The following is a 55,332-nucleotide window of genomic DNA, read 5'->3' as shown; positions in this document are numbered from 1 at the left end:
GAGGCCAAAATGGCGGGCCCGGTGGCCTGGCCCCTCCGGGTGGGCGACTGCTGCGCCAATGCCGATGGAAGCTCCTGCATCATCCTCGCCAATGCCGAGAAAGCCAAAATCTTTTCCAAGAAACCGGTCTGGATCCTGGGCATCGGCACGGCTTCGGAGTCGGTCAACATGGCCGCCCGTCCCGATTTTACCCAAGGCCTGAGCGTGGGCCATGCTGCAGCGGCCCAGGCTTATAAAATGGCAGGCATCACTCCCAAGGACGTCAAGGTGGCCGAGGTTCACGACTGTTTCACCATTGCCGAGATCATGGCCTACGAAGGTTTAGGATTCGCACCCATCGGAGAAGGCAAACAGCTCATCCGTGAAAAGGCCACCTACAAAGAGGGGAGGATCCCCGTCAATGTGGACGGCGGTCTCCTTTCAAAAGGACATCCCATCGGGGCCACCGGCGGCTCTCAGATCCGAACCATCGTGCTGCAGCTTCGGGGGGAAGCGGGCCCCATGCAGGTTCCTGGCGAGCCCGACATCGGTGTGGTGCACAACATCGGGGGCGTCGGGCTCTACGGAAATGTCACCATCCTGGGGAGGTAAGTTATGGGGTTCGAAAAATTCGGGAGAAAGAGCTTCACCGCGACCACCAAGACCGCCAAATTTGTCGATTTTCTCGCAGAAGGAAAGATCAAAGGGACGATCTGCAAAGGGTGTGGGGCCAGGTACTTTCCACCGAGGGCCGACTGCGCCAAGTGCTTCTCCAATCAGATGGACTGGTTCGAGATGCCACCCAAAGGTAGGCTCGAGACCTTCACCACGGCCTACTATGCCCCCTTTGGCTTTGAAGCCGACCCTCCCTATACGATGGGCGTGGTCGATTACGGCGACGGTCTCAAACTCTTTGCCAGGGTGACCAAGGCATTGAAGCCCGAGGAGATCCGGGTAGGGATGGAGGTCTCGGTCAAACCGGTCACCTACGAGGACGGCCAGCTCTCGTTCGAAATCGTCAAGGTGTGATCGATCTTATGGGAGAAGTGGCGTGGCCTCGCAATACGACCCCTTCGAAGGCATCAGCGTATTCGATGATAAGGGAGAGGTCAAATCCTTGGTCGACCGGATCATCCAGGAGACCGATCCGGAGGTCGTCATCGATCGGATGAGGAAGGTCGACTTCTCCTACGTCTTCACCCTGTCCAAGAGGAACAGGAGCACGGAAGTCGAGCTCTCTCGTTCCGAAATCGAGGCCAGCTGGGCCTGGAGAAGAGGACAGGTCGACGAAGGCCTTCAGAAGAAGATCGAAAAGGCCATCGCCGCCCTATGAGGGTCAGAGGTCAGACTTCTTCGGAAGCCCATAGTAGAGATCCTCACCGAATCGTTTCAGTTCGATCTTTCCATCCCTTAGAAGGGGACCGAGGAAACGCTCCAGTTCTTCCCGATCCATTCCCATCCCCCTCGAAAGGTCCTCGATCGAAAGGGGTCTTCGCCGAAGGATCGCTAAAATCTCCTCCTCCACCTTCCGCTCCGGCATCGTCAGGGGATGGCGATCGAATTCGGAGATGACCACAGCCCTCCCGCCGAAGAAGTCACGGATCCTCTCCATCTCGGCCGGGCTCAAAGGCCTCGCCCACCGCTCCGCGGGAGGTCGAACGACCGTGTTGAGGTGGATCTGATCGGGCTCGATCCGTTCGACGGCCTCCTTCATCCTGGACAACTCTGCCGGGTGGTCGTTGACGCCATGGCAGAAGAGAAGTTCGAGCCAGAGCTGGTTGGGATAGACCTTTCGGAACCGGATTAATCCTTCGATCACCTGTTCGACAGAGATCCCCTCCGCCGGCCGGTTGATCCTCTCGAACACCTCGGGAGAGGCGGCATCGAGGGAGGGAAGGACCACATCGGCCTCGCGGAGATCCTCTCGAACCTCCTCGAGATAGAGGAGCGACCCGTTGGTGAGGACGGCCACCGGGATCGGCGTCAGGGCCTTGACCCCGGCGATGAGTTGGCCTATCTCTGCGTGGAGCGTGGGCTCTCCGGAGCCCGAGAGGGAGAGGTGATCGAGGGCGGTCGGGCCCTGCCTCAGAAAGCGGTCGATCTCCTCAAGGACCTCTTGGACCGGCACGTAGGCCTTGCGGGTCAGGCTCTTGAGGGTCGTCCTCCCGACCTGGCAATAGATGCAGTCATAGGTGCAGACCTTGTGGGGGACGAGGTCGATTCCGAGGGATCTGCCGAGGCGCCTTGAGGGCACGGGGCCGTATAGGTACTTGAAGGGTTTCATCCTTTCGACCCTCAGGCCCCGAACTTCTTCAGCCTCAACCCGTTGGCCAGCATGAGGGGCAGGATCGCCACGGCCGGGAGCCTGCCCAGCTGTCCTCTCTGACATTGGCGTTCGGTGAACCTGCGGATCCCGTCGGGCCGTTCGTATCCCGAATGGAGGAGGATCGGGTTGGGATGCCAGCTGTGAGATTTGAGAAGGGCGGGGGTAGAGTGATCTCCGGTGATGACCAAGACATCCGGTTTCAATCGGAGCAGCGAGGGAAGGAGCCGGTCGACCTCCTCGATCGCCTTCACCTTCCTTTTGAAATCCCCATCCTCGCCTGCCGAATCGGTCTTTTTGAAGTGGAGGTAAAAGAAGTCGTATTCCTCGTAATGGGTTCTGAGGGTCTCTATCTCCTCTTTAAAGGTCTCCCCGGTGGGAAGGACCTCCATCCCCACCAACCTGGCCAACCCTCGATACATCGGATAGGTGGCGATGGCCGCCGATTTTAGGCCAAACCGCTCGAACATCGAAGGAATTTTTGGAATCTTGGAAAACCCTCTCAGGAGGATCGTATTCGCCGGATGCGAACCCTTTAACACTTCGGTCGCCTTCTGAAGGTAAGCATTGACGATCTGGGCGGTCCTCTGAGCCTCGGCCGTGAGAGGTTCGGTGCCCTTGGCCTTCTCCCCTTCCTTCTGAGGATCGGCATCGGAGAGGTCGTCCCGCAACCCTTCCCCTCTAAAGACGATCACGAACCGGTGTTCTTTGCCCGGGTGGATCGAGACCCTCACCCCGTTGACCTCCCGGATCTCCCTCTGGAGAAATTCACAGAGCCTCTGGTTCGTCTCGGTCGAGATCCTTCCCGCGCGGCGATCCACGATCAGGCCGGCCTCGTCGAGGGTGGCGAAATTTCCCCTGGCCGTTAAATCCTCCTCGGTCAAATCCAATCCGATGCCAAGGGCCTCCATCACCCCCCGGCCGATCTCGTACCGGAAGGGATCGTAACCGAACAGGGCGAGGTGCGAAGGGCCGCTGCCCGGCGTGATCCCGTAAGAAAGGGGATCGATCAGCCCGCAGGCCGATTTCGAGGCGAGCCGGTCGAGATTCGGGGTCTTTGCCGCCTCCAGTTCGGTCCTGCCCCGGACGGGCAACCCACCGAGCCCGTCGAGGACGAGCATCACCAACTTCGATCCATTCCTCACGACGAGCGAACGAAGCATCTCCTCAGGGATCATGGTCGGTCCTCTCCCCTTGAAACGTAATCCCGCGGGACCCCGGCGGTCCGCTCAATGATACCGGTCCTGAAAGACGAATTCCGAGAGCTCCTTCCGCTTCGGCGGGGTGGCCTCGGAGGCGGGGTACCCAAGGGGCGTCATGGCCACCACCTCCCGGTCGGGCGGGACAGTTAGGATGGCCTCTGCCTTTCTGTGATCGAACAGCCCGACCACCACCGTCGCCAAACCCAAGGCATGGGCTGCCAGACAGAGGGATTGCATCGCCATTCCGGTATCGAACATCAGCCAATCCCCCTTGACGGTCATGGCCTCCCCTTTCTTGAACCCCGAGACCCCTTTCTTCCCGCAAAGGACGATGACCAGCGGCGCCTCCGTCATCGCGGACCGCGCGGGGTTCGTGGGGGTGAGGGTCGCCGCCAACTCCGCCTTCACCACGGGATCCCTCACCACGACGACCTCCCAGCACTGCGTATTGGCCCAGGAGGGAGACCACCTCACCGCCTCGAGGATCGTCCTCAGGGCCTCCTCCGGCACCGGATCGGGCCTGTATCTCCGGATGCTCCGTCTCCCCTTGATGGCTTCCATCAACTCCATCTCGTCCTCCTTTCCAATCCTTCGAGGGCCCTTCGATCACCACTCCTCTTTGACCGAGGCGACGGCCCAGGTGACGTGAAAGCCCTCTTTTTTGAGGCTCTGGATGATGGCCCTTGGATTCTTCGTATCCAAGCGGAGGGCGACCAGCCAGTCTCCCTTGCTCTGTCTGGGGACGAGGATCATGCTCAGGATGGTCACCCGATGCTGGTTCGCCACCGCGATGATCCGCTCCAGCTCGCCGAATCGCTCTCCGAGGCCGGTGATGGTGATTCTCGTCCCCTCCTCTCCGATCCCGAGGAGCTTGATGAGAAACCTGACGATATCGGATTCGGTGGCGATCCCCACCAACTTTCCGTCCTCCACGACCGGAAATGCCCCGATCTTCTTCTCCTGGCCCAGTCTCAGGGCATCCTCGACCGGGGTGTAGGGCGTCACGGTGACGGGGTGCTTCTTCATCAGGTCCTTCACTTTGATCTTCGAAAGGAGTTGATTCATCTCGTAGAGATTGGTAAAGCTCCCCTTCGGGGGAATGGCCTCCTGAAGGTCATATTTGGTGAGGATCCCCACCAGTTTTCCCTTCGAATCGACGACCGGAAGCCTTCGGATCCTCTTTTCGTTCATCAGCTGTTGAGCCTGAAGAACCAATGTGTCGGGATGGACTGTGATCGGATTGTGCGTCATCACCTCTCGGATTCGCATAGGCCCTCCTCCTCCGTCGTAAGATGTAGCCTTTTTTTCAGGGCCTGCCCTGCAAAAGGCCTTTAAAGACCAATCCGTAGTTGACCGGCGATCTCCAGAGGGAGCGGGTTTTGAGGATCGCCCCGTCCTTTCTCTTCCTGATGAGGCCTTGGATCACTCCTAAGTCTTCCACCTCCTCGATCAGGATCGCTCCGATAAGCCTCCCTTGCCCATCGAAACAGAACTTCCGGTAGATCCCCCTCCTCTCGTCTTTTCGGACCAGGCTCTCGGCCACCCGGGTGGAGCGGACCTCGCCGATCGAAGCCACGGGTACGGCGAAGATCCGCGTCACGTTCATCTTCAGGTTGCCTTCGTAATCGACCCCCTGGCCGGCCATATTCGTTCCCGCCACCGCTCCCTGCTCCACCGCAGAAGACCATAACCCATAAAGGACCTCTTCGCCAGAGAAGAAGTCCGGGGCCACCGCCACATCCCCCGCGGCATAGATGCCCTCGATGTTCGTCTCCATCTGCCGGTTCACCAGGATCCCGCCTTTGGTCTCGATGCCCGTCCCCCTGAGGAAGTCGATATTGGGACGGACCCCCTTACCTGCGAAGAGAAAGTCGGTCTCCAGCTCCTCGCCGGTATCGAGGACGGCACGAAGAGACCCTTTCCTCCGTTTTAATTGAATCACATCCCTTCCTTTCAAGACCTGAACTCCCATCCCCCTCAGCCGCTTCTCGATCATCTCGGCCCCTTCGGGATCGAGCTGTTGGGAGAGGAGATGGTCGGACTTGACGACAACCGTGTAGCGGCCCTCCCTTCGAAAGAGGGCCTGAAGGGATTGGAGCGAGACGAGCCCTCCTCCCAAGAAGAGCCCCTGTCGGATGGTCGGCTTAAGGGCTTTCAAACGCCTGGCATCCTCCAGGCTCCTCAAGACGTGGATCTCGTCGGGTTTGGCACCCCGGATCTTCGGTCGGATCGGGGAGCTCCCGGTGGCGATCAATAGTAGGTCGAAAGGCTCCTTCTTCCCGTTGTCGAGAAGGACATCCCGGTTTCGAACATCCAGGCCGACCACCCTCCTGCCGAAAAGGGTCTTCACCCCGAGCCTCCGGTAATAGGCCCTGTCTCTCAGAAAGAGACCACTTTCCTCCTTCAGACTGCCGAGGACGAAGTAGGGGGTGATCACCCTGGAATAGGCAGGATAGGGCTCTTCGTCGATCAGGACGACCCTGCAATCGGGATCCCTCTTCCTCAGGGCCTCGAGGCCCGAAAGGCCCGCCGCGCTGTTACCGATGATGACGATCCTTCGTCTCCGCTTTCTCGCCATCGCCTCCTCGCAAAAAAATCCCCCGACCCCCTTTCAAACGGAGGCCGGGGGAAGCTCACCTCATTCCAGCCCGAGTTCCTTCAGCTTCTCCGGAGTGGGAACCCCGTCCTTGTCCCATCCCCGGATCTCGTAATATTCTGGCAACATCTTTTCGAGCCGGACCACCTGACCCTTGGCAGGGCCCGAGGGCAGGGGTTCTTTGACGATCCTCTCCGGCAGGCGATCCTCTCTCCCCGTCATCCCCGCCTTCAGATTGAAGAGCCGCTCCAGATTCCAGACCCTCTCTCCGGCCTTCATCAGCTCCTCCTGGGTCATCTCGACCCCGGTGGCCGCCTTCAGATAGGCGGCGATCTCCGGGATGCCGATCGCAAAGGTGTTGAAGAGGCAGATCCCGGAGGAGTCGACCACGGCAGTCGTATCCTGAAAGGCCTTGGTCCAGCCCGCCTTCTCCTCCGTCTCGAAGGGATCCAGTTTCTGGGGAGCCCCTAAAATCTCAGGAGAGATCATGTAGCCTCTCACGTGACAGGCGCCCCGGTTGGAGGTGGCGTACTGGAGCCCCATGCCCTGGGCGCCCCGGCCATCATAGGCAGGAAACTCCTGTTTCTTCACGCTCATCGAAAATTCGGGGTGGCCGAACCTCTCGGCCAGGCGATAGGAGCCCTCGGCCAAGGCATCGCCGAATCCCTCCCGGTAACCGGTCTGCCTCACCATCTCGACCATGGCCTCCGCGTCTCCGAAATAGAGGGAGCGGCCAACCTCCTTGGAGGTCAAAATTCCTCTCTCGAACAGCTCCATCGCACAGGCGATCGTCACCCCCGCGGAGATCGGGTCGAGTCCCAGGATGTCGCAATAGTAGTTGGCCTTTCCGATCGCATCGAGGTTATCCACGCCACAACAGGCCCCCAAGGCCCAGTCCGACTCATACTCCGGGCCCTCGCCGGAATAGGCAAATTTGGGGTGGTTCGATCTCGTCACCCTGCCGCAGGCGATGGGGCAGGCGAAGCAGGCCTGATTCCGGATAAGCATCTGTTCGGCAAGGGTCTCTCCGCTGATCTTCTCGGCGCCTTCGAAGACCCCCTCCTGGAAGTTCCTCGTGGGAAAGAGGCCGTGCTGGTTGATCACGTTGACCAGGACCGCGGTCCCATAGGCGGGCAAACCCGTCGAGGTGACGGGATTGGCCTTCACCTTCTGGAATCCGTCGAGCGTTGCCCTCCTGAAACCCTCCTTGTCGGCGATGCAGACGCTTCCGCTTCCCTTGACGGCGATCGCCTTCAGGTTTTTCGAACCCATCACCGCCCCGACGCCCGAGCGGCCTGCGGCCCGATGTTTATCGTTGATGATGCAGGCGAAGCGGACGAGTTTCTCTCCGGCAGGGCCGATGCAGGCGACCTTCGCATCCATATCGGTCTCGGCCCGGATCTGGTCGGTCGTCTCATGCGTCGTCTTCCCCCAGAGGTGTTTCGCCTCGCGGATCTCCACCTTTCCGTCCTCGACGAAGAGATAGACCGGTTCTTTCGCCTTTCCTTCGACGATGATCAGATCGAATCCGGCGAATTTGAGCTCGGCGCCGAAGTGCCCCCCGGAATTGGAACAGGCGATCGCCCCGGTCAGAGGCGATTTCGTGATGGCCATATAGCGGCCGGCTGCCGAGGCGCTCGTCCCGGTCAGGGGGCCGGTGGCGAGGATCAGCTTGTTTTGAGGGCTGAGGGGATCGATCCTCGGATCGATCTCGTCATAGAGGATCTTCGAACCGAGGCCCCTTCCACCGATGAACTTCAGGGCGAGTTGCCTATCCAGCTCCTCCACCCTCCAATCTCCTTGGGTGAGGTTCACCCTCAACATCTTTCCAACCCATCCCTTCATGGCTGCACCTCCTTCGAGGAAGACTCGAGCTTCCGAGCGGTCATCGCCCGTTTGAGCCGGGTGGGCATGGATTCTTCCTCATACTTCAAGGCACCCGTCGGGCAGAACAGGACACATTCGGGCTGGCCATCGCACTCGTCACATTTGATCGCCTTTCCCTGTTGCGGGTCGTAGGTGATCGTTCCGAACGGGCAGGCCATCGTGCACATCCGGCATCCCACACACCGCTGGGGATCCACCTTCACCACCCTCTGCCCGAGATCCCTTGAGATGGCCCCGCTCGGACAGGCCTTGAGGCACCAGGCCTCATCGCACTGGGTGCAGAGGATCGGCGTATAGAAGGCGTCCTCCCCAAAGATGGAGACCCTCACCCTCGAGGCCACCGGATTGAACTCACCGGTCTTCTTGAACGAACACCCCAACTCGCACAGACGACAGGCCGTGCACTTCTCCGGATAGACCGAGATCTTCTTGATCATTCCCATCCCTCCTTTCCGAATCCCCTGCCGATGGACGGTCTCTGGGGGATCCCTTTTCAAACACCCTCATCATACCAGAAAGGTGCGCCAAACTCAACTGAAAAAGAGGCCATTGACACCTTGAGGACGGACGGGATAAGATGAGGGTCGAACATCTTTAATAAAGGTAGGAGAGCCGAGGATGAACGAACCGTTGATCCAGAGGGCCGCCCGGGACCTTCTCAAATCCCGAAAGACGATCGCCTTCACCGGAGCGGGCATCTCCGTCGAGAGCGGCATCCCCGATTTTCGGAGCGCCGGGGGGCTCTGGGAGAGATTCGACCCGGAAGAGTACGCCCACATCGAAGCCTTCTATGCCCATCCGGAAAAGGTCTGGCAGATGCTGAAGGAGATGTTCGCCCTCGTCATGCAGGCCAAACCCAACCCGGCCCATCTCGGATTGGCCGAGCTGGAACGGATGGGCCTTCTCTCCACCGTCATCACCCAGAACATCGACGGGCTCCACCAGGCCGCCGGCAACACCCAGGTGATCGAATTCCATGGAAGCCACCGGACCCTCACCTGCCTCAAGTGCGCCACCACCACGGACGGCACCCTTCTCAGGGTCGAAGACCTTCCCGCCCGATGCCCGCGCTGCGCCTCCCTCCTGAAGCCCGATGTCGTCTTCTTCGGCGAACCGATCCCGCCCAAGGCCCAGTCCGCCTCCTTCAGGGAGTCGAGGTCCTGCCAGCTCCTTCTCGTCATCGGGACTTCGGCCGTCGTCTACCCAGCGGCCTCCATCCCGATGATCGCAAAGGAGTCAGGGGCCACCGTGATCGAGGTCAACATGGAGCCCACGCCCCTGACCGGCCGGATTTCGGATTACCTGATCATGGGGCCGGCGGGAAAGATCATCCCTGCCATCGTCGAAGAGGTGAAACGGCTCTCCCAGGTCGAAAGGGCCTCGGGATGAGAAGACGGAGATGGCCGATGGCCATACCTTGTTGAAAACTCCGGGAGAAGGTGGTAAGATTTTAGTGAATGAGGTGATGGTCCCTCGTTGAAAGAATCGCAGGGTATCGAGCCGAGACTTCGAGGCGGTGAGGTCGAAAGGCTCATCTTTGATGACCTCCAGCTGGCCAACACCCTCTTCGGGGTCCAGGGCGAAAATCTCAGACACGTCGGTCGAGCCATCGGCGTAAAGATCAGCGCCAAAGGAAACGAGGTCTCCATCCAGGGCGATCCGATCGAGGTCGAACTTGCCAGACGCCTCCTCCATGACCTCTACGGCCTGTTAAAAAAAGGCTATCCCCTCTACCCGAACGATATCGACTACGCGATCCGGATCCTTTCGGATGACCAGACGGTCAGCCTCGAGGAGATCTTCCTCGATACCGTCTATATCTCCTCGAAAAAGAGGGTCATCACACCCAAGAGCCTCGCCCAGAAACGCTATATCGATGCCATCCGGAAATACGATCTCGTCATCGGCATCGGCCCCGCCGGCACGGGAAAGACCTATCTGGCCATGGCCATGGCCGTGGCCTCCCTCATGAGGCAGGAGGTCGAGAGGATCGTCCTCACCCGACCGGCGGTGGAGGCGGGCGAGAAGTTGGGCTTCCTGCCAGGGAACATGGTCGAAAAGGTGAACCCCTATCTGCGTCCCCTCTACGATGCCCTCCATGACATGATGGACTACGAGCGGGCCGCAAGGCTGATCGAGAAGGGCGTCATCGAGGTCGCCCCTCTGGCCTTCATGAGGGGCCGGACGCTCAACGACTCGTTCATCATCCTCGACGAGGCCCAGAACACAGGACCGGAGCAGATGAAGATGTTCCTGACCCGGATGGGATTCAGTTCCAAAACGGTCATCACGGGAGACATCACCCAGGTCGACCTTCCCGAGAACAAGGCTTCAGGCCTGATCGAAATCCAAGGGATCCTCAAGGGGATCGAGGGGATCGAATTCGTGTATTTCTCCGACCGGGATGTGGTCCGGCACCCCTTGGTCCAAGAGATCATCAAGGCTTATGAAAGGGTGGAAGAGAGACGCCGGCGATCCCAAGCGCCCTCCTCTTCCGAAACACGATGGTGAATCGAACGGGTTTGAAAGGCCTGCTGCGTCGTCTGTCTCCCTCCAAAACCCCCAATGGCCCGAAAGGGACTCCTTGGACCAAGAAGGTGAAAAGCCCCGAATTTCAGAAGTGGGCCATCGGCGTCGGGACAGCCCTACTTCTGGCCCTTTTCTTATCCCCTTCTCTTCAAATCCCCCTGAAGAGGTATCAGGCAGGAGACATCGCCACCAAAGAGATCAAGTCGACCCAGGATATTCTGGTCGAGGACCAGAAGTCGACCCAGGAGAAAAGGGCTGAGGCCGAGCGTTCGGTCTTTTCCGTCTACGATTACGACCCGACCGTCTTGAACGAGATCGAAACACGGCTCCGGGAGGCCTTCTCGCCCCGCGCCTCCCTGATGAGCAAGGAGGAGTGGGAAAGCGCCTTCAGGTTCTCCCTCTCCCAGAGAGAGTGGACCCTCCTCAAGCGAGAGCGATTCGACCCGGCCATCGGAGAGACCGTCCTGAAACTGATGACCCCCCATCTGCGGAGAGGGGTGATCAACGACAAAGACCTCCTCGATTCCGATGCTCTCCGGGGCGTCTCCATCCGGAACATTCAAACCCGGACGGAGAAGATGGACGTCCCTCCCTTCGAATTCCTCGACCTGAGGGAGGTCCGGAGCCGGATGCGGATCGACCTCAATCGCCTCGCTGCCGATTGGGGGAGAGACCTGTCCCTGGTCGTGTTGAAGCTCTCCGAACAGGCCTTGCGGCCGAACCTCACTTTCAACAAAGACGAAACCGAAGCGAGAAAGGCCGAGATCAAATCCCGCGTCAGCCCGGTCTTCTACCAGATCAAGAGGGGAGAGGTCGTCCTCAGGGCGGGGGAGCGGGTGCGCGAGGAACACTTGCTCAAGATGGAGGCCCTCAAAAAGGCCCAGGAGAGGAGCCATCTTTTGGCCGTCCTCGTCGGGATGGCCCTGCTCACCTTTCTCATCTTGGCCAGCCTGTACGAATTTTCCACGAAGAACATCCGGAAGATCGCCCTCACCACTCGGGACCTCCTCTTCTTCTGCACCACCTTGGTCGGGATGGTCGCCTTTCTGAAGGTCTTCCTCCTCATCACCGACATCCTCGGAGGCGAGGTCTTCTCCATCCCCGCTTCCTCCTACGTTTACCTCTTTCCCCTTGCGGCCGGGACGATGATCGTCCGGATCGTCATCCACTCCGAGGTGGCGATCGTCTTTGCCACCTTGATGAGCTACTTTGCCGCCTCCCTGATGGGAAACCAACTCTTCCTCTTCATCTTCGGTCTGGTGGGAAGCCTGATCGGGGCCCACAAGGTCGCCCGATGTGAGCAGCGCTCGATCCTCCTCAAGGCGGGCCTCTTTGTCGGAGCGGCCAACATAGGGATGATCCTTTGCTATCACCTCATCATCGGAACCTTCCTCACCCCGATCCTCCTCTCCGACCTCATCATGGGATTCTTGGGCGGGCTATTGGCCTCGCTCGTCGTCCTGGGGCTCGCCCCGATCGTCGAGAGCCTCTTCGGCTACACCACGGACATCAAACTTCTCGAGCTGGCCAACCTCGACCATCCCCTCCTCCGAGACCTCTCCTTTCAGGCTCCTGGGACTTATCATCATAGCATCATCGTGGGAAGCCTCGTGGAGGCAGGGGCCAAATCCATCGCCGCCAACCCCTTATTGGCCAGGGTGAGCGCCTATTACCACGACATCGGAAAATTGAAGAAGCCCCTCTATTTCATCGAGAATGCGGGAGGGATGGAGAACCGCCATGACCATCTCACCCCCACCATGTCGAGCCTCATCCTCGCCTCCCACGTCAAGGACGGGGTGGAGCTGGCCCAGGAATATCGTCTCGGCGAGAAGATCATCCACATCATCCAACAGCACCACGGCACGAGCCTCATCTCCTTCTTCTACAAAAAGGCCAAAGAGCAGGAAAACCCGGAGATGGGTGCGATCGACGAAAAGGATTTCCGATACCCCGGCCCAAAGCCCCAGACCAAAGAGGCCGGCATCGTCATGCTCGCCGATGCCGTGGAGGCGGCCTCCCGGACCCTGACCGACCCCACCCCATCGAGGATCAAAGGCCTCGTGCAGCAGATCATCCAGAACATCTTTCTCGATGGACAGTTGGAGGAGTGTGAGCTGACCCTGAAGGACCTCCGGAAGATCGAGGAGAGCTTCACCCGAATCCTGACGGCCTACTTCCACCAGAGGATCGACTATCCCCTGCCTCCCTTCCAGGAATCCGAAAAGAGGCCCCATGAAGATCTGGATTCGAAACCGCCAAAGACTTATCCCTTTAGACCGAAGAAAGATAAAAAGGCTGGCCCAAGAGATCTTAGGCAGGCTGGGACTTCCTGAGGCGGAGTTGAGCCTCTCTCTCGTCCTGGACGAGGAGATCCGGCAATTGAACCGCCGGTACCTTGGACGGGACCGGCCGACCAATGTCTTGGCCTTTTCGATGGGCGAGGGAGAATTCGGAGGCCTCAACCCCCACCTCCTCGGAGATGTCGTCATCTCGGTGGAGACGGCCAAGCGACAGGCGAAACAGGCCGGCCTCACGGAGATGGAGATGATCGGCCTCCTCCTGATCCACGGGGTGCTGCACCTCGCGGGCTACGACCATGAGGGGGGTGGGAGGGGGGCGCGGGACATGTCTTTCAAACAGAGTGAGCTCTTCGATCGATACCGGCCCATCCTGAAGGGATAGGGTGCCCTCCCTATTTCCCCCCTCGGTTGGACCATGGAAACAGAGCGATCACCGAGGCCTTGCCTTCTTCCCCTGTCCCCTCCGTGAGAGGGATGGCCTCCTTCTCTTGGGGGCTCTGCCAGCCGAAAGGAAGGGGTGGGAACCGTCGAGGATCACCTTGATATAGGTGCGTCGGCAGGAGGGACAAACCAGTTCATTCTCCCCGGGGTTCAACGCCACCGCCTCGTAGGAAACCTCTTCCTCGCAATAGGGACAGCGATGTGGAAATTTCTGAACGATCTGCTCTTCCAAACGGGTCCACCTCCTCAGGTTTCGCCTCCAAAGGGCCCTTTCACTTGGCCTGTCCTCGTGAAACTATATCCAAAGAAGCCCGAAGAATCAAACCTTTTTGACATCCTTGAGAAAATTTGACATAATCCCACCATGTTTTGGATCAGGGCCCTGGGAAGGATCTCCCTGGAAGGGCTCAGGGGAATGGGTCGGATGGGGCTCTTCTTCGGCCGGACCCTCTTCTATCTGGCCACCCCCCCATTCAAGTTCTCCTGGGTCGTCAAACAGATCTGGTTCATCGGATATCAGTCCACCTTGGTCATCCTGCTCACAGGGGTCTTTTCCGGGATGGTCCTCGGCCTCCAGGGATTCCACACCCTCAACCGGTTCGGTTCCACCGCCCTCCTCGGACCGATGGTCGCCCTCTCTCTCATCAAAGAGCTCGGCCCGGTCCTGTCGGCGTTGATGGTCACCGGAAGGGCAGGCTCCGCCATGACCGCCGAAATCGGGATCATGCGGATCAGCGAACAGATCGATGCCTTGGAACTGATGGGGCTCAACCCCTACCGATATCTTGTGGTCCCGAAGGTGATCGCGGGGGTCCTGGCCATGCCCCTTCTCACGGCCATCTTCGACGTGGTCGGCATCTTCGGGGGTTACTTCGTGGGAGGGAAACTGTTGGGGGTGGGGGAGGGAACCTACTTCGGCGAGATGGCCAATTATGTGAAGATGGAGGATATCCTCGAGGGGATTTACAAATCTTTGAGTTTCGGCGTCCTCATCACCTGGGTCTGCTCTTACAAAGGCTACTTCGCCGGATTCGGGGCGGAGGGCGTCAGCCGGGCCACCACCCAGGCGGTGGTGCTCTCCTCGGTCCTGATCCTCTTCTGGGACTATATGATGACCTCCCTTCTCTTCTGAGGCGGGCGATGATCCGGATGGAAGAGGTTTACAAATCGTTTAACGGCTTCGAAGTCCTCAGGGGCGTCTCCTTCGAGGTGGAGAGAGGAGAGATCCTGGCCCTCATCGGCGGAAGCGGCAACGGAAAGAGCGTCGTCCTGAAGCATATCGTCGGATTGCTCAGACCGGATCGGGGCAGGGTCTGGATCGACCACCAGGAGATCAGTCGTCTGAAGGGGGAGGCTCTCGAGGCCATCCGTAGCCGGATCGGCTTTCTCTTTCAAAGCGGCGCCCTCTTCACCTCCATGACGGTCTATGAGAATGTGGCCTTTCCGCTCCGCGAGAAGACGAGGATGAGCGAGGCCGAGATCCGGCAGAGGGTCATGAAACAGCTCCAACAGGTAGGCCTCTCGGGCGCCGAACATAAGTATCCTGCCGAACTGAGCGGCGGGATGATCAAGCGCACCGCCTTTGCCCGGGCCTTGATCACCGAACCCCAGATCATGCTCTTCGACGAACCCACCACCGGCCTCGATCCCATCATCGCCCATACGATCCTCGATTTGATCCAGTCCCTCCACGCGGAGCTCCGCTTCACCGCGATCATCGTCAGCCACGAACTCTCCAGGGTCTTTCGGATCGCCCATCGGGTGGCGATGCTCCATGAGGGCCGGATCTGGACGATCGGCCCTCCCGAGACGCTGCTGGCCTCGGAAGACCCGGTGGTCCGCCAATTCATCAGCGGGGCCACCAGCGGATCGTTCAAGTTCTATTAGGGGTGAAACCATGAAACGATTCGATGTGGAACTCGCGGTCGGACTGTTCATGCTCGCAGGGATGCTCGGCTTGGGCTACCTCTCGATCAAACTGGGAAAGATGGAGGTGGTCGGAGGGAAGGGCTACGAAATCTACGCCCTCTTCTCCAACAGCGGAGGGGTGAAGGAGGGGTCCAGCATCGTGATCGCGGGCGTGGAGGTGGGTCGCGTCAAGAGCGTCTCCCTCGAAAACTATCAAGCCCGGATCGTCATGACCTTTCCCGAGGCCATCAAAATTCAGGAAGATGCCATCGCCTCCATCAAAACCAAAGGACTCGTGGGAGAGAAATTTATCGAGATCACTCCCGGTGGGTCCGAGGTCTTCATCCCGCCGGGCGGACGAATCCGGGAAACCCAGCCCGCCGTCGATCTCGAGGATCTCATCTCCAAGCTCGTGTTTGAGAAGATCTGACCCGGATCCGAGGAGGCTTCCGTGAACCGTCTTTTCCGAATCTTCCTCCATCTCCCACTCCTCATCGCCTTTGCGATGGCCGAGATCGCCTTCTCAGGAGAGCCCCAAGACCAACTCCGGCAGACCACGGATAAGGTCTTGACCCTGTTAGCCGATCCTTCGCTCAAATCGCCGGAGAAGGCCCGTGAAAGGCGGGAGGCGATATTGAAGACGATCGATGAGCGTTTCGACTGGGAGGAGATGGCCCGCCGGACCCTTGCGAGACATTGGACGGCGCGAACCCCAGAGGAGAGGCAGGAGTTCATCCGCCTCTTCAAGGATTTGCTCGAGCGGGTCTACATGGACAAAGTGGAGGGCTATTCCTGGAATAGGATCCTCTACGAGGGGGAGCAGATCGAAGGAAACTTTGCGACCGTCAGGGTGAAGATCTTCACCTCGAAAGACCAAACCCTCCAGGTCGATTACCGGATGCGCAAAAGGGATGGCCAATGGCTCGTCTATGACTTCATCGTCGAAGGGGTGGGGCTGGTGAATAACTACCGGACCCAATTTAACGATATCATCGTCAAATCTTCCTACCAGGAATTGGTGAGAAGGCTGAAATCGAAAACGCTCGGGAACTGAGGCCCTTCAAGGGACGGACCGACCATGGTGTGCCAATTCAAACCTTTTTTGCCCCTCCTCCTATGGATCCTGATATCCTTCCTTCCTGGCTTGGCCTGGGCTTCCTCGGACGGTCTGGAAACCCAGAGCCTCCTTGGGGATGAAGACCCCCTCTTTCGTTCAACGCCCGGCCCACCTCTCCTCTATGCGAGGGCCGAACCCCCCTCCTCCGACGAGGAGGGGCTTGAACCCGAAGAAGAGAAGGCCACGATTCCAGATCCCCTCGAACCCATCAATCGCCTCTTCTTCGCCTTCAACGACCGACTCTACTTCTGGGCCTACAAACCGGTGGCCACGGGATATAAAATGATTGTCCCGGAGGACCTGAGGCTCGGGGTGAAGAACTTCTTCATCAACCTCGCCACGCCCATCCGCCTCGTCAACTGTCTTTTGCAGGCCAATTTCAAGGGCGCGGGGAAGGAGGCCCTCCGTTTCCTCCTGAACACGACCCTCGGCCTGGCAGGTTTTCTCGATCCGGCCAAGACGGAACTGAAGATCGAGAAGACGGACGAAGACTTCGGCCAGACCCTCGGGGTCTGGGGAATGGGCCCGATTTTTTACATCGAGTGGCCGATCTTAGGCTCCTCCAGTGTGCGGGACACCCTCGGGTATCTCGGAGACCTGCTCCTCGATCCCAAAAACTATCTTATCCGGAGCGCCCCCCTCGGGGTCGCCCTGCGAACGTACGACCAGATCAACGAGGCCTCTTTCCGGCTTGGAGAGTACGAGGAGTTCAAAAGGAACGTCCTCGATCCTTACGTTGCCAAAAGGGAGGCCTATCACCAGAACAGGATCCATAGGATCAAAAAGAGGTGAGGTGGGGCTTGGAGGTTACACTTCAAACGATGAGGTTGACGTTCCCCTCCGAACCCCTTATCCTAAGGAGTGAAGGAGCGAAGGGGGAGGTGACCAGGGGGAGGAGATCGCCATGAGTCCACGCAAGCCCGGTTCGAAGAGAGGGGGCAAGAAGCAAGGGACCGAAGACCGAGGGAGAAAAAAGTCCTCTGCGGCTGACCAGAGGAGGCACCGGAGGGTGCCGGTCGAACTTCCCATCGATTACGCACGTAGAGGGATCAAGGCCGACTTCGGTGGCATCGTTAAAAATGCGAGCGAAGGGGGGATCCTGGTCTATCTCCCGGAAAAGATGAAAGTAGGCGAAACGCTCAAGATCGAAATCTACTTTCCAAAGGGGCTCGAGCTCCAGACCATCCAGGGGTTGGCCAAAATCGTATGGGCGGACCTGGCCTCGAAAGAGACGTGGAGGGAGCACCGATATGGATTGAAATTCCATAGGCTACCTCCAAAGACCCTTCAGAAACTGAAAAGCCTTTTGAAAGAGATGGAGAAGACGGAGCAGGCCGAGGACCTGTCGCCCTCCCCTGAACCAAGGACATGAACCGCCTCCGGCGCTTCCTCTTCCCTGCCCTGACCCGGACCTTCATGATCCGGGCGGGCCTGATCGCCCTCTTCACCTACCTGATCTTTGGATATCTGCTGATCCCATTTCGGATCGAGGGTTACAGCATGGAGCCGACCTACCGAAACGGCGCCATCAATTTCTGCTGGAGAGGACGTTATCTCTTTTCGAAACCGAAAAGGGGCGATGTGGTCGTGATCCGCTTGGCCGGACAGAGGGTCACGCTTCTTAAGCGGGTGGTGGGCTTGGAGGGAGAAGTGGTGGAGTTCAAAAATGGGAAACTCCTGGTGGACGGGATAGAGATCGAGGAGCCCTATCTTCGGATCCCTTCCCGATGGACCCTCCCCCCCCGTCGGGTCGAACCTGGTTCCGTCTATGTGGTGGGAGACAATCGAGGCGGCCCGATGAGAGACCACCTCTTCGGACAGGTGAGCCTTTCGCGAATCTTGGGCAGTCCCTTATGGTAATCAAGGCCCGGACCTTCCTGATCGCCCTTCTGCTGGCGAGCGCGGGGCTTTTCGCCTTCTTCGCCCTTCCTCCGAGCGAAGAGAAGAGGATCAAAAGGGAGTTAAACGCCCTCGCCCAGGCCCTCTCAAAAGAAACAGGGGAGAGTCTCTTCACCCTGGATCAGAAGCTCAAAAAGATCGGCTCCCTCCTGGAGGAGACCTGTGAGCTCTCGATCCAGGCCTATTCGATCTCAGGGACGTTGGCCCGAGAGGAGATCCTCGGCTACGTGGCCCGAAGCAGGCTTCAGGTGGCCGAACTTCAGGTGAGTTTTTACGATATCCACATGACCTTTCCTCAAAGAAACGAGGCCAAGGTCACCCTGACCGCCCGCCTCACCGGAAAGATGGCCGGTGGCGAGGCCTTCAGCGAGGCACACGAAATCGATTGCCTTCTTAAAAAGAGCGAAAAAAGGTGGCTCTTCGTTCGGGCCGAGGTCGTGGAAGTTTTAAAAAAATGAAGATCTTCTGAGGGAGGAGGGAGAAATCCGTGGATGGGACCATGAATTACCAGGCCTTCGTACAAGAACAGATCGAGGCGATCCGAAACACCGTCGGAGATCAACTGGCCCTCAATGCCCTGAGCGGCGGCGTCGATAGCTCCGTGGTAACCCTCCTGGGCCACAGGGCCTTGGGCCATCGGCTCATCACCGTCTTCATCGAAAACGGCCTGATGCGAGAAGGAGAGGCCGAGCAGGTGGTCCACCTCTTCGCCGGCATGGGGATTCCGGTTCGTCTCGTCGACGCAAAGAGGGAATTCCTCGAGGCCCTGAAGGGCCTGACCGATCCCGAAGAGAAAAGAGAGGCCATCACCCGGACCTTTTATGCCACCGTCTTCCGAAGGTTAATCGACGAGACCGGGGCAAAATTTCTCCTCCACGGCACCATTCTGACCGACATCGAAGAGACCGTGGCGGGCCTCAAGCGTCAGCACAACATCCTGGCCCAGATCGGGATCGATCCCGAAAAGGAGTTCGGTTATCAAGTCATCGAACCCCTCAAAACGTTGCGAAAGGACGGTGTGAGGGAGGTCGCAAAGGTTCTGGGTCTTCCGCCCGAAATCACCCGAAGAATGCCCTTTCCTGGGCCTGCCCTGGCCGCCCGTATCGTGGGCGAAGTGACCGAGGAGAGGCTTCGAACGGTCCGCGCCGCCACCGCCATCGTCGAAGAAGAGCTCCGAGATATGGACGCCTTTCAGTATCTGGCCGTCCTTTTAAATGACAGGGCAACGGGGATCGTGGAGGGAAAAAGGCAGTTCGGTCAGATCATCGTCCTCCGGTGCCTTCATAGCCTCGATGCGAGGACGGCCACCCCTGTCGAACTGCCTTGGGAGAAGCTGAAACGGATCTGCGAGCGGATCACCGCCCTTCCGGATGTGAATCGTTGCCTTTACGATCTGACGCCCAAACCTCCGGCGACCATCGAGTACGTCTGACGGAAGAAGAATGGAGGGGGAAATCATGGACGAGAAGAAGAAGCTGTCGGTCGTGCTCGACCATTGGATCGAGCACAACGAAAGCCATATGGCTGAATATCGAAAGTGGGCGGAAAGGGCAGAAGCTTTGGGGTTAGACGGGGTTAAGGCGGAGATTGAAAAGGCCCTCCAGGACCTCGAACAGTGCAACCAGAGCCTGAAGAGGGCCTTGGCGCAAGTCTAACCCGCCCAGTAAATCATGAAGGGGTGGCGATCTTCTGCCCCAAGAGAAAGGCCTCTCTCTTCGCCTTCTCGTTCTTCGCCACCTCTCCCTTGACCGCGGCCGAGACCTGGACCACGGGAAAGAGATGAAGGCCGGAGAATTTACAGGTCTCCCTGAAGCTGTGGACGATTGGGTCGGCCGTATGGGGATCGGGGTCGCCGCAGACGGTGATCAGGCCGATCCGTTTCCCCTTCATCTTCGGTTCATACGCCTTGTGCCAGTTCCAGTTTTCATCGAAGAAGGCGCACCACCGGTCCAAATAGGCCTTCATCTGCGAGGTCATGGCCCAGAAATAGAGCGGGACGCTGTGGATGAGGCCGTCCGCCTTGAGGATCTTTTGATGGATCTCGAGCATGTCGTCCTGGATCACGCAGAGGCCCGTCTTGTTGCATTTCGTGCAGTCCAAACATCCTGCAATCTTTTTGCGGCTTAGGGCGATCTTCTCCACCTTGGCTCCCATCTCTTTCGCCCCGGCGAGGGCCTGATCGAGCAGGAGGTCGCTGTTCCCTTTCCGCCTTGGACTTCCGAGAATCCCCAAGATCTTCATCGCCTGTCACCTCCCTCCTTCTTGGTCTAAGCTTATAATGAATCCCTTGACCAAAGTCAATCGGAACCCGCTCAGTGGCCTCCTCACCTTGACACTGCCCCACATTTTTAGTACCTTTTTAAAGGGGAAAACGACATGGGCTCGGAGAAGGTCGAAAAGGAGTCTCTTTCTAAAAAGAACCCTTTCCCCAGGGATAGGGCCAGGCAAGGGGCGGCAAAAAAGACGGCCAAACGAGAGGCGGCTGCTCCCTCCAGAGGGGCACCCTCCTCCGAGGGATGCGTCTTCGGTTGGGAGAAGCTGGTGGAGATGAAGGATCAGAAGATACAGTTCTTCGCCGGGGATGGGTTTAAGAGACTCCGGATCCTCGACCTCGATGAGAAGACCAAGAACATCCACATGATCTGTGAGCTCGGGAAGAAGACCTGGCCCTTGAGCTTCACGAAGTTAGAGGAGATCCACAGCCTCCTCCACGAGGGAAAGGTCAAACTGATCCCCTATGAGATCGACCGTCTCCTCCCCACCTGGGGAAATTTCGTCACCGGCCTCTTTAAATATCTCGGCTGCGACCGAAAGGGCTGAAGGCCCTCTCCCTTAAGCCGCCTTCCGTTCCTCTTTCATCAACTCGTCCCGGTAGCCCGTGACATAAGAACAGTCAGGCCCTTGGCAGAGGGTGATCTTTTTGCGGGTCTCTTTGTTGGGTTTTAATCCCTTGGCCCCTTTCGATTCCGGATCCTTCCATTGCCTATACCAAGTGCAGAGCGAGGTCCAATCGTTCTTCACCATCAGGGAGACATAGTCGTCGATGAAATCGCATTTGATGGTCCGAACACAGGTCTGCCATTTTGCCGGGGAAGGGTTCGTTCGGCTCTCGTTCATCCTTTCTCCACCTCCCTTGAGTTTTTTTCTCCCTTCGGATGGAAGGGGTCATCGCCCATTTGGAACCACAGGTTCATGGGAGCGGCCCTGCCCTTTAAATCTCCCAAAGAGCCGCTCGAGGTGGGCCATCGGATTTCGATAATACTCTTGCGGTTCGATATCGATCCAGCTGGACAAAACCGGTCTTCTTCGATCCGGTTCCACCTGAAACTCCTTCAAGAGCTTGACGTAGGCCTTGGGAGATCGGTCTTTCCGGAAGAGCCCGAAATACCGCTCGTGTATCTTTTCGTCGAAGGGAGGGATGTTCCATAACGCCTCACCATAATCCCCGTAACACCAGAAGAGGATGCCGAGAAATCCAGAGGTCCCGACGTTCTCCAGAAGGCGTTTATAATAATCGAAGCCATCGTCCTCCGTGACGATCCATTCCCCGCGGACCGCATTCGAGGTCGCAAGCCCCACCTCTTCGATCAGCACCTCTTTTCCCCCGAGCCATCGGGTGAGGAGGCCGAGAAAGGGGACCACGGCTTCGTCCAGCCTCCCCTCCGCCCAACGGGCATAGATCGAATAGGCATGGATGGAGAGAAAGTCGCAAAACCGGGCCACCTCGGCTGGCCCCATCCTTCGGTCCTCCTCCAAATCCTCCTGATGGAGACCCAGGGTCACCGGAATCGATTCGTCCCTTTTCTTCAGCTCCGAGACCATCTCTTCGAGCCAGACCAAGGCGTCAGACCTGGTTGGGGGTTGGGTCACGTTGGACGGTTCGTTTCCGAGGTCCCAGGCCCAGATCCCCGGATGGCCCTGAAGGGCTCCCGCCACCTCCCGGAGAAGAAATTTTTGGGCCTCCCTCGCCTCCCGATCTGCATAGAAATTCCGGATCTTGTTCTTCCTCCTCCTTCCGCCCGAATAAACATAGAAACGGCTCTCCGGTTCCTCCTTCACCTCCACCATCCAGGGAGGTAGGTAGTTCATCCCGCTCATATGGCCGGTAAAAAGGGTAAGAAGGACCCGCAGCCCTCGCTCGTGAGCCAGGTCCATCACCCTGATCAGCTCTTTCAAACGATCCGACCGAACCTTCTTCGGATCGGGTTGGAAATCCTCCCACAGGAGGAATATCCTCACGGCCTTCAGGCCGACCTCTCCTATCCGGGAGAAGTCCTCTCCCACCACTCCGGGATCGAAGCGATGCCACCAGCTCATGGCCGACTCGATCGGCCAGTAATTGACTCCGAGGGTGAAGCCATCCTCCATGGTTCCCCGCCTCCTTTCGAATCGCTTCTCCCATAATCGTCCTCAAGGCGGATGACGTCCTCCTCTGCCAGCAGATCTCCTCTCTGGATCTCGATGAAGACCAGAGGTCCCTCGCCGATATTGCCGATCCGATGGGCCGCCCCCTGAGGGATATCGATCGAATCTCCCGGGCCAAGGGAGATCTCCTTCCCCTCCAGGAGGACCAGGGCCTTTCCTTCGATCACGACCCAGTGTTCCTTCCGATGGAGATGCCTCTGATAACTGAGCCGCTGATGGGGATCGACCCAGATCTTCTTCACCTTGAAGGAGGCCTCCGATCGAAGGACCTGATAGCCTCCCCAGGGCCTCTTCTCCTCCCTTTTATGCCGATCGAGGATCTGACGGTAGACCCGAAGGTAGTCCTCGACCATCCGATCCTGGGTGAATCGCTCCTCCACGCTCCTTCTGCATTCGGAACGGTCGATCTTCCTCACCTTCTCCAGCGCTTCAACGGCCTCCTCCGGACCATCCACGATCCACCCGTTTCGGCCTGGCTGGACGATTTCAGGAATCGCTCCAAGGCCCCTGGCGATCACGGGCGTTCCGCAGGCCATCGCCTCGATGAGGCTGAGGCCGAAAGGTTCTCTAAAACGAATCAGGTGGAGCAATGCATAGGCCCCGCCCAGGATCTCGCTCTTCCTTTCCCCCCCGACCGGGCCGATGTACTGGATCATCGAATCGAGATGGGGTCGAACCTCCCTTTCGAAGTAGCTTCGGTCTTGAATAATGCCGGCGATGATCAGCCTCATCCCTGCCCTTCTCGCCAGCTCGATGGCCTCGTGGGTTCCCTTCTCCGGGTGAATCCGTCCAAAGAAAAGGAGGTAGCCACCTGGCTCGGGATTAAACCGGTACTGCTCCACAGGGATCCCGTGGTGGATCGTGGCCAGGTATTCGAGCCCCTCCTCTCGATCGGCCTCGCTGATCGAGACGTAATAGACCTTTCCGTTGTACCGACGGTAGGCCGGAAGGATCTTCGGACTCGAAAACCCGTGGATCGTCGTGAGAACGGGCGTGCCCACCAGACCGCTCCAGTTGAGGGGGAGGAAGTCGTCATGGTTATGGATCAAATCGAACTGCTCGGCCTTCTCGAAAAGGTGGGCGATATGGAGACCCTCCCATACCTTCGGATCGAGGTTCGGATCCTCCTCGTAGGGCCTCGGACAGAGGGCTTCCAATTTGGCCGAGGTGATCGAATCCTTCGTGGCGAAAAGGGTCACATCGACACCTCGCCTCACCAACCCCTCGGTGAGCAGAAAGACCACCCACTCCCACGGCCCGTAATGCCTGGGAGGGGTTCTCCATGCGATCGGGCTGAGCATGGCGACCTTCATCTTCTGCCCCCCTCCATCAACGGAAACACTGAAGGGGTTGGGGGCCGGGAACCGGACAGCTCAGGAGATAATTGAGAATCGGGTCGAGCTCTCCGATGGCCAGGGCCATGCAGGTGTCGGCCGCTCCATAGTAGAGCCGAATCTTTCCGTCTTTGTCCAAGACCCAACCACAGGGAAAGACCACATCCGCTACATCGCCAGACCGTTCGTAGGATTCCTCTGGACCGAAGACCCACTCGTCGCTCCTTCTCAACACCCGTGAGGGGTCTTGGAGGTCCAGGAGGGCCAGGCCCAGACGATAAATACAGCCTGCAGCCGTCTGCCTCACCCCGTGGTAGAGGACGAGCCATCCCTCCGGGGTCTCAAGGGGCGGCGGTCCTAAACCGATCTTGAAGGAATCCCACCAGCCCCCCCTTCTCGATTCGATGAGGATCCGATGGTCTCCCCAGTGCTTCAGGTCGGGGGAATAAGAGATCCAGATATGGGCGCCGAGCTGGGAGACGGGCACGGGGCGATGAAGCATAACCCAGCGCTCTCCGAACCGCCTCGGAAAGAGAGCCGCGTCCTTGTCCTCGGGGGGCATGACCGGTCCCCATCGTTGGAAGCTCCTAAAATCTTTTGTGGTCGCCAGGGAGACCAGCGGTCCCCCGATCGAATAGGCCGTGTAGGTTATCGCCCACTCCCCTCGTTCTACAAGGTAGACGATTCGGGGATCTTCGATCCCCCAGACCTCCTCCGGGTGGCCCTCCGGGTCCGGCTCGAGCGTCGGTTTGGGATCGATCACCCAACCATCCACCCCGTTTCGGCTCCTCGCCACGGTCAGATGGGAAAAACCGCGACGGTCCTCTACCCTCACGAGCAACAGGGTCTCGTCTCCGAGGTCGGCCACCCCTGCGTTGAAGACGGAGTTCGTCGGGTAGGGCCACATGGAGGCTTCGAGAATGGGATTGCCTGGATGGCGTTTAAAGAGACTTGGATATCGGTTTCGATCCGTTCGGGACATGCCTTCTCACCTCTGACGAGCCGTCGAATCCCACGGATTCCCCCCACAAGACCCCTCATCCTCCCCTCTCACCGGCCTGTTCGGAGGAGGGAAGGTGGAGACTTAAACCGGAATCGAGACCAAAGGGGCGTTTGATCAAGGTTCGAAGCATCCCTTTCTGAGAAAGGGCCAGATTGGCGAGGAGGAAGCAGATGATCGACTCCGCACCCTGGTTTTGATTGATGCCATGGGGATCGATCCCATCGAAACAGGCCCCCCTCGAAAAATCGTAAAGGGAGAGGCCAAGCCGGTTTCTTCCGAGAAACCACTCGAAGGCCGCCTGAGCCAGTCTCAGGTACTCTTCTTTCTGGGTCAGCCGGTAGGCGGTCGCATAGGCCTCGGTCAGGTAACCGGCATCGATCGGCTGTTGGCTGAAGGTCGCCTTCGGGTGTCCCCGTTCGTACCACCTTGAGTTGCCCACAAGGTCGAAATAATCTCCGTTGAAGAGCTCCTGGGTCAGAAAATCGAGGCTTTCGAGCCCCACCTCCCGGTATCGGGCCGTGCCTGTCAGATGATAGGCCAGAAGCAGCGCCTGGGGGATCTTCGCATTCCCATAGGTGAGAGCGCCATGAAACCATCGCCAATCCTTCTCACGGTTCGCCTCGTAGGCCTCGACGAGTCGGTCGGAAAAGGCGATCAACCCTCGTCGGATGGCGGTCGCTCCCTCGTACCTCTGGAGAAAATACCAGAACCCAAAGATGGCATAGGCCAGGGATCGGGGATGGTTCAGATGGAGGTTCTGAATCGCCCTCTCGAAGAGCTCTTTGGCAAGGGCTCGAAAAGGATCATGGGGCCCAAGGCTCACGGCACACCCCAATCCCCAAAGGGCCCTTCCCTGGGTGTCCTCGCTGCCGACCTCGTCTATAAATTTCCGCTGATAGTCCATGAACCCATGGAACCTTCCGTCCTCCCGCTGGGCATAGGCGAGGAACGAGAGATAGCGCTCGGCCAACTCGAGAGCCCGTTGCTCCCTGTACTGGTCATAAAACTGGAGGACCACGACCAGGGCCCTCCCCGCATCGTCGGTCGAATAGCCGTGGCGACGGTCAGGAATGCCATAGGTGGCATGTTGAATCAGGCCAGTATCGTCCGTTAGACGGCAGAGGTGGTCGAGGGTCACCTCCGGAAGGGCGTCCTGCTGCGTGAAGGTCTGCTCGAAGGCCCTCCTCGTCGGAATCTTATGGACCCGGCTGAGGACCGTCTCGAAGACCCTCAGGTACTCCTTTCCCACTTCCCTCCAGACCATGGTCCTCCCGAATTCATAAGCCCGCTTCCGCATCTGGTGGCGCTTCGGTTCGTTCTCGATCATCTCGAGGATCGCATTGGCCATTCCCTCCACATCCCCGAAATCGACCAAGATCCCCCGCTCCTCGGCCAGCATCTCCTGCGCATACCAGTAGGGGGTGGAGATGACGGGTTTGCCCATCCCCAGGGCATAGGCGAGGGTCCCGCTCGTGATCTGCTCTCTGGAGCGATAGGGGGTGATGTAGAGATCACAAGCCCCGATGAACTCGCAAAGTTCCTGAAGGTCAACGAACCGGTTGTAGAAGAAGACATGGGATTCGAGCCCCAATTTGGTCACCTTCCGCTGAAGCGAAAGCCGGTACTCCTCTCCCCGGAGGCGTTTCACTTCGGGATGGGTCGCTCCGAGGATGATATAGGCCACCTTCGGATACTTTTCCGCGACCAGGGGAAGGGCCTCCAGGACCAACTCGATCCCTTTGTTCGGGTTGAGGAGACCGAAGGTCAGCAGGACGAACCGGCCTTCGACCTGAAACCGATCTTTATAAAAATTAGGATCCACGAAGGGAGTATCCGGAATCCCGTGATGGATAAAAAAGATCTTGTCCCGTTCGATTCCGTAGACCTCCGTGAGGAGCTGGATGGCCTGTCGGCTCATCACCACCAGCCCGAGAGAAAGCTCGGCGATCGAAAGAAGGGCCTGTCGAAAGGTCTCGTTTGGCTCCTTGAGGACGGTGTGGAGGGTGGTGACCACGGGCTTCTTCAGATTGGAGAGGAAGTGGTTGATATAGGTCCCCGCGGCCCCGCCAAAAATTCCGAATTCATGCTGGAGACAGACGATATCGGCCCCGGAGAAGTTCACGTAGTCCGCGGCCAGCCGGTAGTCGTGAATCTGGTTCTGGTGGATCTCGAAGGAGACTTCCTCGGGATAATCATACCCCTCGGGAATGTTGGTGATGGCGGCGACCCGGTAGGAAACCTTTCCGTTGACCCCGCTCAAGGCATGGGAGAGATCATGGGTGAAGGTGGCAATGCCGCAATTCCGTGGAGGGTAAGTCCCCACGAAAAAGACCTTTCTCCCCCCGTTTTGGCCATGGCCGATCCCCTCCACCACTCTCCCTCCTCCATCATGATCTGTCCCTATGAGCCTTGGATCGCCTTCGGTTCTCCAACACCAGCTCGTCGATCACCTCTCCGCAGAGAAAACATCTCCATCCCGAATAGACCCCCTCATGGCTGTAGAAGGTTTCATAATTCATGAGACCCTGACACCTTTCACATCGCATCGCTCTCTTCTTCAAACCTCCTCATGAGTTAGGATTTCTTTTGGGCCGGTCTCAAAAGGCCTTGAGATGCCGAGGGATATGAACGACACCCCTCCCACCCTGAGGGGTTCCTTTCAAGAAATCCAGAAACGAACGGGGATCAAAGAAAATAAAAGTGCCTACCGGAGAACCGGTAGGCAGGAGGGGTTATTGCACTTGGATCTTGATCTCTTTCTTCTTCGCCTCTTCCGATTTGGGAAGGACGATTTTCAACAACCCATTTTTGTAGGTCGCCTGGATCTTATCGCTCTGGACCCTTTTGGGAAGTTGGATCGACCGAGCAAAAGACCCATAGCACCTCTCCATCAGGTAATAATCTTCTTCCTTCTCCTCCCTTTCCTCCTTCTTCTCACCCTTGATGGTGAGGACCCCGTCGGAAAGGGAGATATCAATGTCCTTGGGTTCCAACCCCGGGACCTCGGCCTTGATCACCAGATCGTCCTTGGTCTCGGAGACATCGAGGGTCGGGAACCAATCGCCCGCCTCATCGGTTTTCCTCCTCACCCCCCTTTCGAAGAAGGAATCCCAGAGACGGTCCATTTCCCTCCTCATTTGATCGAAATCGAATGGAACCCAGTTTCGCAAAGGTCTCCAAATCGTCAGTTCCCGTGCCATCGTTCATTCCCCCTTTCTTAAAGGATGTTTTGCATTTAAAAACCCATGCAAACCAACCATTCTAAGAACTCGAGGGATAACCTTTTTTCTGGCCAAAAATTAGTCACTCCCCCCCATTTTGTCAAGTCCAGGCAGCCCCCTTAAATGGGAGCCCTCCCTGCCAAATTGAAATTACGGGCCTGCCTCCCTCAAGCCTCCGTAAAGGGAAGGGGAAATCTTGCCTTTGAGTCCAAAATATAATAAGGTTTAGTTCACCCTTTATGTCTCGGGAGGTGAACGTCGATGAACTTCGAAATCTCGAGCCTTTTCTGGATCTTTTTCATGATCGTCGCCCTTCAACCCCTCTTCCGGAAACGGTGGCTTGAGGCCTCGCGACAGAAAATGATCATCAAGATCGAACGGATGAGAAATTCAAGGGTCATCCTTCTCGTCCATAGGCAGGAGAGCATGAACCTCCTCGGTTTCCCCCTCGTGCGGTACATCGATGTGAACGATTCGGAAGAGGTCATCCGTGCGATCCGTATGACTGACCCCGATGTCCCGATCGATATCGTCCTCCATACCCCCGGGGGTTTAGTGCTCGCCTCCTATCAGATCGCCCATGCCCTGAGGCTCCATCGAGCCAAGGTCACCGCTTTCGTCCCCTACTACGCCATGTCGGGCGGAACCCTGATCGCCCTCGCTGCCGATGAGATCGTGATGAGCGAACACGCGGTCCTCGGCCCCGTCGATCCACAATTGGGAGAATATCCCGCGGTCTCCCTGGTGAAACTGGTCGAGAATAAGCCCTTGGCAGAGATCGATGACCGATCCTACATCCTCGCCGATATTGGACGAAAGGCGATCCAGCAGCTGCGGGAACAGATCAAATTTCTGCTCGGAGACAAATATCACGAGGAAAAGGCCGAGGCCCTGGCTCGGACGTTGACCGAGGGGAAATGGACCCACGACTACCCCATTACCTATTGGGAGGCCCAGAGGCTCGGTCTGCCCGTCACCAAAGAAATCCCTGCCGAATTCTATGAGCTCATGGGCCTCTATCCCCAGCCCGTGAGGCATACCCCCTCTGTGGAGTATCTGCCCATCCCCCGGTTCAGGGGGCCATCGCACCGATCGAAGGCGGGTCCCTGGGAGGGATCATGAGGAGCCCTTGGACGTAGACCGCCCGAAGTAACAACCAATCCACTCCTTTAGGGAGAGATATCTCATCGTCTTGATGTCGAACTGTCTCTTTTCGAGGAGATTCCTCTGGCTTGCCTCCTGGAGAACCTCCTCGATCAGGAAGGTCACCTCTGCCTCTGAAAGGCGAGCCTCCTTGATCAAATGCCAGGCCCCCTGGGGGTTTCTATCTTCCAACATCAGTGCCTTGAGGAGGGCTTTCCGGTCTTCTCTCTCGGCGTTCTCCGCCCTTTCCATCTCAACTCCCCCTGAAGAGAAGAAACCACTCCGCAAGACCGGTTCGGATCATCATCACGCCGAAGGAGGCCAGAAGCAAAGCAAAGATCTTCCCGATCCCTTTGGTGCCTCCGTCCTTGAGGAACCGCATCACTTGCCGAGAGTGGTTGAAGACAAACCAGACCAAAAGCAGGTTGAGGACGAAGCAGACTATCGTCGGGACATACCCGTAAGCCGGAGCGCTCATCAGGAGAAGGGTGAGGACGCCAGGGCCAACGATGAGGGGGATTCCGATGGGAACTACCCCGAGGGTCTCCTTGGGAAAGGTCCGGGTCCTTTCGGGAAAGATGAGGTCGACGATGGCGATGATGAAGAGGAGGATGCCTCCTGCCACCTTGAAGTCCGAAACGGTGATGTGGAGAAGGCCGAAGACCGAACGGCCCGCCACCAAAAACCCCATGCCCACCAGAAAGGCGGTGATCGTCGATTGCCGGACGACCCGTTTCTGTTCGGACAGGCTCATCTCTGCCGTAAGGGAGGTAAAAACGGGCAAGATCCCGAAAGGATCGAAGGCGACGAAGAAGGGGATGAAAGGCAAAAAAAGCCTAAAGGAGGTGAACAGATCGAAAAACTCCTTCATCCCTTCCATAACCCCTACCGCCTTTTCACAACCTTTTAAAATAATCACGCCCCCCTCAAAAATCAAAGTCCCCGCCGAAGGGGATGGGATTAGACCCTAAGATCGGTCCACTCCCTTGACATGGGTCTCCCCAAAAAAGTTAGAATAACGCTACCCGACCAAATTCTTAACCCTAAGGAAGGAGAGGAGACGATGAAGCTCTACGAAAGCCCCTCGATGGAAGACCAGGTCATCCACCCCTCGGATGCGGTCAAGTTGAAAGCGACCATCCGGAGCCTCGAAGAATACCAGAAGATCTATCATCGATCTATCGAGGATCCGGAGGGGTTCTGGGGAGAGCTGGCCGAGCAGCTCAGCTGGTATAAAAGATGGGATAAGGTCCTGGAGTACGATTTCGACCGACCCGAGATCAAATGGTTCATCAACGGGAAGTTAAACGCCAGTTACAACTGTCTGGACCGCCATCTCAACACCTGGCGCAACAACAAGGTGGCCCTGATCTGGCAGGGCGAACCCCTCGAGGAGAATCGAATCTTCACCTACCAGCAGCTCCATTATCATGTCAATAAGTTTGCCAACGTCTTGAAGAAATTCGGGGTCAAGAAAGGAGACCGGGTCTCCATCTACCTCCCCATGATCCCGGAGCTCCCCATCGCCATGCTCGCCTGCGCCCGCATCGGGGCGATCCACAGCGTCGTCTTCGGAGGTTTCAGCTCCGAGGCCCTTCGCGATCGCATCAAGGATTGCGGATCGAAGATCCTCATCACGGCAGATGGATACTACCGGGGCGGCCGGATCGTCCAGAACAAACTCAACGCCAACGAGGCCCTGAGGGAATGTCCCGAAGTGGAAAAGGTGATCGTCGTCAAACGGCTGGGGATCGACGTGGAATTCGACAAGCGAAGGGATGTCTGGTGGCACGAGGAGATGGCCAGGGAGGACATCCGGCTCCACTGCGAGCCGGCCATGATGGACTCCGAAGACATCCTCTTCATCCTATATACGAGCGGAAGCACGGGAAAACCCAAAGGGGTGATTCACACCACCGCAGGCTACCTCCTCTTTGTCTATCAAACCTTGAAATGGGTCTTCGACCTGAAGGAGGAGGACGTCTTCTTCTGCACGGCCGACATCGGATGGGTGACGGGGCACAGTTATGTCGTCTATGGGCCGTTGGCCCTGGGCGCCACCACCCTCATGTTCGAGGGGGTACCCACCTACCCCAAGCCGGACCGATTCTGGGAGATCGTCGAAAGGTACCGGGTGACGGCCTTCTACACCGCCCCCACGGCGATCCGCGCCCTGATGAAGGAGGGAGAGGAGTGGGTGAAACGGAGAGGCATCTCGAGCCTGAGGATCCTCGGTTCGGTGGGCGAACCGATCAATCCCGAGGCCTGGCGATGGTATTATAAGTACGTGGGACAAGAAAGATGCCCGATCATGGATACCTGGTGGCAAACCGAAACGGGCGGTTTTCTTATCAGCCCCTTGCCGATCACGCCTTTAAAGCCGGGCTCCGCAACCTTCCCCTTTCCGGGGGTTCTTCCCAAGGTCCTGAGGGAGGACGGGACCGAGTGCGACGTGGACGAGGGGGGCTCTCTCGTCATCGCCCGGCCCTGGCCTGGGATGCTGCGGGGATTCTGGAACGACCCGGAGCGGAAGCGGTTCAAAGAGACCTACTTCTCCGTCTTTCCGGGCCACTACTTCACCGGAGACGGCGCGAAGAAGGATAAGGACGGCTACTTCTGGCTGCTGGGCCGGATCGACGACGTGATCAACGTCTCCGGTCACCGCATCGGCACCGCCGAAGTCGAAAGCGCCCTTGTCTCTCATCCGGCCGTGGCCGAGGCTGCCGTCATCGGGATCCCCCACGAGGTAAAGGGCCAAGGGATCTATGCCTTTGTCACGTTAAAAAGCGGGGTCAAGGGAACCGAAGAATTGAGAAAGGAGTTGTTAGGGCACGTGAGAAAGGTGATCGGGCCGATCGCCACCCCTGACAAGCTCCAGTTCGCCGATGCCCTTCCCAAGACCCGAAGCGGGAAGATCATGCGCCGGATCCTCAGAAAGATCGCCGAGGGAAGGCTCGAGGAGCTGGGCGACACCTCGACCCTCACCGATCCGAGCGTGGTGATCCAGCTGGCCGGCGAAAGAGCGAAAACGGATTGATCCCCCCTCTGGGTCGGGGAAGATCGGGCAATGCCTTACTCCATTGCGAGGTTGAACCGCCTCCCGAAGGAGGAGAGAAACCGGGCCTACCTCACCCTTGTCCCGCCCTCCATCTTCGATCGGTTCGAGATCGATCCCAGGACCCTGATGAATCGTTACGGAGAGCGGGTGGTGAGGGGGCTCTTCCCACCCGACGAAAACATCGGATGCATCGAGGTCCGTTATCGTCCCTCCGACCGCGACTGTATCTTCTCCTGCCAGATCTCCCTCGAAACCTTCATGCAGAGCCTCCACCTCGATTTCATCATCATCAACGACCCGTTCTCCGAACGCTTCGACATCGATGTGGACGAGGAAGGTAAAGAAACCCTCTACGGCACCCGCACAAGAAACATCCCCGAAGAGATCCGGGCGATGCGCGCGGGCCTCGCCCCGGGGATGGTGAGAAGGGGCTTGAGGCTTTTGGGCGAATTTCATACCTGTCTGGGGACCTTCCTCGACCTGATCGGGTTGAAGACGATCACCATCTCGGCCTTCTTCTATCACAATGCCATCCTCTGGGAACGGTACGGCTTCACCTACTTCCGTGGCCGAAAGGCGATGGAGCGGATCCACGAGGAGTTCCAGCCAGGAGGCTTACTGGCGGAAAAGATGGACGGCTCGACGCCATTCCGGGAGAGGGGGATGGAGAGGACGGTGCGGGGACGAAGCTGGGCGCTCCACGATGGCCTCTATCTCGAGGCCTTCGGCGAAGAATGGGAAAGCCCGGTGATGTACAAGACCCTCGGGAAAGAATACCGCGTCAACACCTTCCCAGATCAGGTCTATTGAGACCTCACCCTAAGGCTCATCAACCGGACTTCCAAAAAAGGCCCAAAGGAGAGAAAAAAGAGGAGAGTTGGTGCCTAGGGCCGGAGTTGAACCGGCACGGTCGAAACGACCGAGGGATTTTAAGTCCCTTGCGTCTACCAGTTCCGCCACCCAGGCACCTTTCGTTTTGTGGAGTCCCCGTCTTCCAACCTCATTTATACTCTTTGACGGCTTTTGTCAAGATGTGTTATTCAAGGGAGGAAAGGCTTCGACCTTGGAAATGACGTCATCAGAAGGAGAAAAAGATGCGATCGGATCGGATGAAGAAAGGTTTGGAGAGGGCACCCCATCGCTCCCTGTTCAAGGCGCTTGGCCTCACGGACGAAGAGATCGAGAGGCCCATGATCGGCATTGCCAATTCTGCCAACGAGGTCATCCCGGGTCACCTCCACCTCCATCAGGTGTCGGAGGCCGTCAAGGCGGGCATCCGGATGGCCGGAGGGACACCCCTTGAATTTTTCACCATCGGCATCTGCGACGGCATCATCATGGGCCATGAAGGGATGAAGTACTCCCTCAGCTCGAGGGAGTTGATCGCCGACTCGGTCGAATCGATGGCCATGGCCTATCCCTTCGACGGTCTCGTCCTCATCCCCAATTGCGACAAGATCGTCCCGGGGATGCTCATGGCCGCGGCCCGCCTCGATCTTCCGACCCTCATCGTCAGCGGCGGTCCCATGCTTGCAGGCGAGTTCAAAGGAAAGGAGATCGACCTCGCCACCGTCTTCGAGGCGGTGGGAAAGGTAAAGACGGGGGCCTTGACACGCGAAGAGCTTTTCGAGATCGAGTGCTCTGCCTGTCCAGGGGTGGGCTCTTGCGCCGGGATGTTCACCGCCAACTCGATGAACTGCCTGACCGAAGCCTTGGGCCTCGCCCTTCCTTACAACGGGACGATCCCTGCGGTCCATGCGGATCGCCTCCGTTTGGCCAAGCAGTCGGGGATCCAGATCATGGAGCTGGTAAAAAGAGGGCTCACCCCGTCCAAGATCCTCACGAAGAAGGCCTTTGAGAATGCCATCACGGTCGATATGGCCTTTGGAGGATCGACCAATACGTCCCTTCACCTTCCCGCCATCGCCCATGAAGCGGGCCTCGCCCTTCCCCTCGACTTATTCAACGAGATCAGCGACCGAACCCCGCACCTCTGCCATCTCTCGCCCGCCGGCCCCCACCACCTCCAGGATTTCCATCGGGCCGGGGGTGTGCCCGCCCTTATGGCGGAGCTTGCCCGGAAAGGTCTGATTCACCTTGACGCCCTGACGGTCACGGGCAAGAGGGTGCGCGAGATGCTCAAAGGCAAGGCCGTTCTCGACCGTTCGGTCATCCACCCCGTGGAGGACCCCTATCACGACGTCGGGGGGCTCGTCTTCCTCTTCGGAAACTTGGCCCCTGGAGGAGCCGTGGTGAAGCGGTCCGCCGTCGATGAAACGATGCTCAGACACCGGGGACCCGCCCGGGTCTTCAACGCCGAGGAGGAGGCCCTCAAAGCCATCCTCGGCCAAAAGATTCGAAAGGGTGAGGTCGTGGTGATCCGGTACGAGGGCCCGAAGGGCGGTCCTGGGATGCGCGAGATGCTGGCCCCCACCTCGGCCATCGCCGGCGTCGGCATGGACCGGGAGGTCGCCCTCCTCACCGATGGCCGATTCTCGGGCGCGAGCCGTGGGGCTGCCATCGGTCACATCTCCCCAGAGGCCGCAGAGGGCGGTCCCATTGCCATCGTCAGGGATGGAGACGAGATCGAAATCGATATCCCCAACAAAACCTTGAATCTCCTCATCTCTGAAGAAGAGATGAAGCGGAGGCTCTCGCTATGGAAGCCCCGGCGGAGAGAGCTGAAAGGTTACCTGAGGCGATACGCGGGGCTCGTCACCTCGGCCAATACCGGCGCCGTCCTCAAGTCGTGAGGGGAGGACCTTTTCGGAGGATTGGAACCGCATAGGGTCCCTCCCGGATAAAGGCAACGGTCGGTTCAATGCCCCTTTCCCGGTAGCGTCCCACGGCATAGATCACCGCATTCTGAACCATCTGGCGAGCCTTCTGGAGGGAGGGATCGACCTCCCCATCCTCCAAGAAGTCGAGGCCGCAGATCCCGGGCAGAAGGCAATAGTTCTTTCGTTCGATTTCGAGGGAGCAATAGATCAACCCCTCTTCGCCCACCTTTCTCAACACCTTACCCCACACCTCGGGCTCCCACTGGTCTTTCGTAAATCTCCAGGTCGGAGACCTCAGGAGGGCGAGATAGCCCTCCGGGCCCTGTAATTTCAAAAGGTGGATCAAGCTTCGATATTCGGGCGAGCCGATGGGCTCGATGAGATCCCTATTGTTGGCCGCAATGATGATGGTCCCCCCAGGCTTGACCGCGGGCAGCGCCCCTACGCCCGCCTTGGCCGTTTGATAATGGTCCCTCCCCACATAGCCGCTATGGGTGAGGACGATATCGAACTCCTCCTCGATCGGGATCTCGGCATAGCTCTTGATCAACTCATAGGCCTTGAGGTTTGATTCCTCCATCTCGCCTGCAAAGACCCTCACGAGTTGCAACTCTTTATTGAGATTGACGTTGATCGCGAAATCGACCCCGACGGTCTGGGCCACCTCCAGCGCCTCTTCGTGACAGGGGTTCCCCTCGAGGACGAGGTTGGTGGTCCGGGGATCCTCCAGATAGAGGGGACCGTGAAACTTCTGGATGGTCTTCACATCGACCAGCCCGGGGCAGATCGATTTTCGGCCCCCAGAGATTCCAGTAAAGAAGTGGCTCTCCACAAGACCCGTCACGATCTTGAGGTCGGAGAAATAGAAATCTTTATTCACGAAGACATGGGTTCCCCTTCGGGTCGTCCCGATGCTTTCGAGAAGGTCCCTGTTCTCACAATCGTGGTCGAGGATCCTGTATTGGTCAACCACCTCGGACCCGTACATCTCGATCTTCTCCTCATGGGTGCTCGGCCGGTGCATCCCCGTGGCCACGACGATTTTGATGTGCTCCTTAAGGATGCCCGAGGCCTCCAGTCGTTTCAAAAGGGGTCCGAGAATCCCGGAATCCCCTTTGTAGGGGACCGGCCGGGTGATGTCGGAGACGGCAATAGCAACGCTCATCTCCTTCGGGGCCTTTCCCTTTTTCCGGATGATCTCCTCGAGAGGAGGACTGCCGATGGGATGGGCGAAGGCCTCCTCGATGGCCTCCCTCGGATTGGAGAGGACGGGGACGTCCTTCATCGAAAGAACCGCACTATGGGGAGGAAGGCGGACCTCGATCGTCTGCCTGCCAAATTCCACCTCCACGGGCTTCCAGTCGGTGGTGTCCACCGCTTTCAGGGACCTTTTGAGATCTTGCCTCATCGCCTGCGGCCCTCCCTTTTCCTTTTCATCCTCTTCCCCTTCTTTTTTAATATGCCAACGAAAGGCTTGTCAAAGAGGTCAGGCCTTGACCTTTTGGATTTTTTCAAATATAAATCGATGAAATTTAAAGGGCCTCCTAAAGGAACGGATGGCTGATCATGATTCCCTTGGATAAAGGAGGAATGATGAAAAAGGGAGCCCTGCCGATCCTTTCGGTCTGCCTCGCCCTTTTCTTACCCTCTTTCTCCTCCGGCCAGGTCCCCTCGGATCAGAAACACCAGACCTTCTTCGTCCATTTTGAAAACGATGTCTTCGACGGGACGGACAGACACTACACCAATGCCCTCAAATTCACCTGGCTTTCCAAGGACCTGACGGAGTTTGACGAAGATACCCGCCTTCCGAGATGGGGGCTTCCGCTGCTCAGAAAACTGCCCCTGATCAACCGGCCTGGTTTTCAGCGAAACCTTGGCCTCTCCCTGGGCCAGACCATCTTCACCCCTGAAGACATCTCGAGAAGCGATCTGATCAAGGATGATCGACCCTATGCCGGATGGACCTACCTCTCCCTGACCTTTCATGTGAAAAACGCCTCGCAGATGGATGTGTTTGAGGTGACCCTCGGGATCGTAGGCCCGGCCTCCTATGCCGAGCAGACCCAGAAGGCAGTGCACCGCTGGATCGAAAGCCAGGAACCTAAGGGATGGGATCACCAGCTCCGGAACGAACCTGGCCTCCTCGTCGGGTGGCACCGGAGCTGGCGTCTCTGGAGTCGCGGCGTGGGAAGGGGATTCGGTTTCGACTTTATCCCGAGAGTCGGAGCGGTGGCCGGCAATGTCCTCACCTATGCCAGCCTCGGGGGAGAGGTTCGTTTTGGTTACAATCTGCCTATCGATTTCGGGACGTCCTTCATCCGCGCGGGAAGTGGCATCGAGGCCCCCGCAGACCCGAACGACCCCAGGCTCCGAGGCCGTGAAAATTTAGGAATCCACCTCTTCGTGGATGTTGAAGGAAGGGCCGTGGCCAGGAACATCTTCCTCGATGGGAACACCTGGAAGGAGAGTCACCGGGTGGACCGGAAGCGGGTGGTGGCGGATATGGCGGCTGGCTTATCCCTCCTGTATAAACACTTGAAACTCACCTACGCCCACGTCTACCGCTCCAAAGAATTCGACGGCCAGGACAAGGCCCAGGCCTATGGCTCCCTCACCCTGGCCATCACCTTTTGAACGGTCCGAATGCCACCCGGCCCGGAAAACCTATCGCCACGGAGCATGGGCCCTCGGCCACGTGGACTCGGTCCGCCTCCACCTTCTCAGCGGTCCTTCCAAAGGGGTTTCCTTTTCTCCAAGAAGGCCTGGAGCCCTTCGGTGGCATCTTCGGTCTTCATCAGCCGATCGAGATAGATCTGCTCGATGGTCTTCAGCCCCTTTGCCGGCTCGTCGCACAACCCCGAAAGGGTCGCCTCTTTGGTCAGCTTCAGGACGATTCCGCTCAGACTCTTGAACTTCCCGATGAACTTATCGACCTCCTCGGCCAGCGAGGCTTCCGAAACGACCCGGTTGACCAGGCCGATCGCCAGGGCTTCCTGCGCGCTGATCGTCTCGCCCGATAGGATCAGCTCCATGGCCTTTTTCCGGCCGATCATCCTCGGAAAGACCAAAGCGGCAATCGGGGGGAAGACCCCCACCTGAATCTCAGGCTGTCCGAACCTGGCCTTCTCCGTGGCCAGGACCATATCGCAATAGACCGCGAGTTCGCATCCTCCGCCAAGGGCGGAGCCATGGACGATCGCAAGGGTCGGGACCTTTAACTCGTCCATCAGGCGGAACATGCGATGAAAGGTCTCGATCATCCTCGGGCCAAGGTCCCCTAAGTGCTCGGCCACCTCGACCCCCACCGAAAAGGCCTTTCCCGCCGCCTGGACAACGAGGAGCTTGAGGCTCTTCTCCTCTTTTAGCCCTTCGAGATAGGCATTGATCTCCTCCATCATTTCGAGATTGAGCCAGTTGAGGGGAGGGCGATTCAGGGTGAGATAGGCCACCCCTTCCTTCAACTCCGTCTGAATCCATTTAAATGCCATGGCGATCACCTCATGAGATGAGATTGGGAAGGAAAGAAGAAAGAAAATAGGGAGGCCATATCACCTCCCTATCGAAAGACCCTTTTTCTAAGGTTCAAAAAGGACCCTCAAATCTCGATCTCGTTTCCGTAATTGACCACCCGCTCGAACTTCAAGGTCAGTTGATCCCCGTCCTTCAGCTTCAACTTCCTGACCAGGTCTTGGGGGATGTGGAGCTCGTGCCAGTATCCCACGATCTCCCAATCGATCTTCCTCTTCAGGGTCTGGGCCTTGCCTTTTCTGGGCTGGACCTTCTCCAGCCACCCTTTCAACCGACTTCCCACGACGAGTTCCAAACGATTTCGAAGGTGGGAGGGGATCTCCACATAGTAGAGACCCCCATCCTCTTTAACGGGCAGGACGACCCGATCCTGATCGAATTCCTTGTAGAATCCGAGGTCGCTTCGGTATTTCGACTCTCTCAAGGCCATCGTCCGATCCTAAATCGCTGCCCCGCAGACCCCACAGAATTTGAACTCATCGGGCAGATACTTCGTTCCGCATTTGGCGCAGGACTTCATCGGAGGTCCGAAGATATAGCTCCGGCTCTTGCCCGCGATGTCCTTCTGCCTCATGGCGCGGTAGTCGACCTTTCGCTTTTCGAGGAAGGCCCTGAAGCCTTCGATCGGCTCGGCGGTCGCATAGTGGACGGAGAGCCAGTCCCTCGCATGCTGGAAGGTCGTCCAGGCCAGGTCCGTCCAGAAGTTGCACTGAACTTTGGTGTATCTCATGCAATCCGGGAACTTATCCACCAACTTCTCGACGACCTTGTCGACTGCCTCGTCCAGCTTCTCGTAGGGGACGACCTCGTTGACCAAGCCCCACTGAAGGGCCGTCTGGGCGTTGATCTCGTCGCCCACCATCACCATCCAGCGGGTCCTCTTGTCGCCGATCACCAAGGGCAACCACTGGGTGGCGCCTCCGGCGGAGACGCTCCCGGTCCGGGTCCCGGGCTGGATGAAGCGGGCATGCTCCGCGGCGATCGAGATGTCGCAGGCCAGGTTGATCTCATTTCCCCCTCCGGCCACCACGCCGTTGATCCGGGCGATGATCGGTTTTCCGCAGGTCCGGATCATGTAGAGCATCCTTTCGTAGAATTCCCACCACATGTAGAATTCGTGGGGCCGCTCCGGATAGATGGTCGAATAGGTCCCTGCGTCGCCGCCCGTGCAGAAGGCCTTGTCGCCGGCGCCGGTGATGATTCCCACGGCCACCTTGTCATCGACGGTGATGTCGTGGAGGGCTTCGCAGATCTCCGCCAGCTCGGTCCCGGTATAGGCGTTGTAACGTTGGGGTCGGTTGAGGGTGATCTTGGCCGTCCAATCCTTTTTCTCATAGATGATCTCTTCGAATCCGAACTCCTTGGGATCCCTTCCCCTGAAAATCTTCTCGTACTTGCTCTTTCCGTTCATCGTCTCCTCTCCTTTCTTGTGGATTCAAAAAATTGAACCGACCTTGAGCTTCTCCTCCCTTAAAAATCGGGGGTCAAAACGATCCTTCGCTCCGGTGAGCCGGCCTTGTGAACCTCCTCGAAGACCGCGGCGATCTGGCTCATCGGCCTCGTCTCCACGAAGGGCTCGATGTCGATCTTCTTCGAAAGGACCATGTCCAGCACGATGGGGTAATATTCGGGGAGGCATCCCCAGGTCCCGATGATCTCGGCATCGAAGGCCATCAACCTGGAGATCATGTACTCATTCTTCGCCATCCCGAAGCCGACCACGATCAGCTTCCCGGTGAAGGAGAGAAGCTCCAAGGCCAGGTCCTGGCCCGCCTTCGTACCGCTCACCTCGAAGATCTTCCAGCCGAACCCCGCCTCCAGATGGTTCTTCTTGCAGATCTCTCGAAACTCGTTCCGAATATCCTTGATCTGCTTGTCCTGCGAGCTGATGACGAAGTCCGCCCCGTACTTCAGGGCCCGCTGGAGTTTGGCAGGATTTCGCGCAATCCCGATCACCGTCTTCGCGCCCAGGGCCTTCGCGGTCTGGGCCATGTAGACCCCGACGCCTCCCGTCACCCCGATGATGATGACCTGGTCGCCGGGCTGGAGGTCGGCCCGTTTGGCGGCCTGGTAGGGTGTGGTGGCGGCATCCGCCACCACGGCCAAATGCTCCAACGGGATGTTCCCTCGATTCCGGACCTCGCAGAGGTCGATCGAGGGGACCGGGATGTGGCTCGCAAAACCCCCGTATATCCCGAGGCTGTTTCCGGGCATCTTCTGGACCAAACAACGGTTCCCTCTGCCGGTCTTGCAGAGCAGGCATTTCCGGCAGGGCATCACCGCCGGGACGATCACCTCTTTGCCGATCCATTTCTCGTCGCCCGCCACCACCGTCCCGCTGATCTCATGGCCGAGCGTCAGGGGAGGCTTCTGGACCGTCGGAACGCCGTCGTAAAAATAGCCGAGGTCGGTATGGCAAACCCCGCAGCCTGCCACCTTCACCAGGACCTCGTCGGCGGCCAGAGGAGGTACGGGAAGGGAGACCTTCTCCAGTCTTCCTGGGATCACCTCACCCGTCTCTTTGTTCTTCGAAGTCGGTTGAACCATCTGCCACGTCTCAATCCTGTCCGGTACTGACATGCGCGTCACCCCCTTTGAGATAATGACTTCCGAAATTTTAATCCCCGTCTCGTTTCACCCTCAGGTCATCCCCAGGCCGCCGTCGATGCAGAAGAGCTGACCCGTCACATAACTGGCCTCGTCTGAGGCCAGAAAGACGAAGGCCGGGGCCACCTCCTCCGGATCTGCAAAACGACCGAGCAGGATCCGGCCGGTATAGATCTCCAAAAGCTTGGGATCCGACTTCACCCGTTCGAACATCTCCGTATTGACGTAACCGGGCTGGATCACATTGACAGTGATCCCATAACCCGCCAGCTCCCTGGCCGCCGATTTGGTCAGGGCCACAACCCCTCCTTTGGCGGCGCTGTAGTTGATCTGGCCTTTGGTCCCCCAGAGCCCAGCCGAGGAGGTGACGTTGATGATCCTTCCGTACTTCCTCTCCATCATGAATTTGGCCGCCACCTGAGTACAGAGGAAGGGGCCTTTGAGCTGGATGTCGATCACCTCGTCCCACTGTTCCTCGGTCATCTTGTGGAGCATGCCGGGCCTGGACACCCCCGCATTGTTCACCAGGATATCGATCTTCCCGAAGTGATCGATGCAGGTATGGATGATCTTCTCCACATCGGCCTTGACGGCCACATTTCCTTTCACCGCAACCCCTTTCCGCCCCATCTGCTCGATCAGCGCGACGACCTCCTGGGCCGGTTTCTCCTGCGAGGCATAGTTGACGACCACGTCCGCCCCTTCTTTGGCGAAGGCGAGGCAGACGGCCCTGCCGATCCCCCTCCCTCCGCCCGTCACCACCGCCGCTTTCCCTTCAAGTCTTCCCATCTCCCGTTCTCCTTCGACCGGGCTCTAATCGAGCCTCAATTCTAAGTTGATCATATCCCCCCCACGGGTGAACCCCATCTCCTTGTAGAATTTGAGGAGGTCCCAATCATTCCAATTGACCAAGGTATAGACGACCCGGACATTCATCGCCTTCAAATTCTTGATGAACTCCTGGCTCAACTTTCTCGCCACCCCCCTGTGTTGGAAGTCGGGATCGACGCCGATGATAGTGAGCCATCCCACCGTATCGGGAACCCCGAATTCCCACCCGCTCACCTCTCCGAGAACGAACCCGATGACCTTTCCTTCAAATTCCGCCACCAGAGAGAGCATGGGATGCGGTGGATTTTCGGGGACCATCTTCTTCCAGTAATCCGGCCTCGACTTTCCGATGACCTTCTCGTCGATCGCCACAATCGCCCCGATGTCTCCCGGGTTCATGGGCCGTATGGTGACCTTCGATAAAAAATCGATCTCCACCGCTCCGACTCCCGCCCCCTCCGGGTCATCCGATGATGGCGATGACCGCTTCAGCTTCGACCTCCTGGCCCGGTGCGACCTTGATCTCCTGGATCGTCCCACTCACCGGGGCCACGATGGGCATCTCCATCTTCATCGCTTCAAGGACCGCCACCTGGTCGTCCTCTTTCACCTGATCCCCGACCTTCACGGAGATGGAGACGATCTTCCCTACCATTGGTACCGTCACAGGTGTTCCCATAGGCATAACCTCCTCTTCGAAACAGTTGGATTTTGGATGCTTGCCCGAGCATTCGTGACGCGGCCCTCTCCAGCCCTTCAAAGCTCTGGCCGGGAAAGCATGGACATCCCGAAGGGTGGGCCGTTTCGTCCCTACTTCAGGCCCAGGGCATTTCTTGCGATGATCATCTTGTGGATGTTCGAGGTTCCCTCGACGATCTGGAAGGATTTCGCATCCCTATAAAAACGTTCCACCGGATATTCGCTCGAAAAACCGTAGGAACCGAAGATTTTGACGGCGGTGTTGGCCGCTCGGACCGCCACCTCGGATGCAAAGAGTTTGGCGCAGGAGATCTCCACCGTATTGCGCTGCCCCCGATCACGGTTCCAGGCCGCCCGGTAGACCAGCAGCCTCGCCGCCTCCTCCTCGACCACCATCTCTGCGATCTGCTCTTGAATCATCTGGAAATTGGCGATGGGCTGGCCGAACTGCTCCCTCTCGTTGGCGTAACGGATCGCATGTTCCTTACAGGCCCTGGCCACGCCGACGGCCCTGGAAGCGCAGGAGAGCCTCGTATTGTCGAGCATGTACATGCAGATCTTGAACCCATCCCCTTTTTGACCCACCAGGCTCTCCTTCGGGAGCTTGACGTTGTCGAAATAGATCTCGCCGGTGGGGGCGCAGTGAAGCCCCAATTTCGTCTCGATCGCCTTCTGGGTCACTCCAGGCAGGTGCATATCGACCAAAAAGGCGGACATCCCCCGATGTTTGAGGGATCGATCGGTATAGGCATAGACGATCCCGAGATCGGCCACCGGTACACCCGAGATCCACATCTTGCTACCGTTGAGGATGAACCCATCCTCTTTCTCTTCAGCAGCCGTTTTCATCGAGGCCACATCCGAACCGGAATTGGGCTCCGTGATGGCGAAACAGCCGAGCAGATCGGCATTGATCAATTTAGGGATGTACTGTTCTCGCTGCGATTCGGTCCCGAATTGGAGCAGGACCGACTGGATAGAATTCATCTGGAGATTGAAGGGAAGGCCCCAGGAGGGTGAGACCCTGGCGATCTCTTCGGCCATGATCGAGGCCGCGATATACCCCGTCTCGTTTCCGCCATATTTCTCCGGCGCGATGCAGCCGAAGAACCCGAGGCTGGCCATCTCTTTGACGATCTCCCTTCGAAATCGATGCTCCTTCTCATCCTCTTCCATGGTGGGAGCGATCTTCTTCTCTGCAAAATTCTTGGCCATATCCCTCATCGCGATCTGCTCTTCCGTGAATGAAAAATCCATAAAAAGACCTCCCTCTTTTTTAAGATTGTGCATTTTATAACAAACACGCCCACCAATGTCAAGAAATTTTTCTTTCCCTTTTGATCCCTGTATGTTAGACTATTTTTAGTTTAACCGTTGGGACGGGCCGTCGTGGTCCATCCGGTGGACAAGTCCAGCGGCGTTGAACGACAAGAGGATCGATGAGGATCATGGCCCTTGATATCGGACAGAAGAGGATCGGCGTGGCCATCAGCGACGAGCTTCGAATCACGGCACAGGGCGTGAAAACCATTCGACGGGATTCGAAGGAGGATGAATTTGATCAGCTCCTCGCCCTCATCTCTCAATATGGGGTGAAGGAGATCGTCGTCGGTCTTCCGGTAAGGATGGATGGTTCCTTGGGCAAACAGGCCGAATTCGTCTTGAGCTGGATCGAGGAGCTCAAAAGGCGGGTCGGTCTTCCCGTAATCACCTGGGACGAGAGGCTTTCGACCCTCGAGGCGGACCGAACGCTCTTGGAGGCCGACCTCTCAAGAAGTAAGAGGAGAGCGGTCGTGGACAAACTGGCCGCGGTCCTCATCCTCCAGGGATATCTCCAGCAGCTCAGGGGCAGAGGTGATGAGACGCCTCTTTCCTCGTAAATTCCTCCTCGTTAGCCTCTTTTGCCTGGTGTCGAGCTTCCTCTTCGGGCTCTTCTATCTCCTCCTGATCCCTCCTTCCAAGAGCTCCCAGAACAAGGTCATCCTCATCAAACGGGGCACTTCGCTCAGGGCGACGGCCTCGGTCCTCGAGCAGGAGGGGATCATCCGGAGCAAGGAGATGTTCATCGGGCTGGCCACCCTGCTCGGGAAGAAGGCCGAGATCAAGGCGGGAGAGTATGAGCTCCACACCCGCATGCTCCCTCTGGAGGTTCTCAACACCCTCGTCCAGGGCCAGGTGAGGCGTCACCTCGTCACCATCCCCGAGGGATACACGCTTCGGCAAATAGCTCAACTCCTCGGAGCCTTGGGGATCGTGGAACAGAAGGCCTTTCTCGAGAAGGCCACCTCACCGGCCTTCATCGCCTCGATGGGCCTCGCCGAATACTTCCCTGAACCCACCAAAGAAACGAAAGGGATCGGGTGGACCCTCGAAGGCTTCCTCTTCCCTGAAACCTATCACCTTTACCGCGAGATGGATCCGGAGGAGGTCATCCGGATGATGACCCAGCAATTCCGGAGGTACTTTCTCAGGGAGTGGCTCGAAAAGGCCCGCCAGTTGGGCCTCTCGCCAAGGGAGGTCGTGATCCTGGCCTCCATCATCGAAAAGGAAAGCCCCCTTTCCGAAGAGAAGCCGCTCATCTCGGCCGTCTTCCACAACCGCCTGAGGAGGAAGATCCCGCTTCAGAGCGACCCGACGGTGATCTACGGCCTTGAGGACTTCGACGGAGACCTCACCAAAGAACATCTCAAAAGGCCTTCCCCCTACAACACCTATCTGAACCCGGGCCTGCCGCCTACCCCGATCTGCAATCCTGGGAGGGATTCCCTCTGGGCCGCCCTCCATCCGGCCTCCTCTCCCTATCTCTACTTCGTCTCGAGAAACGACGGCTCCCACCATTTCTCCGAACACTATGAGGATCACCAGCGAGCGGTCTGGAGGTACCAAAAGAAGAAACTTTGAGGGCCTACGACGATCGGCCGATCTCTTTTCGCAGCCGGCGGATCGTCTCCCGGTAATCCGGGGTCTTGAAAATTCCCGTGCCGAGGACGAAGATATCTCCGCCTGCCCTGGAGACCTCCGCAATGTTGTCGATCTTGATCCCCCCGTCCACCTCGATCTCAACCCGATACCCATTCTGGTCGACGATTTTTCTAAGCTCCGCCACCTTTTTTAAGACCTCGGGGAGGAAGGCCTGGCCACCGAACCCGGGATTGACCGACATCAGCAGGACGAGGTCGACCTCATCGAGCACCGTGAACAACCTTCTCAAGGGGGTGGGGGGATTGAGGACGATGCCCGGACGAACCCGGAGGGCCCGGATCCTCCTGGCCATCCCTTTCAGGTTCCGGCAGGCCTCGACATGGAAGGTCATATAGTCTGCCCCTGCCTGGGCGAAGGCCTCGACGAATCGTTCCGGGTTTTCGATCATCAGGTGGACATCGAGGGGCAAAGAGGTCAGTTTTCTCAACCCGCTCACCACCAGGGGGCCGATCGTCAGGTTGGGCACGAAATGTCCGTCCATCACATCGACATGGAGGAGGTCCGCTCCAGCCCGTTCGACCGCACGCACCTCCTGGTCGAGACGGCTAAAATCTGCTGAAAGGATGGATGGCGCGATCTTCTTCATCTCCCCTCCCCTTGGGCCTCGGCCCAACCCGATCCCTTGAAAAGATCCTTGGGCAAGGCCATCATAATCGAATCGAGGGTCGAAGGCAATCCTCCTTTCAGCCCAACCGGGCCAACCTCGCCACGAAGAAACCGTCCATTCCATTTCGGGGTGGGAAGGTCTTCAAGACCCCTCCCTGAACGAACGGATGGCATTTCTCAGGCAGGTAGGGCATGACCGATTCCAGCCGAAACTCCGGATGGGCCTGGAGGAACCGCTCGACCACCCCTTCGTTCTCTTCCCGGAAGACCGTGCAAGTGCTGTAGACAAGAATCCCTCCCGGCTTCACGTAGCGGGAGAGCGACGAGAGGATGGAGAACTGGAGCTGGCTCAAACGATGGACATCCCTTTCGGTCTTCTTCCATTTGAGATCGGGATTTCGCCGTAGCGTTCCGAAACCCGTACAGGGGACGTCGGCGAGGACCCGATCGAAGGTCATCGTTTCCAGTTGCGGGTGCGGCCGGGTGACATCTCCCTTGAGGGTCTTCACGATGGCCACGCCCAGTCTCCGGCAGTTCTCCTCGATCGGGGCGAGTTTCTTCTGGCTGAGATCGACCGCATAGATCACACCGCGATTCCCCATCCTCTGGGCCAGGTGGGTGGTCTTCCCTCCTGGCGAGGCGCAGCCATCGAGGATGGCCTCCCCGGGCCTCGGGTCCAAGACCGAGGTGACCAGCTGGGAGGCCTCGTCCTGAAGGACGAAAAGGCCCTCGCGGAGAAAGGGAAGCTCCGAGACAGGCGGCGGATCCTCGATCGAGATTCCCTCCGACGAATATTCGTTCGGAATGGCCTTCAACCCCTTCGCCCTCAGCCGCTCAATCAGCTCCTCCCTCTTCACCCGGAGAGTATTAACACGAAGCGTGAGGGGAGCGATTCGATTGTTAAACCGGCAAAGGGCGAGGGCGGTCTCGAGGCCCAACTCACGGATCCACCTTTCGACGAGCCAACGGGGGTGAGAGTGAACCACGGAAAGGTGGAGGGCCGGATCCTCCTCGAGAAGGGGATAGCGAATCTCCTGCCTTTTTCGGAGATAGTTTCGGAGGATGGCGTTCACAAAGCCGGCGGTTCGGCCTCCGTGATACCTCCTCCCCAATCCGACCGATTCGTTAACCGCGGCCGAAACAGGGGTCCGCGTGAGAAAATCGATCTGGTAGAGGCCGAGGCGGAGGAGGTTTAACGTCTCGGGCTCGATCTTTTCGAAAGGAACCTTCGACAGGTGACGGACAGGCCAATCGAGCCTCTCTCGCCATCTTAAGATGCCATAGGCCAATTCGGTCAGGAAGGCCCGATCCAACGGGGTGAGATGACGGTATTTTTTAAAAGCCCGATCCAGGAGGACGTCGAGGGAACGGTCCTTTCTATTTACCTGGCTTAGGATTTCGAGGCAAATCGCCCTGGGCGATTTCCGGATCAAAAGCGCCCTGTTCTCGCCATCTCTTCAAGCCTGGCGATTCGCTCCTCGATCGGTGGGTGAGTGCTGAAGAGCGACAACACGCCCCCTCCCCTCAGGGGGTTGACGATGAACATGTGAGCGGTAGAGGGATTGGCCTCCATCGGGATCCGGTGGGCGGCCATCTCCAGCTTGCCGAGGGCCTTGGCGAGCCAGAGCGGATGGCTCAAGTGGGCCCCTCCGGCATCGGCCATATATTCCCGCGATCTCGAGATGGCCATCTGGATGAGGACGGCAGCGATCGAAGCGATCATCGTGGCGATAAAGACGAAGAGGAAATTGGCCCCGCCCCTTTCTTCGTCCTCGGAACGGCCGGACCCGAAGATCGCACCCCAGCGGGCCATGGAGGCGAGCATCCCGATCGCTCCGGCCAGGGTGGCGGCGATGGTACTGATGAGAATGTCCCTGTGCCTGATATGAGAGAGCTCGTGGCCGATGACCCCGGCCAACTCCTCTTTCGACAGGATTCTGAGAAGGCCGGTCGTCACCGCCACCGCGGCGTGCTCCGGATTGCGACCCGTGGCAAAGGCGTTGGGCGTATCGTTGTCGATGATATAGACCTTTGGCATCGGCATCGAGGCCTTATTGGTCAGCTCGGCCACGATCCGATAAAGTTCGGGGGCTTCGGCAGGAGTGACGGGCTGGGCCCCGTACATTCGGAGGACGACCTTGTCGCTGAACCAATAGGCAAAGAAGTTCATCCCGGCGGCGAACAGGAAGGCGATGATCGCTCCGTCCTTCCCGCCGATCGCCGTCCCAACCAGGATAAAAAGGGCGGTAAGGAGCAACATGAGGATGAAAGTCTTAAAATAATTCATCGCTTCTTCGAACCTCCTTCACGAAAAAGTATAATAACCAGCCGAGGGTTTGTCAACCATGGGGAGAGGCCTTCTCCCCGGAGAAACCGCTAACGGCCTCACTGGTCTGGCCTGAGGAAATCCAAGATCGCGGCCTTGACCTTTTCGATATCGGCTCGGGTGTTGATGCAGGGACCATAAGGTCTTTCGTTCAGGATTCCGATGACCGGAATGGGATAGGTATCCTGGATGCCGCTCGTCAGATCGAGTTCACAGGCCACGGCCACGATGGCCTCCGGTTGGTTCTCCACGATGATCCTCCTGGCCAGCGTTCCTCCGGTGGCCACCGCGATCTTCACCTGATAACGTTCGGCCAGTTCGATGAGATCCTTGATCTCGCACCTTCCGCATCCTTGGCAGTTCCGGATCTGGGCGGTGATCTTGATCTCGCAGTCGAAGTTCTGGATACAGTGGGGGAGGAGGAGGAGAAGCCGGCTCGGCCTTGCCCGGTGATGATTCGACCGGACCAGATGGTTGTTCAGTTCGATAAAGGATTGCTGGACCTTCTCCTTCGAGACACCCACCATCCTCCCCATCAGGATCATGAAGGGGAAGAGGACCTTCGCCACGATCCCCCTGAGCCGGTGCGTGAAAAGGATATCTTTCCCCCGGAGGATGGTGAAGACGAGGAGAAGACCTCCGAAGAGCATCCCGAAGACGAACAAGGCGAGCACAAGGCTGTAGAGAAAGGGCAGGGAGGGATGGAGGTTCTTCAGCCCCACCAATGGGACGTACCAGAGGAGAAAGAGGAGGAAGGAAAGGATGAGGCAGGTCAGGACCAGAAGCCCGATGAAGATCCTCTTTTTGGGTTGCTCGCTCACGAGATTCCCTCAGCCGTCAGAGAAAGACCAGCCCCGAGGGGAGGCGGTGGCCGGCAAGGAAGTCTCTCACGCTCATCCTTCTGCCGCCCTCCGGCTGGACCTCTTTGATCAGGAGAGAGCCTTCCCCTGTGCCGACCTCGATGAAATCAGCACCCACCCACAGGACCGTCCCCGGGTTCGATGAGATGGCCCCTTGGCGGGCCTCCCCCCGCAAGATCTTCAGCAATCCCCTCTCCCAGCGGGTGAAGGCCCCGGGCCATGGGTGCATCGCCCGGATCAGGTTTTCGATCTCCCTGGCTGACCTCCTCCAGTCGATCCGGCCATCCTCTTTCTTAAGGGGCGGGGCGTAGGTGGCTTTCGAATGGTCCTGGGGGACGGGGGTCAGCTCGCCCTTTTTCATCTTTTCGATCGTTTCCGTCAAGAGTTCGCTTCCCCTCAAGGCGAGTCTCTTTTCGAGGGTCTCCCGCGTATCGTCTGGCTCGATCGCCACCTCTGCCTGAAGGAGGATATCTCCTGTATCCATCCCCTCGTCCATCAGCATCGTGGTGACACCGGTCTTCTCCTCCCCTCTGAGGAGGGCCCAAGCGACCGGTGCCGCTCCCCTATAGGCGGGCAACAAAGACCCATGAACGTTGATCGCCCCGAATCTCGGAATCTCGAGGAGGCCTTTGGGCAGAATCTGACCGAAGGCCACGACGACCATGAGATCGGGTCCGAGGGCCTTCATCTCGTTAAGAAAGGAGGCTTCCTTTACCTTCTCGGGTTGGTATAGGGAAAGCCCGTGTTGGAGGGCGTAAGTTTTGACCGGAGGGGGGGTCCTTTTTTTACCCCTCCCCTTCTCCCGGTCCGGCTGGGTGACGACCGCCACCACCTCCTCCGGTCCCTGGGTAAGCCTCTCCAGGGAGGGAAGGGCGAACTCAGGGGTTCCGAAAAAGACGATCCGCCAGCGAGCAGCGCTCAATCCCCTTCCCCCTTTTTCAACGACTTCTTCAATCGGTTTCGATAGAGTTCCCTTTTGAGACGGCTGATCCGGTCAAGGATGAGGATGCCGTTGAGGTGATCGATCTCGTGCTGGAGGGCGATGGCCTGGATCCCGTCGGCGGAAATCTCGATCTCCTCCCCTGAGGGAGTGAGCCCTCGAACCACGATCCTCTCCCTTCTCCTCACCTTCTCCACACAATCGGGAACGCTCAGGCAACCCTCCTCGTGTTCCACCTCGCCCTCCTCGGAGACGATCTCCGGGTTGATCAACGCAAAACACTCCTTGTCGGGATCGATGGGGCTCACGTCCACGACGATCACTCTACGGTGATCGCCCACCTGGCAGGCCGCAAGGCCGATCCCGTTGGCCTTGTACATCGTCTCGGTCATATCCCGAATCAGGCGTCTGACCCCCTCATCGATCCGCACCACCTTCTCGCAGGGTTTTTTCAAAAGGGGGTGGGGGTATCTCAAGATTTCCAAACAAGCCAAGGCTCATTCCCTCCGCTTCCTTCTCCCCAAATAGAATAACATAAAGAGGGAGGTCGAGGCCAAGAAGATTCCTATCCCCTGCGAGGTGCTGAGAAGGCCTCCCAAAAGAGACCCCCTCGGATCCCCTCGCAGGAATTCGAGGAAGAAACGGAGAATCGAATAGGAGAGGAGGAAGAGAAAGAAGATCTGGCCGTCGTAACCCTTCCGCTCTTCTCTCCAGTGCAAGAGGAAGAAGAGAAGGATTCCCCCGAGGGCTTCGTACAGCTGGGTGGGGTGAAGGGGCAGGTGAAGGGGGGCCAAGGCCTGGGGGTCCGTGAAGACGATCGCCCAACCCAAAGACGTCTCCTTTCCGTAGCAACACCCTGCCATCAGACAACCGATCCGGCCGAAGACCAACCCCATGGCGATGGCAGGGGAAAAGAGATCCGCGACCTTCCATACCGGCAGCCGGGCCCATTTTAAATAGGCCAAGGAGAGGAGGCTGGCGAGGAGGAGCCCTCCGTAAAAGACCAACCCGCCCTCCCAGACTTTGAAGACGCCGAGGGGGTCCTCCCGAAAGATCTCCGGGTGGATAAGGACGAAAAGGGCCCTTGCGCCCGCGATCGAGGAGAAGAAGACGAGGAAGAATAGGTCGACGAGCCTGGCCTCCGGAATCCCTTCCTTTCGGCCCCTCCAGAGGAGGAGGGCCAAACCAAGAAGAAATCCGAGGCCGACAAAGAAGCCGTATGTATAGAGGGTGAGGCCGTCGAGGCGAAGCAGGATCGGATGCACCTTTTTAAATCCCGGATCCTCTCTCGGTAAAGCCCCTCGAGCGGAGCGAGGGAGCGCAAGCCTTAAAGAGGAGGAAGAAGCCCTCCCCATCGCGGGAAGGGATGCGACCTCAGCCCCCTCCCTTTCGACCCTGGGTCAGCAGCCGGAGCGTGAGCAGGCCGATTCCGATGGTGATGGCCGCATCGGCGATGTTAAATGCAGGCCAGTGAAAGGAGGAGAGGTAGAAATCGAGAAAGTCGATGACCTCTCCGTATCGGACCCGGTCGATCAGATTTCCGATAGCCCCGCTCAGGATGAGGGAGAACGAGAGGGAAAGGATCCGCTCCTGGGGCTTTGTCCGATAGAGCAGGATGAGCAGGATCCCGATCGCCAGGAGGGAGAAGGCCACGAAGAAAAACGAACGGATCCCTTCCCCTCTTTGTGCCAAAATCCCGAAGGCCCCGCCCGGGTTCCGCACATGGGTGAGATTAAAAAACCCTTCGATGACAGGGATCGTCCGATGAAGGGGGATCCTCCGCTGGACCTCCTGTTTCGTATACTGGTCCATCGGGAGGATGAAGAGAAGGCAGAGGAGCAAGACCCCGTATTTGCGACCCATCGGGAAGGTCATCCTTTCAGGGCCTCCACACATCGTGCGCAGGCGGTGGTGTACTGGGGATCCTTCCCCACGCTGACATCGTAGTTCCAACATCGCTCACACTTCTCCCCTTCGGCCCGGTGGACCTCGACCCGCCTCTCCTTCTCCTCCCGGTGGAGGGTGACCGATGAGACGATAAAAACGGTCTTCAAGTCGTGAGCGAGGGACTTAAAGAATTCGTAATCCTTCTCCGGCAGGTAGAGGTGAACCTGGGCATCCAGGGAGAGGCCGATCTTCCTCTCCTTCCTCGCCTCCTCGAGCGCTTTGGTGACCTCCGAGCGGAGCTCCCAGATCCGATCCCACCTCTCGTTCAAGGCCTCGTCGAGATACTCTTGCCTCACCTCCGGGAAGGAGGTCAGATGAACGCTTTCGGGCTTCCCCCCAGGTAGGTGCTGCCAGACCTCCTCAGAGGTGAAGGAGAGGATGGGGGCCATCAGCCTCGCCAACCCGCTCAGGATCTCATAGAGGGCGGTTTGGGCAGCCCGCCGCCCCGCAGACCGGCTCGGAAAGGTATAGAGCCGGTCTTTTAAGATGTCGAAATAGGTGGAGCTCATCTCCACGGCGCAGAAGTTCTGGACGCTGTGATAGACGACGTGGAACTCAAAGCGCTCGTAGGCCTCCCTCACCCTCAAGATCAGCTTCTGAAGCCTGTGGAGCGCCCACCGGTCGATCTCGTGAAGCTCCCGGTAGGCCACCCGATCCCTCTCGGGATCGAAATCGTAGAGGTTTCCCAGGAGGAACCGGAAGGTGTTTCGGATGCGAAAATAGGCGTCGGCCAGCCGCTTGAGAATCTCCTCGGAGATCTTGATGTCATCCCTGTAATCCTCGGCCGAGACCCAGAGCCTCAATACATCTGCGCCCAAGCGGTTGATCACCTCCTCCGGCGCGATCACGTTCCCGGCAGATTTCGACATCTTCTTCCCCTCTCCGTCCACCACGAACCCGTGAGTGAGGACCGCCGCATAGGGCGCCCTCTTTCTCGTCCCCACCGCGGTGAGAAGGGAGCTGTGGAACCATCCCCGGTGCTGGTCGCTCCCCTCGAGATAGAGGCTTGCCGGAAATTCAAGATCCTTCCGGGGCTCAAGCACAGCGGCCCAGGAGACCCCTGAATCGAACCAGACGTCGAGGATGTCGGTCTCTTTGACGAAGGCCTTTTCTCCGCACCTCGGACATCGGGTCCCCTCCGGAAGGAGACGGGCGGGTTCCTCCTCGAACCAGACATCCGCCCCCCTCTCCTCGAAGAGTCTCGCGACGTGGTCGATCGTCTCCTCGTTGGCCAGGGGCTCTTTGCAGGCCGAGCAGTAAAAGACGGTGATCGGGATGCCCCACGCCCTCTGTCGTGAGACGCACCAATCGGGACGGTTTTCGACCATGCCATAAATCCGATCCCGGCCCCAGTGGGGAATCCACTTCACGCCGTTGATCGCCTGGAGGGCATGCCGCCTCAAGCCGGTCTTGTCCATGGAGATGAACCATTGTTCGGTGGCCCTGAAGATGATGGGATCGTTCGTCCGCCAACAGTGGGGATAGGAGTGGACCATCTCCTCCTCTTTGAGAAGGGCCCCGACCTCGGCCAGTTTCTGGTTGACCGCCGGGTTGGCGTCGAAGACGAACTGGCCGGCAAAGAAGGGGACCTCGGCGGTGAACCGTCCATCGTCATCCACCGGGCTGTAGATCTCGAGCCCGTATTCGATCCCCGTCTCGTAATCCTCCTGCCCATGGCCAGGTGCGGTGTGGACACATCCCGTCCCGACATCAAGGGTCACATAGGGAGCCAGCACGATCACCGACTCCCTGTCATAAAGGGGATGTCGGGTTTTGAGCCCTTCCAGCTCCCTTCCCGAAAATTTGGCCAGGACTCGATAGGAGTCAATCCCGAACTTCTCCATGACCGATTGGAGAAGCCCCTCGGCCAAGAGGTAGACCTCCTTTCCCACATCGACGGCCACATAGGTGAAATCGGGATGAAGGGCGATGGCCAGGTTGGCCGGGATGGTCCAGGGGGTGGTGGTCCAGATGACCACCGAGACCGCCTTTCCTTTCCCCTCTTCGAGCGTGGGGAGCGGAGAGATCATTCGAAACTTGACGTAGATCGAAGGCGAGCGGTGGTCTTCGTACTTCACCTCCGCCTCTGCGAGCGCCGTTTTACAGGTGGGACACCAGTGAACCGGCTTCTTCCCCTTATAGACCGATCCGTTGAGGAGAAACTTTCCGAATTCCCTCACGATCGTTGCCTGGTACCTGAAATCCATCGTCAGGTAGGGATCCTCCCAGGACCCGAACACCCCGAGCCTTTTGAACTCCTCCCTTTGAATGTTCACGAATTTTGAGGCATATTCCCGACACCGCCGCCGGATCTCCACGGTCGAAAGCTCGGCCTTCTTCTTGCCGAGGGCCTTTTCTACCTCATGCTCCACCGGCAAGCCGTGGCAGTCCCACCCTGGCACGTAAGGGCTGTGATATCCGGCCATGAATTTCGACTTTACGATGATATCCTTCAAGATCTTGTTCAAGGCCGTCCCGATGTGGATATTTCCATTGGCGTAGGGTGGGCCATCGTGAAGGACATATTTCTCCCTCCCCCTGGACTGATCGACCATCTTACGATAAATCTCCCTCGACTCCCACATCTTGAGGATCTCGGGCTCCCTCTTCGAAAGATTGGCCTTCATGGGAAAGTCTGTCTTCGGAAGGTTGAGCGTCTCTCGGTAGTTCATTGGGCCTCCCTCTTCAACACAGGTGTCGGAATCTTCCTCTCACTCCCCTCCCGAAAAGGGATGGAACTGTCTCTCCTTGGACGGGCTCGATGAGCGAGCCCAAAGCGACGGATTGCCAACACCTTGAATTAAAGAAATTTTTTTAACATAAAAAAGGGGTGGTGGCAAGAAAATCGATGCCCT

Annotated in this window: 61 protein-coding genes and 1 tRNA gene (1 of these 62 only partly in view); 25 read left to right on the top strand and 37 right to left on the bottom strand. The window is 58.2% G+C overall.

The genetic code is table 11. The annotated features are described in order from the left end of the window. The 3 genes in view from N3G78_09515 to N3G78_09505 are tightly spaced (at most 22 nt apart) and all read left to right on the top strand, a layout consistent with a single transcriptional unit that may run on beyond the window. Positions 1-591, top strand: the 3' end of a protein-coding gene (locus N3G78_09515; GenBank protein ID MCX8118156.1) for an acetyl-CoA acetyltransferase. It extends 591 nt beyond the left edge of the window; 591 of the gene's 1,182 nt are visible here — the last part of the coding sequence; its start codon lies beyond the left edge, outside the window; its stop codon occupies positions 589-591. A gap of 3 nt (positions 592-594) precedes the next feature. Then, the gene (locus N3G78_09510; protein ID MCX8118155.1) at positions 595-1,008 is read left to right on the top strand and encodes a Zn-ribbon domain-containing OB-fold protein; all 414 of its coding nucleotides are present in this window, start codon (positions 595-597) and stop codon (positions 1,006-1,008) included. 22 nt (positions 1,009-1,030) lie between these two features. Next, entirely contained in the window at positions 1,031-1,312 is a 282-nt protein-coding gene (locus N3G78_09505) for a hypothetical protein (GenBank protein ID MCX8118154.1), read from the top strand. A gap of 3 nt (positions 1,313-1,315) precedes the next feature. Here N3G78_09505 and N3G78_09500 read toward each other — a convergent pair whose 3' ends face one another. Genes N3G78_09500 through N3G78_09470 form a run of 7 tightly spaced genes read right to left on the bottom strand, consistent with a single transcriptional unit; the run spans position 1,316 to position 8,424 of the window. Further along, positions 1,316-2,263: a radical SAM protein gene (locus tag N3G78_09500; GenBank protein ID MCX8118153.1), complete on the bottom strand. Its 948-nt coding sequence runs from the start codon at positions 2,261-2,263 to the stop codon at positions 1,316-1,318. Positions 2,264-2,274: 11 nt separating this feature from the next. Continuing rightward, positions 2,275-3,480, bottom strand: a complete 1,206-nt coding sequence (locus N3G78_09495; protein MCX8118152.1) for a 2,3-bisphosphoglycerate-independent phosphoglycerate mutase — start codon at positions 3,478-3,480, stop codon at positions 2,275-2,277. Between the two features lie 51 nt (positions 3,481-3,531). Continuing rightward, positions 3,532-4,074, bottom strand: a complete 543-nt coding sequence (locus N3G78_09490) for a nitroreductase family protein (GenBank protein MCX8118151.1) — start codon at positions 4,072-4,074, stop codon at positions 3,532-3,534. Positions 4,075-4,110: 36 nt separating this feature from the next. Next, entirely contained in the window at positions 4,111-4,773 is a 663-nt protein-coding gene (locus N3G78_09485) for a CBS and ACT domain-containing protein (GenBank protein MCX8118150.1), read from the bottom strand. A 37-nt stretch (positions 4,774-4,810) separates the two neighbouring features. Next, a complete protein-coding gene (locus N3G78_09480) occupies positions 4,811-6,082 on the bottom strand; it encodes an FAD-dependent oxidoreductase (GenBank protein ID MCX8118149.1) in 1,272 nt (423 codons plus the stop codon). A gap of 60 nt (positions 6,083-6,142) precedes the next feature. Further along, positions 6,143-7,945: an aldehyde ferredoxin oxidoreductase family protein gene (locus tag N3G78_09475; protein ID MCX8118148.1), complete on the bottom strand. Its 1,803-nt coding sequence runs from the start codon at positions 7,943-7,945 to the stop codon at positions 6,143-6,145. After that, positions 7,942-8,424, bottom strand: a complete 483-nt coding sequence (locus N3G78_09470) for a 4Fe-4S dicluster domain-containing protein (protein ID MCX8118147.1) — start codon at positions 8,422-8,424, stop codon at positions 7,942-7,944. The genes N3G78_09475 and N3G78_09470 overlap by 4 nt, the downstream gene beginning before the upstream one ends. Positions 8,425-8,605: 181 nt before the next feature. On the opposite strand from N3G78_09470, the gene N3G78_09465 reads away from it, so the two are divergent. From N3G78_09465 to ybeY, 4 genes are all read left to right on the top strand, one after another. Then, positions 8,606-9,376, top strand: coding sequence for an NAD-dependent deacylase (locus N3G78_09465; protein ID MCX8118146.1), 771 nt, complete (start codon positions 8,606-8,608; stop codon positions 9,374-9,376). An 87-nt stretch (positions 9,377-9,463) separates the two neighbouring features. Then, entirely contained in the window at positions 9,464-10,498 is a 1,035-nt protein-coding gene (locus tag N3G78_09460) for a PhoH family protein (GenBank protein ID MCX8118145.1), read from the top strand. Positions 10,499-10,584: 86 nt separating this feature from the next. Beyond that, on the top strand, positions 10,585-12,852 hold the full coding sequence (locus N3G78_09455) for an HDIG domain-containing protein (protein MCX8118144.1): 2,268 nt from the start codon (positions 10,585-10,587) through the stop codon (positions 12,850-12,852). Next, positions 12,752-13,201 carry an rRNA maturation RNase YbeY gene (gene ybeY, locus N3G78_09450; protein MCX8118143.1) on the top strand — a complete coding sequence of 150 codons (450 nt, stop codon included), beginning with the start codon at positions 12,752-12,754 and terminating at the stop codon, positions 13,199-13,201. Before N3G78_09455 ends, ybeY begins: the two co-directional genes overlap by 101 nt. Positions 13,202-13,249: 48 nt before the next feature. Here ybeY and N3G78_09445 read toward each other — a convergent pair whose 3' ends face one another. Then, complete coding sequence (locus N3G78_09445; protein MCX8118142.1) at positions 13,250-13,492, bottom strand: hypothetical protein; 243 nt, start codon at positions 13,490-13,492, stop codon at positions 13,250-13,252. Between the two features lie 132 nt (positions 13,493-13,624). Between N3G78_09445 and N3G78_09440 the strand changes: the two genes are divergently transcribed. The 10 genes from N3G78_09440 to N3G78_09395 all read left to right on the top strand — a co-directional run bounded on the left by N3G78_09440 (position 13,625) and on the right by N3G78_09395 (position 19,839). Further along, on the top strand, positions 13,625-14,392 hold the full coding sequence (locus tag N3G78_09440; GenBank protein MCX8118141.1) for an MlaE family lipid ABC transporter permease subunit: 768 nt from the start codon (positions 13,625-13,627) through the stop codon (positions 14,390-14,392). An 8-nt stretch (positions 14,393-14,400) separates the two neighbouring features. Continuing rightward, positions 14,401-15,147 carry an ABC transporter ATP-binding protein gene (locus N3G78_09435; GenBank protein ID MCX8118140.1) on the top strand — a complete coding sequence of 249 codons (747 nt, stop codon included), beginning with the start codon at positions 14,401-14,403 and terminating at the stop codon, positions 15,145-15,147. A 10-nt stretch (positions 15,148-15,157) separates the two neighbouring features. Further along, entirely contained in the window at positions 15,158-15,598 is a 441-nt protein-coding gene (mlaD, locus tag N3G78_09430) for an outer membrane lipid asymmetry maintenance protein MlaD (protein ID MCX8118139.1), read from the top strand. Between the two features lie 21 nt (positions 15,599-15,619). After that, positions 15,620-16,222 carry an ABC transporter substrate-binding protein gene (locus tag N3G78_09425; GenBank protein MCX8118138.1) on the top strand — a complete coding sequence of 201 codons (603 nt, stop codon included), beginning with the start codon at positions 15,620-15,622 and terminating at the stop codon, positions 16,220-16,222. Positions 16,223-16,312: 90 nt separating this feature from the next. After that, positions 16,313-17,077, top strand: a complete 765-nt coding sequence (locus N3G78_09420; protein ID MCX8118137.1) for a VacJ family lipoprotein — start codon at positions 16,313-16,315, stop codon at positions 17,075-17,077. A gap of 112 nt (positions 17,078-17,189) precedes the next feature. Then, on the top strand, positions 17,190-17,657 hold the full coding sequence (locus tag N3G78_09415; protein ID MCX8118136.1) for a PilZ domain-containing protein: 468 nt from the start codon (positions 17,190-17,192) through the stop codon (positions 17,655-17,657). Further along, positions 17,654-18,145, top strand: coding sequence for a signal peptidase I (gene lepB, locus N3G78_09410; protein ID MCX8118135.1), 492 nt, complete (start codon positions 17,654-17,656; stop codon positions 18,143-18,145). The genes N3G78_09415 and lepB overlap by 4 nt, the downstream gene beginning before the upstream one ends. Further along, complete coding sequence (locus N3G78_09405; GenBank protein ID MCX8118134.1) at positions 18,139-18,642, top strand: hypothetical protein; 504 nt, start codon at positions 18,139-18,141, stop codon at positions 18,640-18,642. The genes lepB and N3G78_09405 overlap by 7 nt, the downstream gene beginning before the upstream one ends. A 41-nt stretch (positions 18,643-18,683) precedes the next feature. Next, complete coding sequence (locus N3G78_09400; protein MCX8118133.1) at positions 18,684-19,616, top strand: ExsB family transcriptional regulator; 933 nt, start codon at positions 18,684-18,686, stop codon at positions 19,614-19,616. Positions 19,617-19,641: 25 nt separating this feature from the next. Next, a complete protein-coding gene (locus N3G78_09395; protein ID MCX8118132.1) occupies positions 19,642-19,839 on the top strand; it encodes a hypothetical protein in 198 nt (65 codons plus the stop codon). A gap of 13 nt (positions 19,840-19,852) precedes the next feature. Here N3G78_09395 and N3G78_09390 read toward each other — a convergent pair whose 3' ends face one another. After that, positions 19,853-20,425 (bottom strand): flavodoxin family protein, encoded by a 573-nt coding sequence (locus N3G78_09390; GenBank protein ID MCX8118131.1) that lies wholly within the window; start codon positions 20,423-20,425, stop codon positions 19,853-19,855. Between the two features lie 135 nt (positions 20,426-20,560). On the opposite strand from N3G78_09390, the gene N3G78_09385 reads away from it, so the two are divergent. Then, positions 20,561-21,004, top strand: a complete 444-nt coding sequence (locus N3G78_09385) for a hypothetical protein (GenBank protein ID MCX8118130.1) — start codon at positions 20,561-20,563, stop codon at positions 21,002-21,004. A 12-nt stretch (positions 21,005-21,016) separates the two neighbouring features. On the opposite strand, the gene N3G78_09380 is transcribed toward N3G78_09385, so the two are convergent. From N3G78_09380 to N3G78_09350, 7 genes are all read right to left on the bottom strand, one after another. Next, positions 21,017-21,301 carry a hypothetical protein gene (locus tag N3G78_09380; protein ID MCX8118129.1) on the bottom strand — a complete coding sequence of 95 codons (285 nt, stop codon included), beginning with the start codon at positions 21,299-21,301 and terminating at the stop codon, positions 21,017-21,019. Between the two features lie 48 nt (positions 21,302-21,349). Beyond that, positions 21,350-22,552 carry a cellulase family glycosylhydrolase gene (locus N3G78_09375; GenBank protein ID MCX8118128.1) on the bottom strand — a complete coding sequence of 401 codons (1,203 nt, stop codon included), beginning with the start codon at positions 22,550-22,552 and terminating at the stop codon, positions 21,350-21,352. Continuing rightward, a complete protein-coding gene (locus tag N3G78_09370) occupies positions 22,498-23,922 on the bottom strand; it encodes a glycosyltransferase (protein MCX8118127.1) in 1,425 nt (474 codons plus the stop codon). The genes N3G78_09375 and N3G78_09370 overlap by 55 nt, the downstream gene beginning before the upstream one ends. A 16-nt stretch (positions 23,923-23,938) precedes the next feature. Beyond that, a complete protein-coding gene (locus tag N3G78_09365; GenBank protein MCX8118126.1) occupies positions 23,939-24,925 on the bottom strand; it encodes a glycosidase in 987 nt (328 codons plus the stop codon). Between the two features lie 55 nt (positions 24,926-24,980). Further along, positions 24,981-27,320, bottom strand: coding sequence for a glycosyltransferase family 4 protein (locus N3G78_09360; protein ID MCX8118125.1), 2,340 nt, complete (start codon positions 27,318-27,320; stop codon positions 24,981-24,983). A 13-nt stretch (positions 27,321-27,333) separates the two neighbouring features. Next, positions 27,334-27,465, bottom strand: a complete 132-nt coding sequence (locus N3G78_09355) for a hypothetical protein (GenBank protein MCX8118124.1) — start codon at positions 27,463-27,465, stop codon at positions 27,334-27,336. A 213-nt stretch (positions 27,466-27,678) separates the two neighbouring features. Then, positions 27,679-28,071 (bottom strand): Hsp20/alpha crystallin family protein, encoded by a 393-nt coding sequence (locus tag N3G78_09350; GenBank protein MCX8118123.1) that lies wholly within the window; start codon positions 28,069-28,071, stop codon positions 27,679-27,681. 357 nt (positions 28,072-28,428) lie between these two features. On the opposite strand from N3G78_09350, the gene N3G78_09345 reads away from it, so the two are divergent. Further along, positions 28,429-29,289, top strand: a complete 861-nt coding sequence (locus N3G78_09345; GenBank protein MCX8118122.1) for an ATP-dependent Clp protease proteolytic subunit — start codon at positions 28,429-28,431, stop codon at positions 29,287-29,289. Here the strand turns inward: N3G78_09345 and N3G78_09340 are convergent. Both N3G78_09340 and N3G78_09335 read right to left on the bottom strand, forming a co-directional pair. After that, positions 29,284-29,562, bottom strand: a complete 279-nt coding sequence (locus tag N3G78_09340) for a hypothetical protein (GenBank protein ID MCX8118121.1) — start codon at positions 29,560-29,562, stop codon at positions 29,284-29,286. The two genes, N3G78_09345 and N3G78_09340, sit on opposite strands and share 6 nt — an antisense overlap. Before the next feature lies 1 nt (position 29,563). Then, entirely contained in the window at positions 29,564-30,181 is a 618-nt protein-coding gene (locus N3G78_09335) for a MarC family protein (GenBank protein MCX8118120.1), read from the bottom strand. A 216-nt stretch (positions 30,182-30,397) separates the two neighbouring features. Here N3G78_09335 and acs point away from each other — a divergent pair, with 216 nt between their 5' ends. Both acs and N3G78_09325 read left to right on the top strand, forming a co-directional pair. Beyond that, on the top strand, positions 30,398-32,347 hold the full coding sequence (gene acs / locus N3G78_09330; GenBank protein MCX8118119.1) for an acetate--CoA ligase: 1,950 nt from the start codon (positions 30,398-30,400) through the stop codon (positions 32,345-32,347). 30 nt (positions 32,348-32,377) lie between these two features. Further along, positions 32,378-33,178: a hypothetical protein gene (locus tag N3G78_09325; GenBank protein ID MCX8118118.1), complete on the top strand. Its 801-nt coding sequence runs from the start codon at positions 32,378-32,380 to the stop codon at positions 33,176-33,178. A 68-nt stretch (positions 33,179-33,246) separates the two neighbouring features. On the opposite strand, the gene N3G78_09320 is transcribed toward N3G78_09325, so the two are convergent. Then, positions 33,247-33,334 (bottom strand) — tRNA-Leu (locus tag N3G78_09320). Between the two features lie 128 nt (positions 33,335-33,462). Between N3G78_09320 and ilvD the strand changes: the two genes are divergently transcribed. Beyond that, complete coding sequence (gene ilvD / locus N3G78_09315) at positions 33,463-35,121, top strand: dihydroxy-acid dehydratase (GenBank protein ID MCX8118117.1); 1,659 nt, start codon at positions 33,463-33,465, stop codon at positions 35,119-35,121. Here ilvD and larA read toward each other — a convergent pair. Further along, entirely contained in the window at positions 35,111-36,556 is a 1,446-nt protein-coding gene (larA, locus tag N3G78_09310; GenBank protein MCX8118116.1) for a nickel-dependent lactate racemase, read from the bottom strand. The genes ilvD and larA overlap by 11 nt on opposite strands. A 185-nt stretch (positions 36,557-36,741) precedes the next feature. On the opposite strand from larA, the gene N3G78_09305 reads away from it, so the two are divergent. Beyond that, positions 36,742-37,785 carry a lipid A deacylase LpxR family protein gene (locus N3G78_09305; protein MCX8118115.1) on the top strand — a complete coding sequence of 348 codons (1,044 nt, stop codon included), beginning with the start codon at positions 36,742-36,744 and terminating at the stop codon, positions 37,783-37,785. A gap of 86 nt (positions 37,786-37,871) precedes the next feature. On the opposite strand, the gene N3G78_09300 is transcribed toward N3G78_09305, so the two are convergent. The 8 genes from N3G78_09300 to N3G78_09265 form a co-directional block, all read right to left on the bottom strand. Further along, positions 37,872-38,639 carry an enoyl-CoA hydratase/isomerase family protein gene (locus tag N3G78_09300; protein ID MCX8118114.1) on the bottom strand — a complete coding sequence of 256 codons (768 nt, stop codon included), beginning with the start codon at positions 38,637-38,639 and terminating at the stop codon, positions 37,872-37,874. A gap of 107 nt (positions 38,640-38,746) precedes the next feature. Continuing rightward, positions 38,747-39,109, bottom strand: a complete 363-nt coding sequence (locus tag N3G78_09295) for a hypothetical protein (protein MCX8118113.1) — start codon at positions 39,107-39,109, stop codon at positions 38,747-38,749. 9 nt (positions 39,110-39,118) lie between these two features. After that, entirely contained in the window at positions 39,119-40,090 is a 972-nt protein-coding gene (locus N3G78_09290; protein ID MCX8118112.1) for an enoyl-CoA hydratase-related protein, read from the bottom strand. A gap of 59 nt (positions 40,091-40,149) precedes the next feature. Then, positions 40,150-41,259 carry a 6-hydroxycyclohex-1-ene-1-carbonyl-CoA dehydrogenase gene (gene had / locus N3G78_09285; GenBank protein MCX8118111.1) on the bottom strand — a complete coding sequence of 370 codons (1,110 nt, stop codon included), beginning with the start codon at positions 41,257-41,259 and terminating at the stop codon, positions 40,150-40,152. A 60-nt stretch (positions 41,260-41,319) separates the two neighbouring features. Continuing rightward, positions 41,320-42,075, bottom strand: a complete 756-nt coding sequence (locus tag N3G78_09280; protein MCX8118110.1) for a 3-oxoacyl-ACP reductase FabG — start codon at positions 42,073-42,075, stop codon at positions 41,320-41,322. Between the two features lie 24 nt (positions 42,076-42,099). Further along, positions 42,100-42,555 carry a GNAT family N-acetyltransferase gene (locus N3G78_09275; GenBank protein ID MCX8118109.1) on the bottom strand — a complete coding sequence of 152 codons (456 nt, stop codon included), beginning with the start codon at positions 42,553-42,555 and terminating at the stop codon, positions 42,100-42,102. A gap of 25 nt (positions 42,556-42,580) precedes the next feature. Then, complete coding sequence (locus N3G78_09270) at positions 42,581-42,796, bottom strand: acetyl-CoA carboxylase biotin carboxyl carrier protein subunit (protein MCX8118108.1); 216 nt, start codon at positions 42,794-42,796, stop codon at positions 42,581-42,583. Between the two features lie 131 nt (positions 42,797-42,927). Then, positions 42,928-44,073: an acyl-CoA dehydrogenase family protein gene (locus N3G78_09265; GenBank protein ID MCX8118107.1), complete on the bottom strand. Its 1,146-nt coding sequence runs from the start codon at positions 44,071-44,073 to the stop codon at positions 42,928-42,930. A gap of 182 nt (positions 44,074-44,255) precedes the next feature. Between N3G78_09265 and ruvX the strand changes: the two genes are divergently transcribed. After that, on the top strand, positions 44,256-44,696 hold the full coding sequence (ruvX, locus tag N3G78_09260) for a Holliday junction resolvase RuvX (GenBank protein MCX8118106.1): 441 nt from the start codon (positions 44,256-44,258) through the stop codon (positions 44,694-44,696). After that, a complete protein-coding gene (gene mltG / locus N3G78_09255) occupies positions 44,674-45,717 on the top strand; it encodes an endolytic transglycosylase MltG (protein MCX8118105.1) in 1,044 nt (347 codons plus the stop codon). The genes ruvX and mltG overlap by 23 nt, the downstream gene beginning before the upstream one ends. A gap of 4 nt (positions 45,718-45,721) precedes the next feature. Here the strand turns inward: mltG and rpe are convergent, their stop codons facing one another. The 9 genes from rpe to ileS form a co-directional block, all read right to left on the bottom strand. Further along, positions 45,722-46,384: a ribulose-phosphate 3-epimerase gene (gene rpe, locus N3G78_09250; protein MCX8118104.1), complete on the bottom strand. Its 663-nt coding sequence runs from the start codon at positions 46,382-46,384 to the stop codon at positions 45,722-45,724. Positions 46,385-46,481: 97 nt separating this feature from the next. Beyond that, entirely contained in the window at positions 46,482-47,837 is a 1,356-nt protein-coding gene (gene rsmB / locus N3G78_09245; GenBank protein ID MCX8118103.1) for a 16S rRNA (cytosine(967)-C(5))-methyltransferase RsmB, read from the bottom strand. Then, a complete protein-coding gene (gene htpX, locus N3G78_09240; protein MCX8118102.1) occupies positions 47,834-48,691 on the bottom strand; it encodes a zinc metalloprotease HtpX in 858 nt (285 codons plus the stop codon). The genes rsmB and htpX overlap by 4 nt, the downstream gene beginning before the upstream one ends. 98 nt (positions 48,692-48,789) lie before the next feature. Further along, positions 48,790-49,551, bottom strand: coding sequence for a DUF116 domain-containing protein (locus N3G78_09235; protein MCX8118101.1), 762 nt, complete (start codon positions 49,549-49,551; stop codon positions 48,790-48,792). A gap of 16 nt (positions 49,552-49,567) precedes the next feature. Then, entirely contained in the window at positions 49,568-50,512 is a 945-nt protein-coding gene (fmt, locus tag N3G78_09230; GenBank protein MCX8118100.1) for a methionyl-tRNA formyltransferase, read from the bottom strand. Beyond that, the gene (gene def / locus N3G78_09225; GenBank protein ID MCX8118099.1) at positions 50,509-51,024 is read right to left on the bottom strand and encodes a peptide deformylase; all 516 of its coding nucleotides are present in this window, start codon (positions 51,022-51,024) and stop codon (positions 50,509-50,511) included. Before def ends, fmt begins: the two co-directional genes overlap by 4 nt. 3 nt (positions 51,025-51,027) lie before the next feature. Continuing rightward, on the bottom strand, positions 51,028-51,795 hold the full coding sequence (gene lgt, locus N3G78_09220; protein ID MCX8118098.1) for a prolipoprotein diacylglyceryl transferase: 768 nt from the start codon (positions 51,793-51,795) through the stop codon (positions 51,028-51,030). Positions 51,796-51,904: 109 nt separating this feature from the next. Continuing rightward, a complete protein-coding gene (gene lspA / locus N3G78_09215) occupies positions 51,905-52,393 on the bottom strand; it encodes a signal peptidase II (GenBank protein ID MCX8118097.1) in 489 nt (162 codons plus the stop codon). 8 nt (positions 52,394-52,401) lie between these two features. Further along, positions 52,402-55,149, bottom strand: a complete 2,748-nt coding sequence (ileS, locus tag N3G78_09210; protein MCX8118096.1) for an isoleucine--tRNA ligase — start codon at positions 55,147-55,149, stop codon at positions 52,402-52,404. Between the last annotated feature and the right edge of the window lie 183 nt (positions 55,150-55,332).

Source organism: Thermodesulfobacteriota bacterium, assembly GCA_026415035.1.
In the GTDB taxonomy this organism is placed as follows: Bacteria; Desulfobacterota; BSN033; order BSN033; family UBA1163; genus RBG-16-49-23.
The sequence above is the reverse complement of the archived record's forward strand: the minus strand, read 5'-3'. Positions and strand labels throughout refer to the sequence as shown.

Bases quoted from the DNA above. Each gene is read 5' to 3' on its own strand.
- lepB (MCX8118135.1), top strand. From the start codon at position 17,654: ATGAACCGCCTCCGGCGCTTCCTCTTCCCTGCCCTGACCCGGACCTTC.
- N3G78_09510 (MCX8118155.1), top strand. From the start codon at position 595: ATGGGGTTCGAAAAATTCGGGAGAAAGAGCTTCACCGCGACCACCAAG.
- rpe (MCX8118104.1), bottom strand. From the start codon at position 46,384: ATGAAGAAGATCGCGCCATCCATCCTTTCAGCAGATTTTAGCCGTCTC.
- mltG (MCX8118105.1), top strand. From the start codon at position 44,674: ATGAGACGCCTCTTTCCTCGTAAATTCCTCCTCGTTAGCCTCTTTTGC.
- N3G78_09490 (MCX8118151.1), bottom strand. From the start codon at position 4,074: ATGGAGTTGATGGAAGCCATCAAGGGGAGACGGAGCATCCGGAGATAC.
- N3G78_09500 (MCX8118153.1), bottom strand. From the start codon at position 2,263: ATGAAACCCTTCAAGTACCTATACGGCCCCGTGCCCTCAAGGCGCCTC.
- N3G78_09415 (MCX8118136.1), top strand. From the start codon at position 17,190: ATGAGTCCACGCAAGCCCGGTTCGAAGAGAGGGGGCAAGAAGCAAGGG.
- N3G78_09295 (MCX8118113.1), bottom strand. From the start codon at position 39,109: ATGGCCTTGAGAGAGTCGAAATACCGAAGCGACCTCGGATTCTACAAG.
- N3G78_09480 (MCX8118149.1), bottom strand. From the start codon at position 6,082: ATGGCGAGAAAGCGGAGACGAAGGATCGTCATCATCGGTAACAGCGCG.
- mlaD (MCX8118139.1), top strand. From the start codon at position 15,158: ATGAAACGATTCGATGTGGAACTCGCGGTCGGACTGTTCATGCTCGCA.
- N3G78_09325 (MCX8118118.1), top strand. From the start codon at position 32,378: ATGCCTTACTCCATTGCGAGGTTGAACCGCCTCCCGAAGGAGGAGAGA.
- N3G78_09405 (MCX8118134.1), top strand. From the start codon at position 18,139: ATGGTAATCAAGGCCCGGACCTTCCTGATCGCCCTTCTGCTGGCGAGC.
- N3G78_09355 (MCX8118124.1), bottom strand. From the start codon at position 27,465: ATGAATTATGAAACCTTCTACAGCCATGAGGGGGTCTATTCGGGATGG.
- N3G78_09390 (MCX8118131.1), bottom strand. From the start codon at position 20,425: ATGAAGATCTTGGGGATTCTCGGAAGTCCAAGGCGGAAAGGGAACAGC.
- N3G78_09300 (MCX8118114.1), bottom strand. From the start codon at position 38,639: ATGGCATTTAAATGGATTCAGACGGAGTTGAAGGAAGGGGTGGCCTAT.
- ilvD (MCX8118117.1), top strand. From the start codon at position 33,463: ATGCGATCGGATCGGATGAAGAAAGGTTTGGAGAGGGCACCCCATCGC.
- htpX (MCX8118102.1), bottom strand. From the start codon at position 48,691: ATGAATTATTTTAAGACTTTCATCCTCATGTTGCTCCTTACCGCCCTT.
- ileS (MCX8118096.1), bottom strand. From the start codon at position 55,149: ATGAACTACCGAGAGACGCTCAACCTTCCGAAGACAGACTTTCCCATG.
- N3G78_09440 (MCX8118141.1), top strand. From the start codon at position 13,625: ATGTTTTGGATCAGGGCCCTGGGAAGGATCTCCCTGGAAGGGCTCAGG.
- N3G78_09350 (MCX8118123.1), bottom strand. From the start codon at position 28,071: ATGGACCGTCTCTGGGATTCCTTCTTCGAAAGGGGGGTGAGGAGGAAA.
- N3G78_09290 (MCX8118112.1), bottom strand. From the start codon at position 40,090: ATGAACGGAAAGAGCAAGTACGAGAAGATTTTCAGGGGAAGGGATCCC.
- N3G78_09305 (MCX8118115.1), top strand. From the start codon at position 36,742: ATGAAAAAGGGAGCCCTGCCGATCCTTTCGGTCTGCCTCGCCCTTTTC.
- N3G78_09470 (MCX8118147.1), bottom strand. From the start codon at position 8,424: ATGATCAAGAAGATCTCGGTCTATCCGGAGAAGTGCACGGCCTGTCGT.
- N3G78_09345 (MCX8118122.1), top strand. From the start codon at position 28,429: ATGAACTTCGAAATCTCGAGCCTTTTCTGGATCTTTTTCATGATCGTC.
- N3G78_09375 (MCX8118128.1), bottom strand. From the start codon at position 22,552: ATGGAGGATGGCTTCACCCTCGGAGTCAATTACTGGCCGATCGAGTCG.
- N3G78_09485 (MCX8118150.1), bottom strand. From the start codon at position 4,773: ATGCGAATCCGAGAGGTGATGACGCACAATCCGATCACAGTCCATCCC.
- N3G78_09265 (MCX8118107.1), bottom strand. From the start codon at position 44,073: ATGGATTTTTCATTCACGGAAGAGCAGATCGCGATGAGGGATATGGCC.
- ybeY (MCX8118143.1), top strand. From the start codon at position 12,752: ATGAAGATCTGGATTCGAAACCGCCAAAGACTTATCCCTTTAGACCGA.
- N3G78_09280 (MCX8118110.1), bottom strand. From the start codon at position 42,075: ATGGGAAGACTTGAAGGGAAAGCGGCGGTGGTGACGGGCGGAGGGAGG.
- larA (MCX8118116.1), bottom strand. From the start codon at position 36,556: ATGAGGCAAGATCTCAAAAGGTCCCTGAAAGCGGTGGACACCACCGAC.
- N3G78_09400 (MCX8118133.1), top strand. From the start codon at position 18,684: ATGAATTACCAGGCCTTCGTACAAGAACAGATCGAGGCGATCCGAAAC.
- N3G78_09335 (MCX8118120.1), bottom strand. From the start codon at position 30,181: ATGAAGGAGTTTTTCGATCTGTTCACCTCCTTTAGGCTTTTTTTGCCT.
- N3G78_09340 (MCX8118121.1), bottom strand. From the start codon at position 29,562: ATGGAAAGGGCGGAGAACGCCGAGAGAGAAGACCGGAAAGCCCTCCTC.
- ruvX (MCX8118106.1), top strand. From the start codon at position 44,256: ATGAGGATCATGGCCCTTGATATCGGACAGAAGAGGATCGGCGTGGCC.
- had (MCX8118111.1), bottom strand. From the start codon at position 41,259: ATGTCAGTACCGGACAGGATTGAGACGTGGCAGATGGTTCAACCGACT.
- N3G78_09385 (MCX8118130.1), top strand. From the start codon at position 20,561: ATGGGCTCGGAGAAGGTCGAAAAGGAGTCTCTTTCTAAAAAGAACCCT.
- N3G78_09365 (MCX8118126.1), bottom strand. From the start codon at position 24,925: ATGTCCCGAACGGATCGAAACCGATATCCAAGTCTCTTTAAACGCCAT.
- acs (MCX8118119.1), top strand. From the start codon at position 30,398: ATGGAAGACCAGGTCATCCACCCCTCGGATGCGGTCAAGTTGAAAGCG.
- N3G78_09380 (MCX8118129.1), bottom strand. From the start codon at position 21,301: ATGAACGAGAGCCGAACGAACCCTTCCCCGGCAAAATGGCAGACCTGT.
- lspA (MCX8118097.1), bottom strand. From the start codon at position 52,393: ATGGGTCGCAAATACGGGGTCTTGCTCCTCTGCCTTCTCTTCATCCTC.
- N3G78_09270 (MCX8118108.1), bottom strand. From the start codon at position 42,796: ATGGGAACACCTGTGACGGTACCAATGGTAGGGAAGATCGTCTCCATC.
- N3G78_09395 (MCX8118132.1), top strand. From the start codon at position 19,642: ATGGACGAGAAGAAGAAGCTGTCGGTCGTGCTCGACCATTGGATCGAG.
- N3G78_09435 (MCX8118140.1), top strand. From the start codon at position 14,401: ATGATCCGGATGGAAGAGGTTTACAAATCGTTTAACGGCTTCGAAGTC.
- N3G78_09465 (MCX8118146.1), top strand. From the start codon at position 8,606: ATGAACGAACCGTTGATCCAGAGGGCCGCCCGGGACCTTCTCAAATCC.
- N3G78_09370 (MCX8118127.1), bottom strand. From the start codon at position 23,922: ATGAAGGTCGCCATGCTCAGCCCGATCGCATGGAGAACCCCTCCCAGG.
- N3G78_09495 (MCX8118152.1), bottom strand. From the start codon at position 3,480: ATGATCCCTGAGGAGATGCTTCGTTCGCTCGTCGTGAGGAATGGATCG.
- N3G78_09475 (MCX8118148.1), bottom strand. From the start codon at position 7,945: ATGAAGGGATGGGTTGGAAAGATGTTGAGGGTGAACCTCACCCAAGGA.